General features: G+C 42.8%; 49 protein-coding genes, 4 tRNA genes and 2 pseudogenes (1 of these 55 cut by a window edge). 43 read left to right on the forward strand and 12 right to left on the reverse strand.

Features of this window, described 5'->3' with window-relative positions; genetic code table 11:
- Positions 1-77: 77 nt before the first annotated feature.
- From gyrA to dnaA, 8 genes and pseudogenes are all read right to left on the reverse strand, one after another.
- Positions 78-2,609 (reverse strand): DNA gyrase subunit A, encoded by a 2,532-nt coding sequence (gyrA, locus tag ACXAFV_RS01730; RefSeq protein WP_475124011.1) that lies wholly within the window; start codon positions 2,607-2,609, stop codon positions 78-80.
- 108 nt (positions 2,610-2,717) lie between these two features.
- The gene (gene gyrB / locus ACXAFV_RS01735) at positions 2,718-4,640 is read right to left on the reverse strand and encodes a DNA topoisomerase (ATP-hydrolyzing) subunit B (RefSeq protein ID WP_475126041.1); all 1,923 of its coding nucleotides are present in this window, start codon (positions 4,638-4,640) and stop codon (positions 2,718-2,720) included.
- Positions 4,641-4,687: 47 nt separating this feature from the next.
- Entirely contained in the window at positions 4,688-4,942 is a 255-nt protein-coding gene (remB, locus tag ACXAFV_RS01740) for an extracellular matrix regulator RemB (protein ID WP_032087143.1), read from the reverse strand.
- A 9-nt stretch (positions 4,943-4,951) separates the two neighbouring features.
- Positions 4,952-6,070, reverse strand: coding sequence for a DNA replication/repair protein RecF (gene recF, locus ACXAFV_RS01745; protein WP_475124013.1), 1,119 nt, complete (start codon positions 6,068-6,070; stop codon positions 4,952-4,954).
- Positions 6,071-6,087: 17 nt separating this feature from the next.
- Positions 6,088-6,306, reverse strand: a complete 219-nt coding sequence (gene yaaA, locus ACXAFV_RS01750) for a S4 domain-containing protein YaaA (protein WP_341985913.1) — start codon at positions 6,304-6,306, stop codon at positions 6,088-6,090.
- Between the two features lie 347 nt (positions 6,307-6,653).
- Complete coding sequence (dnaN, locus tag ACXAFV_RS01755; protein WP_475124015.1) at positions 6,654-7,790, reverse strand: DNA polymerase III subunit beta; 1,137 nt, start codon at positions 7,788-7,790, stop codon at positions 6,654-6,656.
- Between the two features lie 168 nt (positions 7,791-7,958).
- Positions 7,959-8,145, reverse strand: a pseudogene (locus ACXAFV_RS01760) (hypothetical protein).
- Positions 8,146-8,261: 116 nt separating this feature from the next.
- Positions 8,262-9,605 (reverse strand): chromosomal replication initiator protein DnaA, encoded by a 1,344-nt coding sequence (dnaA, locus tag ACXAFV_RS01765; RefSeq protein ID WP_475124017.1) that lies wholly within the window; start codon positions 9,603-9,605, stop codon positions 8,262-8,264.
- Between the two features lie 1,240 nt (positions 9,606-10,845).
- Between dnaA and rpmH the strand changes: the two genes are divergently transcribed.
- The 11 genes from rpmH (at position 10,846) to ACXAFV_RS01820 (ending at position 22,245) form a co-directional block, all read left to right on the forward strand.
- On the forward strand, positions 10,846-10,980 hold the full coding sequence (rpmH, locus tag ACXAFV_RS01770) for a 50S ribosomal protein L34 (protein ID WP_224875679.1): 135 nt from the start codon (positions 10,846-10,848) through the stop codon (positions 10,978-10,980).
- A 107-nt stretch (positions 10,981-11,087) separates the two neighbouring features.
- Positions 11,088-11,459 carry a ribonuclease P protein component gene (gene rnpA, locus ACXAFV_RS01775; RefSeq protein ID WP_475124019.1) on the forward strand — a complete coding sequence of 124 codons (372 nt, stop codon included), beginning with the start codon at positions 11,088-11,090 and terminating at the stop codon, positions 11,457-11,459.
- 208 nt (positions 11,460-11,667) lie between these two features.
- On the forward strand, positions 11,668-12,447 hold the full coding sequence (gene spoIIIJ, locus ACXAFV_RS01780) for a YidC family membrane integrase SpoIIIJ (RefSeq protein WP_475124021.1): 780 nt from the start codon (positions 11,668-11,670) through the stop codon (positions 12,445-12,447).
- Positions 12,444-13,061, forward strand: a complete 618-nt coding sequence (gene jag / locus ACXAFV_RS01785) for an RNA-binding cell elongation regulator Jag/EloR (protein WP_475124022.1) — start codon at positions 12,444-12,446, stop codon at positions 13,059-13,061. Before spoIIIJ ends, jag begins: the two co-directional genes overlap by 4 nt.
- Positions 13,062-13,833: 772 nt before the next feature.
- Positions 13,834-15,219 (forward strand): tRNA uridine-5-carboxymethylaminomethyl(34) synthesis GTPase MnmE, encoded by a 1,386-nt coding sequence (gene mnmE, locus ACXAFV_RS01790; RefSeq protein WP_475124024.1) that lies wholly within the window; start codon positions 13,834-13,836, stop codon positions 15,217-15,219.
- A 56-nt stretch (positions 15,220-15,275) separates the two neighbouring features.
- The gene (mnmG, locus tag ACXAFV_RS01795; protein WP_475124025.1) at positions 15,276-17,168 is read left to right on the forward strand and encodes a tRNA uridine-5-carboxymethylaminomethyl(34) synthesis enzyme MnmG; all 1,893 of its coding nucleotides are present in this window, start codon (positions 15,276-15,278) and stop codon (positions 17,166-17,168) included.
- Between the two features lie 19 nt (positions 17,169-17,187).
- Positions 17,188-17,904 (forward strand): 16S rRNA (guanine(527)-N(7))-methyltransferase RsmG, encoded by a 717-nt coding sequence (rsmG, locus tag ACXAFV_RS01800; protein ID WP_475124027.1) that lies wholly within the window; start codon positions 17,188-17,190, stop codon positions 17,902-17,904.
- A gap of 148 nt (positions 17,905-18,052) precedes the next feature.
- Positions 18,053-18,916 (forward strand): nucleoid occlusion protein, encoded by an 864-nt coding sequence (noc, locus tag ACXAFV_RS01805; protein WP_475124029.1) that lies wholly within the window; start codon positions 18,053-18,055, stop codon positions 18,914-18,916.
- Between the two features lie 893 nt (positions 18,917-19,809).
- Positions 19,810-20,571 carry a ParA family protein gene (locus ACXAFV_RS01810; RefSeq protein WP_475124031.1) on the forward strand — a complete coding sequence of 254 codons (762 nt, stop codon included), beginning with the start codon at positions 19,810-19,812 and terminating at the stop codon, positions 20,569-20,571.
- Positions 20,564-21,412 (forward strand): ParB/RepB/Spo0J family partition protein, encoded by an 849-nt coding sequence (locus ACXAFV_RS01815; RefSeq protein ID WP_475124033.1) that lies wholly within the window; start codon positions 20,564-20,566, stop codon positions 21,410-21,412. Before ACXAFV_RS01810 ends, ACXAFV_RS01815 begins: the two co-directional genes overlap by 8 nt.
- Before the next feature lie 119 nt (positions 21,413-21,531).
- Positions 21,532-22,245, forward strand: a complete 714-nt coding sequence (locus ACXAFV_RS01820) for a DUF554 domain-containing protein (RefSeq protein WP_475124035.1) — start codon at positions 21,532-21,534, stop codon at positions 22,243-22,245.
- A gap of 46 nt (positions 22,246-22,291) precedes the next feature.
- Here the strand turns inward: ACXAFV_RS01820 and yyaC are convergent, their stop codons facing one another.
- Positions 22,292-22,909 (reverse strand): spore protease YyaC, encoded by a 618-nt coding sequence (gene yyaC, locus ACXAFV_RS01825; protein ID WP_475124037.1) that lies wholly within the window; start codon positions 22,907-22,909, stop codon positions 22,292-22,294.
- Positions 22,910-23,120: 211 nt separating this feature from the next.
- Between yyaC and ACXAFV_RS01830 the strand changes: the two genes are divergently transcribed.
- From ACXAFV_RS01830 to dnaB, 11 genes are all read left to right on the forward strand, one after another.
- Positions 23,121-24,062 (forward strand): mechanosensitive ion channel family protein, encoded by a 942-nt coding sequence (locus ACXAFV_RS01830; RefSeq protein WP_475124038.1) that lies wholly within the window; start codon positions 23,121-23,123, stop codon positions 24,060-24,062.
- Entirely contained in the window at positions 24,062-24,259 is a 198-nt protein-coding gene (locus tag ACXAFV_RS01835; protein ID WP_475124040.1) for a DUF951 domain-containing protein, read from the forward strand. Before ACXAFV_RS01830 ends, ACXAFV_RS01835 begins: the two co-directional genes overlap by 1 nt.
- A 309-nt stretch (positions 24,260-24,568) precedes the next feature.
- Positions 24,569-25,669 carry a redox-regulated ATPase YchF gene (gene ychF, locus ACXAFV_RS01840; protein ID WP_475124042.1) on the forward strand — a complete coding sequence of 367 codons (1,101 nt, stop codon included), beginning with the start codon at positions 24,569-24,571 and terminating at the stop codon, positions 25,667-25,669.
- Positions 25,670-26,085: 416 nt separating this feature from the next.
- Positions 26,086-26,373, forward strand: coding sequence for a 30S ribosomal protein S6 (gene rpsF / locus ACXAFV_RS01845; RefSeq protein WP_224875693.1), 288 nt, complete (start codon positions 26,086-26,088; stop codon positions 26,371-26,373).
- Between the two features lie 74 nt (positions 26,374-26,447).
- On the forward strand, positions 26,448-26,960 hold the full coding sequence (gene ssb / locus ACXAFV_RS01850; protein WP_175989836.1) for a single-stranded DNA-binding protein: 513 nt from the start codon (positions 26,448-26,450) through the stop codon (positions 26,958-26,960).
- A 42-nt stretch (positions 26,961-27,002) separates the two neighbouring features.
- On the forward strand, positions 27,003-27,239 hold the full coding sequence (rpsR, locus tag ACXAFV_RS01855) for a 30S ribosomal protein S18 (RefSeq protein WP_175989837.1): 237 nt from the start codon (positions 27,003-27,005) through the stop codon (positions 27,237-27,239).
- Positions 27,240-27,655: 416 nt separating this feature from the next.
- Entirely contained in the window at positions 27,656-29,731 is a 2,076-nt protein-coding gene (locus ACXAFV_RS01860; protein ID WP_475124044.1) for a methyl-accepting chemotaxis protein, read from the forward strand.
- A 228-nt stretch (positions 29,732-29,959) separates the two neighbouring features.
- The gene (locus tag ACXAFV_RS01865; protein ID WP_475124045.1) at positions 29,960-30,883 is read left to right on the forward strand and encodes a YybS family protein; all 924 of its coding nucleotides are present in this window, start codon (positions 29,960-29,962) and stop codon (positions 30,881-30,883) included.
- Positions 30,884-30,921: 38 nt separating this feature from the next.
- Positions 30,922-32,895, forward strand: a complete 1,974-nt coding sequence (locus ACXAFV_RS01870) for a DHH family phosphoesterase (protein WP_475124047.1) — start codon at positions 30,922-30,924, stop codon at positions 32,893-32,895.
- Positions 32,892-33,338, forward strand: coding sequence for a 50S ribosomal protein L9 (gene rplI / locus ACXAFV_RS01875; protein ID WP_475124048.1), 447 nt, complete (start codon positions 32,892-32,894; stop codon positions 33,336-33,338). The genes ACXAFV_RS01870 and rplI overlap by 4 nt, the downstream gene beginning before the upstream one ends.
- A 186-nt stretch (positions 33,339-33,524) precedes the next feature.
- Positions 33,525-34,889 (forward strand): replicative DNA helicase, encoded by a 1,365-nt coding sequence (gene dnaB, locus ACXAFV_RS01880; RefSeq protein ID WP_475124049.1) that lies wholly within the window; start codon positions 33,525-33,527, stop codon positions 34,887-34,889.
- Between the two features lie 347 nt (positions 34,890-35,236).
- On the opposite strand, the gene ACXAFV_RS01885 is transcribed toward dnaB, so the two are convergent.
- Positions 35,237-36,961: an ABC transporter ATP-binding protein gene (locus tag ACXAFV_RS01885; RefSeq protein WP_475124051.1), complete on the reverse strand. Its 1,725-nt coding sequence runs from the start codon at positions 36,959-36,961 to the stop codon at positions 35,237-35,239.
- A 283-nt stretch (positions 36,962-37,244) separates the two neighbouring features.
- Between ACXAFV_RS01885 and ACXAFV_RS01890 the strand changes: the two genes are divergently transcribed.
- Complete coding sequence (locus ACXAFV_RS01890; protein ID WP_475124052.1) at positions 37,245-38,537, forward strand: adenylosuccinate synthase; 1,293 nt, start codon at positions 37,245-37,247, stop codon at positions 38,535-38,537.
- Between the two features lie 48 nt (positions 38,538-38,585).
- Here the strand turns inward: ACXAFV_RS01890 and ACXAFV_RS01895 are convergent, their stop codons facing one another.
- Positions 38,586-39,680 carry an ion channel gene (locus tag ACXAFV_RS01895; protein WP_475124053.1) on the reverse strand — a complete coding sequence of 365 codons (1,095 nt, stop codon included), beginning with the start codon at positions 39,678-39,680 and terminating at the stop codon, positions 38,586-38,588.
- Positions 39,681-39,855: 175 nt separating this feature from the next.
- Between ACXAFV_RS01895 and ACXAFV_RS01900 the strand changes: the two genes are divergently transcribed.
- The 18 genes from ACXAFV_RS01900 (at position 39,856) to rlmH (ending at position 54,562) form a co-directional block, all read left to right on the forward strand.
- The gene (locus ACXAFV_RS01900; RefSeq protein ID WP_475124055.1) at positions 39,856-40,320 is read left to right on the forward strand and encodes a hypothetical protein; all 465 of its coding nucleotides are present in this window, start codon (positions 39,856-39,858) and stop codon (positions 40,318-40,320) included.
- Positions 40,317-40,628 (forward strand): hypothetical protein, encoded by a 312-nt coding sequence (locus ACXAFV_RS01905; RefSeq protein ID WP_475124056.1) that lies wholly within the window; start codon positions 40,317-40,319, stop codon positions 40,626-40,628. Before ACXAFV_RS01900 ends, ACXAFV_RS01905 begins: the two co-directional genes overlap by 4 nt.
- Position 40,629: 1 nt before the next feature.
- Positions 40,630-41,895, forward strand: coding sequence for a glutathionylspermidine synthase family protein (locus ACXAFV_RS01910; RefSeq protein ID WP_475124058.1), 1,266 nt, complete (start codon positions 40,630-40,632; stop codon positions 41,893-41,895).
- 3 nt (positions 41,896-41,898) lie between these two features.
- Positions 41,899-42,312, forward strand: a complete 414-nt coding sequence (locus ACXAFV_RS01915) for a DUF350 domain-containing protein (protein ID WP_475124060.1) — start codon at positions 41,899-41,901, stop codon at positions 42,310-42,312.
- A gap of 299 nt (positions 42,313-42,611) precedes the next feature.
- Positions 42,612-43,358 carry a nuclease-related domain-containing protein gene (locus tag ACXAFV_RS01920; protein WP_475124062.1) on the forward strand — a complete coding sequence of 249 codons (747 nt, stop codon included), beginning with the start codon at positions 42,612-42,614 and terminating at the stop codon, positions 43,356-43,358.
- A 424-nt stretch (positions 43,359-43,782) separates the two neighbouring features.
- A tRNA-Lys gene (locus ACXAFV_RS01925) sits at positions 43,783-43,858 on the forward strand.
- An 8-nt stretch (positions 43,859-43,866) separates the two neighbouring features.
- Positions 43,867-43,938: transfer RNA gene (locus ACXAFV_RS01930), tRNA-Glu, on the forward strand.
- 153 nt (positions 43,939-44,091) lie between these two features.
- Positions 44,092-44,168: transfer RNA gene (locus tag ACXAFV_RS01935), tRNA-Asp, on the forward strand.
- Positions 44,169-44,386: 218 nt separating this feature from the next.
- A tRNA-Phe gene (locus tag ACXAFV_RS01940) sits at positions 44,387-44,459 on the forward strand.
- A gap of 355 nt (positions 44,460-44,814) precedes the next feature.
- Positions 44,815-46,281, forward strand: coding sequence for a peptidoglycan DD-metalloendopeptidase family protein (locus ACXAFV_RS01945; RefSeq protein ID WP_475124064.1), 1,467 nt, complete (start codon positions 44,815-44,817; stop codon positions 46,279-46,281).
- 410 nt (positions 46,282-46,691) lie between these two features.
- Positions 46,692-47,402: a response regulator YycF gene (gene yycF / locus ACXAFV_RS01950; RefSeq protein ID WP_175989852.1), complete on the forward strand. Its 711-nt coding sequence runs from the start codon at positions 46,692-46,694 to the stop codon at positions 47,400-47,402.
- A 6-nt stretch (positions 47,403-47,408) separates the two neighbouring features.
- The gene (gene walK / locus ACXAFV_RS01955; RefSeq protein ID WP_475124066.1) at positions 47,409-49,238 is read left to right on the forward strand and encodes a cell wall metabolism sensor histidine kinase WalK; all 1,830 of its coding nucleotides are present in this window, start codon (positions 47,409-47,411) and stop codon (positions 49,236-49,238) included.
- A complete protein-coding gene (locus ACXAFV_RS01960; protein ID WP_475124067.1) occupies positions 49,235-50,575 on the forward strand; it encodes a YycH family regulatory protein in 1,341 nt (446 codons plus the stop codon). Before walK ends, ACXAFV_RS01960 begins: the two co-directional genes overlap by 4 nt.
- Positions 50,576-51,394 carry a two-component system regulatory protein YycI gene (locus ACXAFV_RS01965; RefSeq protein ID WP_475124069.1) on the forward strand — a complete coding sequence of 273 codons (819 nt, stop codon included), beginning with the start codon at positions 50,576-50,578 and terminating at the stop codon, positions 51,392-51,394. It begins immediately after the preceding gene.
- A gap of 5 nt (positions 51,395-51,399) precedes the next feature.
- Positions 51,400-52,194, forward strand: coding sequence for an MBL fold metallo-hydrolase (locus ACXAFV_RS01970; RefSeq protein ID WP_475124071.1), 795 nt, complete (start codon positions 51,400-51,402; stop codon positions 52,192-52,194).
- Positions 52,195-52,461: 267 nt separating this feature from the next.
- Positions 52,462-53,700: a S1C family serine protease gene (locus tag ACXAFV_RS01975; RefSeq protein WP_475124073.1), complete on the forward strand. Its 1,239-nt coding sequence runs from the start codon at positions 52,462-52,464 to the stop codon at positions 53,698-53,700.
- A 129-nt stretch (positions 53,701-53,829) separates the two neighbouring features.
- Positions 53,830-53,988 (forward strand): CxxH/CxxC protein, encoded by a 159-nt coding sequence (locus tag ACXAFV_RS01980; RefSeq protein ID WP_341982018.1) that lies wholly within the window; start codon positions 53,830-53,832, stop codon positions 53,986-53,988.
- Between the two features lie 94 nt (positions 53,989-54,082).
- On the forward strand, positions 54,083-54,562 hold the full coding sequence (gene rlmH, locus ACXAFV_RS01985) for a 23S rRNA (pseudouridine(1915)-N(3))-methyltransferase RlmH (protein ID WP_475124074.1): 480 nt from the start codon (positions 54,083-54,085) through the stop codon (positions 54,560-54,562).
- Positions 54,563-55,162: 600 nt separating this feature from the next.
- Here the strand turns inward: rlmH and ACXAFV_RS01990 are convergent.
- Positions 55,163-56,215 (reverse strand): annotated as a pseudogene (locus tag ACXAFV_RS01990) (recombinase family protein); the annotation flags it as partial.
- 225 nt (positions 56,216-56,440) lie between these two features.
- Between ACXAFV_RS01990 and ACXAFV_RS01995 the strand changes: the two are divergent.
- Positions 56,441-56,965 (forward strand): hypothetical protein, encoded by a 525-nt coding sequence (locus ACXAFV_RS01995; RefSeq protein ID WP_475124076.1) that lies wholly within the window; start codon positions 56,441-56,443, stop codon positions 56,963-56,965.
- 175 nt (positions 56,966-57,140) lie between these two features.
- Positions 57,141-57,671: the 5' portion of an ABC transporter permease subunit gene (locus ACXAFV_RS02000; RefSeq protein WP_475124078.1), read on the forward strand. Its footprint extends 213 nt past the window's final position; 531 of the gene's 744 nt are visible here — the first part of the coding sequence; it begins with the start codon at positions 57,141-57,143; the stop codon falls past the right edge of the window.

Genomic DNA, 57,671 nt, shown 5'->3' on the forward strand with positions numbered 1-57,671 from the left:
ATAATCTTTGTCCTCTCTAAAAAAAATAAGCTATCTCCTGAAGAAAAACATTTCCTCAGGAAATAGCTTATTGTCATTTATTCTTCTGAATCGTCAACTGATTCATTCGTTTCTTCTTCATTGTTTTCAGGTACATCTGCCTCTTCGGATGTTTCGACAGGTGCGGCTGTTTCTTCCTCGTCTTCTTTTTCTACTTTGGCTACAGTAGAAACGAATTCACTTTCTTGAAGACGGATCAGTTTCACACCTTGTGTGTTACGTCCGGTGGTGGAGATATCATTTACGTCCATACGGATCAAGACCCCATGGGCAGTGATGATCATGAGATCTTCTTCACCTGTCACGGCTTTGACTGAAACCAGTTCCCCGTTACGCTCGGTTATGTTACACGTTTTCAGACCTTTACCACCGCGGGTTTGGACTCTGTATTCACTAGCAGGTGTACGCTTACCGTAGCCGTTGACAGTTACGACAAGGACATCGCTCTTTTCTTCCAAAATCTCCATGCCTACGACGATATCATCATCGGAAAGGTTGATCCCTTTCACGCCGGTGGCCGTTCTTCCCATTGAGCGTACATCTGTTTCAGGGAAACGGATCAGCATGCCTTTTTTCGTACCGATGATCATATCTTTTTCACCATCAGTGAGTTTGACGGAAATCAATTCGTCATTCTCCCGGAGATTGATGGCAATCAGTCCGTTTGTACGGATATTGGCGAAATCAGAGACAGGTGTACGTTTGGATATACCGTGTTTCGTCGTGAAGAATAGATACCAGTCATCCACGAACTCTTCGACACGGATCATCGCATTGATCCACTCATCTTTTTCCACGCCGAGCATGTTGATGATCGGAAGTCCTTTTGCCGTACGGCTGAATTCAGGGATTTCATACCCTTTGGCACGATACGCTTTCCCTTTATTCGTAAAGAACAAGATCGTGTCATGAGTCGACGTAGTCAGGAGATGTTCTACGAAGTCATCACCCGTTGTACCCATTCCTTGGATGCCCCGGCCACCGCGTTTTTGACTGCGGTATGTAGAGACAGGAAGACGCTTGATATAGCCATTATGAGTAAGAGAGACCACAATGTTTTCACGCGGAATCAGATCTTCATCTTCAATGTTTTCAATTCCGCCCGCAACAATTTCAGATCTTCTGTCATCGTTGAAACGTTCTTTGATTTCAAGCAGCTCTTCACGGATGATTTCAAGAACTTTTTCATCGTCAGCTAAAATAGCTTTCAGTTCCGCAATCAGCTTCACCAGTTCTTGATATTCATCTTCGATCTTCTCGCGCTCCAACCCTGTCAGGCGCTGAAGACGCATATCAAGGATTGCTTGGGCTTGTTTATCAGATAGAGAGAATTGCTCCATCAACCCTTGTTTCGCGAGTTCCGTTGTTTGAGAGCCGCGGATCAGGGCAATGATTTCATCAATGTGATCCAACGCAATGCGAAGTCCCTCTAAGATATGGGCCCTTGCTTCCGCTTTGCGCAATTCGAACTCTGTTCTGCGGCGGATCACGACACGTTGATGTTCAAGGTATTCCTGCAGACACTGTTTGAGATTCAATACCTTCGGCTGGCCTTTTACAAGTGCCAACAGATTGATGCCGAAGCTTGTTTGAAGTGCAGTCTGTTTGTAAAGGTTGTTCAGCAGTACATTGGCATTGGCGTCTTTTCTGACTTCAATGACAATACGCATACCATTACGGTCTGATTCATCACGAAGATCCGTGATGCCGTCAATTTTCTTATCGCGGACAAGATCCGCTATTTTTTCAATCAATTTTGCTTTATTTACTTGATAAGGGATCTGATGAACGATGATCGTTTCTTTCCCGTTGCTCTTCTGTTCGATTTCAACACGGGCACGCATCGTAATGGAACCTTTACCTGTTTCATAGGCACGGCGGATCCCGCTTCTTCCGACAATCAACCCTGCAGTAGGGAAGTCAGGTCCGTGGATGTATTCCATCAGTTCCTGGATCGTGATTTCAGGCTCTTTACTCAGTGCAAGGATCCCGTCAATGACCTCTCCCAGGTTATGGGGCGGAATATTCGTTGCCATTCCGACCGCGATTCCGGACGAACCGTTCACTAACAGATTAGGGAAACGGGCAGGTAAAACTTCCGGTTCACGTTCTGTGCCATCATAGTTATCTTTATAATCGATGGTATCTTTATTGATATCACGGATAAGCTCCATCGAAATCTTGGACATACGTGCTTCCGTGTAACGCATCGCTGCCGCTGCATCTCCGTCGACCGAACCGAAGTTTCCATGGCCGTCTACAAGCATGTAGCGGTAGTTGAAATCCTGCGCCATACGCACCATTGTGTCGTAAACCGCTGAGTCACCGTGCGGGTGATACTTACCGATTACTTCACCTACGATACGCGCAGATTTTTTGTATGCTTTATCCGCCGTCATCCCAAGGTCGTTCATCGCATATAAAATACGGCGGTGAACCGGCTTCAAGCCGTCACGGGCATCAGGCAGGGCACGGGATACGATGACACTCATCGCATAATCAAGGAATGATGAGCGCATCTCATTGCTTATATTAATCTCTTTAACATTCGATCTTGGTGTTTCTGCCATAGTGTAAGGGACCTCCTTTTAAAGAAAGATTTGGACCTTTCTCTTTATTAACCTTGTCCGCTATGTAAAAGACAGGATAGATTTCTTACTTCTATCCTGTTTTTAAAATTAGATATCCAAGTTTTTAACGTAAGCAGCATTCTCTTCGATGAAGTTACGTCTAGGTTCTACTTTGTCACCCATGAGGATTTCAAAGGTTTCATCGGCTTCGATGGCGTCCTGCAGGCTGACTTGAAGCAGTGTTCTTGTTTCAGGGTCCATTGTGGTTTCCCATAACTGTTCAGGGTTCATTTCCCCTAGACCTTTGTAACGCTGGATGCCAGGTTTCGGTGTAGGTGAAATTTCTGCAAGGATGCGGTCGAGTTCTTTGTCGTTGTAAGCATATTCGATTTTTTTGCCTTGCTGGATCTTATACAACGGCGGCTGCGCGATATAGATGAATCCTGCTTCGATGATTTGTCTCATATAACGATAGAAGAACGTCAACAGAAGCGTTCGGATATGGGCACCATCGACGTCGGCATCGGTCATGATGACGATTTTATGATATCTGGCTTTGGAGATATCGAAGTCTTCCCCGATTCCTGTACCGAGTGCAGTAATGATCGCACGGACCTCATTATTCGAAAGGATCTTATCAAGGCGAGCCTTTTCAACGTTAATGATTTTACCTCGCAGCGGCAGGATCGCCTGGAAGTGACGGTCACGGCCCTGCTTGGCAGATCCGCCGGCTGAGTCACCCTCAACGACATAGATTTCACTGATGCCCGGATCTTTCGATGAGCAGTCCGCCAGTTTACCAGGCAGGCTTGAAATCTCGAGCGCACTCTTACGGCGTGTGAGCTCCCTTGCTTTCTTTGCAGCCATACGCGCACGTGCAGCCATGAGTCCCTTTTCGACTACTTTCCTTGCAACGACCGGATTTTCCAGGAGGAATGTTTCCAGATGTTCCGAGAACAATGAATCGGTAATCGTTCTTGCCTCTGAGTTACCAAGTTTCGTCTTCGTTTGACCTTCGAATTGGGGATCCGGGTGTTTAATGGAGATGATGGCAGTCAATCCTTCACGGACATCCTCACCTGAAAGATTGGCATCACTTTCTTTAAACACATTATTTTTACGTGCATAGTCATTGATGATACGGGTCAATGCCGTCTTGAAGCCGGACTCATGCGTCCCGCCTTCATGAGTGTTGATGTTATTCGCGAAAGAGTAGATATTACTTGCAAAGCCGTCATTGTACTGCAGGGCGATTTCCACTGTAATATCGTCTTTTTCACCTTCGATGAAGATCGGTTCTTCATGGATGACTTCTTTTGAACGGTTCAAATGCTCGACATAGGATTTGATTCCGCCTTCGTAAAGGTAATCCTTACGCTTGCCTTCACCTCGCTTATCTTCAATGCTTAACTGAATGCCTTTATTTAAGAAAGCCAATTCGCGAATACGGTTCGCCAGTGTTTCAAAGTCATATTCAGTTGTTTCAGTGAAGATTTCAGGATCAGGGGTGAAATGAATGACCGTTCCCGTCTTGTCTGTCTCACCGATGACTTTAAGATCGAAGCTTGGAACTCCCTTTTCGAACTTTTGGTAATGGATTTTCCCGTCACGGTGGACATTGACTTCAAGTTCCGTTGACAGGGCGTTAACGACCGAAGCACCAACACCATGCAGCCCTCCGGAAACCTTGTATCCGCCGCCGCCGAATTTACCGCCGGCGTGAAGGACGGTCATGATGACCTCTACGGCCGGACGTCCCATTTTTTCATGAATCCCGACAGGTATCCCACGTCCGTTATCGGTAACCGTGATGCTGTTATCTTCTTCAATGATCACTTCGATTTCATTACAGTATCCCGCGAGCGCCTCATCGATACTGTTATCAACGATTTCCCATACTAAGTGATGCAGACCTTTTCCGCTTGTTGAACCAATATACATTCCTGGTCGTTTACGTACGGCTTCCAATCCTTCTAAAACCTGAATCTGATTTTCATCATAGGATTGACCTTGTGCTTGTTTTTGTTCCATAGCCATGCCGATTCACCTACACTTTCTAACCTTTCGGGCTTGTATTCCTATAATAAATTCTCATAGTTTGAGTATTTCTTTGATCGTTTCTTAAGCGTGCTTGATGCTAGTGGGGAAAGATACAATTGATTCTTCGTAATAACGAGAGATTTATATGAACCCTTTGCAAGATTACAAAGGTGATTATCTTTATTCTTCAAAAAAAGCTGTAATTCTTCTGAAAACTGTACGGTATCCCGATCAATTATTGCGATGATATCATCTGTTCGTACCATGACATCTTCTCCGACATGAATGTACAAGGTACCACCTCATTTCAGTCTTTTCATAGTTCCCGCTTCCACTTCGAATGTCGTTGCCTCGTTCAGCGTCTGATGATCGATCCCATCCACATTGGTGGTCGTGACAAAGGTCTGCACCTTGCCTTGTATCGTGTTGAGTAAGTGGGATTGGCGATAATCATCAAGTTCCGACAATACATCATCAAGAAGAAGAATCGGATATTCTTTTATTTCAGAATGGATGAGTTCAATTTCTGCCAGTTTTACAGAGAGTGCTGTTGTCCGCTGCTGCCCCTGCGATCCGAACGTCTGAACGTCGCGACCATTCACGATGAACTGCAGATCGTCCCGATGCGGTCCGGCAAGAGTGACTCCCCGATCGATTTCACGCTCGCGGATCCCTTCAAATTTCCGTTCATATACCTCTACCATTTTTGACCAATCTTGATCATCTGATACATCCAAAGAGGGTTTATAAAGGATTTCCAGCGTTTCAAGGTTCCTTGAGATCCCTGAATGGATCGGTTTTGCCCAACTCTCAAGCAGCTGGACGAATTCAAACCGTTTTTTTACTATTTTGACAGCCATCTCGATGAATTGTTCAGTCAGTACGTCAAGCATCGTCTGATCTGTCTGTTTTCTCGTCTGCAAAAGTTTCAAATAATGATTACGCTGCTGTAATATTTTTTGATAAAGACTGATATCATGTAAATAAACAGGTGAAACCTGCCCGATTTCCATATCAATAAAACGACGCCTAACTTGAGGGCTCCCTTTTACAAGATGGAGATCTTCAGGCGCAAACATGACAACATTCATATTGCCGACGTATTGACTCAGCTTCGACTGCTCAAGGTGATTGCACTTTGCTTTCTTACCCTTTTTTGAAAGGACAAGTTCCAAAGGCAACGGTCCATTATACTTTTGAATCCTACCTTTTATTTTAGCATATTCCTCGTCCCAACGGATTAAATCTTTATCATTTGACGTCCGGTGGGATTTCGCCATTGCCAGAACATAGATGGACTCCATAATGTTCGTCTTACCCTGGGCGTTTTCCCCCAGGATGACATTCACTTTGTTTTCGAAATTCACTTCGATCGATTCGTAATTCCGATAATTTTTCAATTCCAATTGTTCAATATACATGGACATAACATCCTTTATTATTCTCCAGCAACCACAAAGACTCCTACTTCCGGAATTTCAACCTTGTCTCCGACTGCAAGCTTTCTTCCTCTTCTCTGGTCTTGTTCACCGTTTATGTATACCTCATATTCACTTAAAAACCATTTTGCCATGCCGCCGGATTGAATCACATCAGCAAGTTTCAGGAACTGCCCGAGTGTAATGATCTCCGTCGTAATCGTGACCTTTTTCTCCACTAGAATCACTACTTTCCGTATAAAGTCTCTAATATCTTATTTTACTCTAAAAAAGGACAAGTCACAACTAACGAAAAGTGGAAGGGTTATTGCTGTTGTCTGTACAGGGTTTATCTTGCATGGCAGACGGGAAGCTGAACGGGTATTGAGGACAATCGGACACTTTTTTGGGATTACGGACGAAAAATGAGATTTGAGGACATTTTTTAGAAAATGCGGACAAAAATTCAGGGATTCGGACAATTTTCAGTAGTTTACCGACAATTCGACAAGAATCTCCATTTCCCGCAATCCTTTTACAAAAGAAAAAGCCGACACCTTCTTAAAAGGTATCAGCTTTAAATCTATTAATATGTTCTAACCGGAAGAATCAATTGAAGGATGGAGTCGTCATGAAGCGGTTTTAACACAAATGGTCTCATCGCTCCCGTGAAATTCACATAGATCTCCGTTCCTTCGATGGCTTTCAGCGCATCCATCATGTATTTCGCACTGAAAGATATCTTCAATTCTTCACCTTCAACAGATTGGCTTTGAACCTGTTCGATGACTTTCCCGATTTCCGGGGTATTGGAGGAAATCTCAATCATACCGCCGTCAAGAGTAGAAAGTTTCACCACGTTGTTTCTTCCCTCTCTCGCCAGCAGCGACGCACGATCGATTGCCTGTAAAAATTCCTTTGTCACAAGCGTCAGTTCCGTCTTAGTGTCGGATGGGATCAAACGGCTTGTGTCCGGATAATTCCCTTCAAGCAATCTTGAGAAGAATAATAAGTGTTTTGCTTTGAACAGCACCTGGTTTTCGGTGATGACGATTTCAACAGGCTCGTCCGTGTCATCAAGTATTTTGTTTAACTCGTTCAAGCTCTTCCCTGGAATGACGATATTGTATGACGCTTCATGGTTTGTTTCAATCGGCGCTTTTCTCATTGCCAGCCTGTGACTATCTGTTGCAATACAGCTCAGTTCCCCATTTTCAATCTGACAGTTTACACCTGTCAAGATGGGGCGTGTTTCTGAGGTGGACACTGCGAATACCGTTTGTCTGATCATCGTTTTTAATAGGTCAGTCGAAACTTTGATTCCATTGCCCTCTTCGATTTGAGGGAGATGCGGATACTCTTCCGGATCCAATCCATTCAAATTGAATTCTGCCTTACCGGAACGAATGACTGTCTGGAAATGATTTTGCACTTCGATTTCAACCGTGTCTTTAGGAAGCTTTTTAACGATTTCACTAAAGAATTTCGCTTGAAGGACGATTCCTCCTGTTTCCATGACTTCAACAATCTCAGAACCTTCTTCCTCTCTCGGGATAAAGGATTCGATAGAAATATCAGAGTCGCTACCTGTTAAGGTTACTCCATCTTCTGTTGCAATGATTTTGATCCCCGTAAGAATGGGAATCGTTGTTCTTGACGTAACAGCCTTCATGACATCTTGAACGCTTTGAACAAGATCGTCCCTCTGAATAACAAATTTCATGATTATTTCCTCCAATTTGCACATAATTTTTTGGACTGAATCATATATTAATAATTTATTTAAAAAATAGTAATAGTACTAGTAGGGCCTGTTGATATGTGGATAAGTGTGTGAATTGAACGGAAACACAGCCTATCCACATGTGGACAGACTGTGTGCTAGTTGGTCTCAGTTATCAACAGTATTCAGTTTTGGGTTAAAGCTATCTATCAAGTTTTTTACTTTAAATACCGCAGTTGATTTCCGTGGAAGACTTCGCTTTCCGCGGGTAGCCCGTGAGCCTCCTCGGCTTTGCCTGCGGGGTCTCACTTTGGCCACTTCTCCCGCAGGAGTCTTCGTCTTCCACTCCAATCAACTGCTGGGAAAGGCAATATCTTTGATAGAAGCTTTAACAGAATCTATTGATAATCAGCCAATTTATTCAAAGGAAAGATTGGCAATCAACTTCCCTGTTGCCATCTAATTCATTAACTACTTCAACGAATCCCTGATTTCTTTCAATTGCTGCTGTAAAAGAGCGTCCGCTCCGAGCAGGGTGCTGATTTTTTCATGGGCATGGATGACGGTGGTGTGGTCGCGTCCGCCGAATTCTTCGCCTATTTTAGGAAGGGAGGAATCGGTCATTTCCCTGGACAGATACATGGCGATTTGTCGTGGAAAAGCGATGGATTTCGTGCGTTTTTTTGCTTTGAAATCCTCGATTTTCACATTGAAGTGCTCACCGACAACGCGCTGGATCTCTTGGATCGTAATGGCCTTGGGCTTTGAGCTTGGGATGATATCCTTCAAAGCTTCAGCTGCAAGATCGGCATTAATATCTTTATTGATAAGTGAAGAGTATGCAACGACCCTGATCAGGGCGCCTTCCAGCTCACGGATGTTCGTATCGATTTGATTTGCGATATAAAGCATGGCCTCATTTGGAATATCCAGGCCTTCTGCTTTTGCCTTTTTCCTTAAAATCGCTATTCTCGTTTCCAAATCAGGAGGAGTAATATCGGTAATAAGGCCCCATTCAAAGCGGGAACGAAGGCGGTCTTCCAATGTCGGAATCTCTTTAGGAGGACGATCACTGGATATGACAATTTGCTTACTTTCTTCATGCAATGTATTAAAAGTATGGAAAAATTCCTCTTGTGTCTGTTCTTTACCGGCCAAGAATTGAATATCGTCAATTAACAGCACATCAACGCTTCGATATTTATTGCGGAAATCGACCGCTTTGTTGTCACGGATGGAGTTGATGAACTCATTCGTGAATTTTTCAGAAGATAGATAAACCACTTTTGCAGCCGGATTATGTTCGAGCACATAATGGCCGATCGCATGCATCAAGTGAGTTTTTCCGAGTCCTACTCCCCCGTAAATGAATAAGGGGTTATAGGCTTTAGCAGGTGCTTCTGCCACTGCCAAGGACGCAGCATGAGCAAATCGGTTACCCGAGCCGATGACAAACGTATCGAATGTATATTTAGGATTCAGCATATTCTGATTGAGATCATACTGGTCATCCTCTTTTGCAGCCTTTTTAGGCGGTACTGGAATATCAAACTCTTCCGGCTCCTGATTTTGGGGAATAATGAATTTTACGACCAGCTCTTCGCCGGTGATATCATACAATACTCCGGAGATTAACTGCGAATAACGACCTTCCAGCCAATCTCGTGCAAACTCATTTGGAGCGGTAATCACAAGAGTATCACCTTGTATGGAGTGTGCCTTCGTTGATTTCAACCAAGTGTCGAAGCTTGGCTTACTTATTTTTTTTTCGATATTTTCCAAGGCTTTACTCCAAAGATCCCCGATATTCTCCAAACCTGATCCCTCCTTTTCTTTTCAATGTCCGGCTCCAACGCCAGCTTTTTCTTTTTGTACAACCTCTGTATAACCTATAAACGTCTCAAATCTCGTTATCTAATAAAAATACAATGAACTGTATGTGGAGAATATATATAATAAGGAAAGAAAATGGTTAGTCGACAATATCCACCACTTGTGGACAAGGTTTTACATACCATCTGAATAAGTTACCCACATGATATCCACATTTTGTGGATAAGTAAATTACGTAATTGCAGTTATCAAGAGTGAAAACACAATAATCATATCAAAATATCCTTAGAGGTGCAATGGTTTTTAAATATTATCCACAACCCCTGTCAGTTGTGGAATGAAATTGTCCACAAGGATAGAACTTGTGAAAAACCTGTCAATAGCTGCTGTGGATAATTAAAAATCGTGTCGAATTCTATCCACAGGGTGATTTTATAAGTGGTGGGAGAGATTTTGTAGAAGGTGTTGGGGGACGGAATTAAATTTTAAGGACTTCTGAAAGCCGCTTTTGATTTCCGTGCAAGACTTCGCTTTCCGCGGGTGACCCGTGAGCCTCCTCATCGCTTCGCTCTTGCGGGGTCTCACATTAGTCACTTCTCCCGCAGGAGTCTTCGTCTTGCACTCCAATCAACGCTGGATCCCTAAAAATAACTTAGAGTCGATCAGCCTATAAACTCCATCCTAAAGAGACATTTAAATACAATTCAATTTGGATGAACATTTGTGAAAACATAATTCTTCATTTAGCAGCTACTAAACATTGTTGAAAGTTTCTGTCATAAAGATGTTGTGATTATCAGAAAGGCTAGAATCAATCACTTTATAGGAAATAATATTTGCAGCTTACTTCTAACAACTATTGCTACTTACTATGTGAAAAAACGAGAGTGGATTGGAACGGAAGGCATTTGACTCCGACGGGAAATAGAGGAAAAGTCGAGACCCCACAGGAGCGCAGCGACGAGGAGGCTCGACTTCCTCCCCGCGGAAAGCAAATGCCTGCAGCGGAAAGGAACGGTCTGTGATCCAACAGTCAGAATGGTGTTTAGAAGTCTAATCCACAATGAATTAACTTTTTTAGAAGACAAACAAAAAAATTAGTAAAATATAGATACCCCAAAATAAAATAATATGACTGTTGACTTTTTATGGTTAACGTCTTTATAATAGTGAAGAATGTCTTTAACTTATAAAGATGAACCCTTCAGGGAGGTGTCAATAGATGAAAAGAACGTTTCAACCAAATAAACGTAAAAGAAGTAAAGTACACGGTTTCCGTGCGCGTATGAGCTCTAAAAACGGACGTAGAGTATTAGCTCGTCGTCGTGCCAAAGGAAGAAAAGTATTATCTGCTTAGACCACTGAACTGACTCAGTGGTCTTTTTTTCTAGTAATCGAACAAATGTGATTAAGATCTTCTATTAAATGAAAGACTTAAGGAAAAACAAAAAATAGGTGTGGCTTATGAGGAAAGAACAAAGAGTAAAGAAAAATAAAGAATTTCAAGAGATATTTAAAAAAGGGACATCATTTGCAAACAGGCAATTTGTTCTTTATTCCTTAAAACAGGAAGAAGCCCAGCCTTTCCGGATCGGGATTTCCGTCAGCAAGAAAATCGGGAATGCGGTGTGCCGGAACAAAATCAAGCGTTACGTAAGGCAGGCTTTTTTAGAATTGCGTGAAGACGTTCAAGATAACCACGATTATTTGATCATCGCCAGAAAACCGGCGGCCGACATGAATTTTCATGAAGTAAAAAGCAGCATCAGCCATGTATTAAAAAGAGGGAAAGTATTGAAAAAGCCTTCTGATGGCAAAAATGATAGGAAAAAGTAAAAAAGTATTTAGTATTTAGACAAGTTTCAACATCACAAGCCTTTGAAAAGATGTTACAATACGAGGGATTGTACTTTTTGAAATAGGGGTGAGGAAACGTGTCCTTGCCTATTAGTAAATGGCTGTTTTCTAATAGAGTGTTGCTTTAATCCAACAAATTATATGAAGAGAGCCTTGCAGAAACATATTAGTTGGGAGGAAAATAAGGGTGAAAAAGAGAATTATAGCCCTCATGGGAATCATTGGGCTAATGGCTGTTTTATCAGGCTGTACAGAATATAATCAGCCCATTACACCTGAAAGCTCAGGTTTTTGGAATGAATATATTGTGTGGCCATTATCACAATTAATAACAATGGTTGCAGAATGGTTCAACGGTTCTTATGGTATGGCGATCATCATTGTCACGCTGATAATCCGTTTAGCCATCTTACCGTTAATGATTAAACAAACGAAAAACTCCAAAGCGATGCAGGCATTGCAGCCTGAAATGAAAAAACTTCGTGAAAAATACAGCTCTAAAGACGCTCAGACTCAACAAAAGCTTCAACAGGAAACAATGGCGTTATTCCAGTCACATGGAGTCAATCCTTTGGCGGGATGTTTCCCATTAATCGTTCAAATGCCGATCTTGATCGGATTTTATCATGCGATTGTACGTACAAGAGAAATTGCAGAACATAATTTCTTATGGTTCGACCTTGGAGAAAGAGATATCATACTTGCGGTTGTTGCCGGTATTACAACGTTCATCCAGCAAAAGCTGATGATGGCAGGTACGGCAGATCAAAATCCTCAAATGGCGATGATGCTTTATATCATGCCGGTGATGATCGTGATCTTTGCCATCAACTTCCCGTCAGCCCTTTCACTATACTGGGTAATCGGTAATATCTTCATGATTATTCAAACTTACTTCATCAAAGGTCCTGATATCAGAGAAGTACAAGCTGCAAAAGCTGGTGGTTCGGGAGGAAAGAAAAAGTGAGAGAAGTGAAAGCGACTGGTCAAACGGTGGAAGAAGCCATTGAATCAGCCTTGTCTCAACTGAACATCACCAAAGAAGAAGCAGAAATCGAAGTTATAGACCAAGGTAAAAAAAGTCTGTTCGGACTGTTCGGGGGAAGACCGGCAGCCGTCCAGGTGAAAAAAGCGATCAATCCGGTTGATGAATCGAAAGACTTTTTATTATCCGTAGCACGTGCGATGGGGGTGGAAGCTTCTATCGATGTACATCAGAATGGAAGGGAAATTGAATTTCATCTTTCAGGCGAAAAAATGGCGCTTTTAATTGGTAAAAGGGGCCAAACCCTTAATGCGCTTCAGCATTTGACGCAATTGGCAGCAAATAAGGTGTCCGATCAGTTTTTAACCATCCTTCTGGATGCAGAAAACTATCGTGAACGCCGCCGCCAGACTCTTACCAACCTAGCAGAGAGGCTTGCAGATAAAGCGCTGCGCACCAATCGCCCTGTTTCCCTGGAACCTATGCCTTCTTATGAAAGAAAAGTGATCCATACGGCTTTAGTGAATGCTAAAAAAGTGGACACGTATTCTGAAGGCCGGGAACCGAATCGGTATATTGTGATTGCACCTAAATAAGATTTGATAGAGACGATTCCTTTTTGAGGGGTCGTCTTTTTTTGTGTTTTGATGGGAAAAGGAGGTTTTGGTGGTGTGCATTTACTTGAGCAGGGGTAATGAGTCGGCGGCGAAAATTGTCGTTTTTTGTTGAGTGAGGGAGACGGATAAGGCAGAAGCTTTAAGTAATAGCGTTTTGATAATAAAATTGGATTATTGATAATAAACCATATGGATTTGATAATAAAAATGAATTTTTGATAATATATCCCGTGTTTTTGATAATAAAACTCTATTTTGAGTGGCTGAGCCACCTTTGAGGCATCTAAAAGATGAGTTTTGACCTATCATATTAACGATTTATACATAATATTTCAAGATACTGATGTTTCTCAGCTGCTTTGCTGTTTTTCCTATCAACTTTCAGCTGGATTCTTACAACTTTGGTCATGCCTTTTTTAACTCGAAAAATGAACCTTTGAATATCACCTCGCATCACCATCAAGCAAACATCATTAAACCCATTCTGAAAATCCACCTACAAGCACCAAAATTCCAACTCTCCCACCTTGTGGATATTCCTTTTTGACCCGGTTTATTGTTATTCACATGTGGATAAGTTAAAATAATAGAGATAAGAGAAAATAGTCTGTGGATAACGTGACGACAAAGGAAATTAGTTTCTTTTGTATTAAATAGGTTTGTGATATTCTAATAATTTGGGGAAACTGTGCTCTCTGAATTTCATTCGTTCATATAGATCAAAACCAATAAAAAAAGAGAGGTGATAAGAATGGAGCTAGATACAATTGCAGCCATCTCTACACCGATGGGTGAAGGGGCCATTGCCATCGTACGTTTGAGCGGGGATGAAGCCTTTGACATCGGAGCGAAAGTGTTTAGGGGAATGAAGGGCACTTCCATGAAGGAGTTTGCCTCTCATACGATCCATTACGGACATATCATCGATCCGGATACCGAGCAGGTTGTGGAAGAGGTGATGGTCTCTGTCATGAGAGGACCAAAAACCTTTACCCGTGAAGATATTATTGAAATCAATTGTCATGGCGGATTGGTTTCCGTCAATAAAGTTCTTCAGCTTGTCTTGAAGCATGGGGCACGATTAGCGGAGCCGGGTGAATTTACAAAGCGTGCTTTTTTGAATGGCCGTATCGATTTATCACAGGCTGAAGCCGTTATGGATTTGATCCGTGCGAAAACGGACCGGGCGATGAACGTGGCTTTGAATCAGATGGAGGGACGCCTTTCCAATCTGATCAGGAAACTTCGTCAGGAGATTTTAGAAACTCTCGCTCACGTTGAAGTGAACATTGACTATCCGGAATATGACGATGTTGAAGAAATGACTCATCACGTCCTTCTGGAAAAATCAAGACACGTACGCGACGAAATTGATAAATTGATTCGGACATCCGAGCAGGGGAAAATCCTTCGCGAGGGACTCTCCACTGTCATCATTGGCCGTCCGAATGTAGGGAAATCTTCTCTATTGAACAGCCTTGTTCATGAGAATAAAGCAATCGTTACGGACATCCCGGGAACGACCCGTGATGTCATTGAGGAATATGTGAATGTACGCGGAGTGCCGCTCCGCCTTGTCGATACCGCAGGGATCCGTGAAACAGAAGACATCGTCGAGCGTATCGGTGTCGAACGTTCAAGGCAGGTTCTGAAAGAAGCGGATCTGATTCTGCTGGTCCTCAACTATGCCGATGAGCTGACCCACGAGGATGAACAGCTTTTTGAAGCGGTAAAAGGGATGGACGTCATCGTCATTGTGAATAAGACGGATCTTCCGCAAAAGATCGATTTGGATCGAGTCAGGGAATTGGCGAAAGAACATCCTCTTGTAACCACGGCTTTACTCGAAGAAGAAGGGATCGATGAACTGGAAGAAGCCATTTCATCCCTATTCTTCGCCGGATCCATTGAAGCAGGGGATATCACATATGTGTCGAACAGCCGTCACATAGCATTATTGAATCAAGCATCTCAAGCAATCAACGAAGCAATTAACAGTGTAGAAATGGGAACGCCGATCGATATCGCGCAAATCGATTTAACGAGAACATGGGAGCTATTAGGTGAAATCATCGGTGACAGCGTCCATGAAAGTCTGATTGACCAGCTGTTTTCTCAATTCTGCTTAGGAAAATAAACATTATATTAGTTGGATGGGTGGACGACTCATCCATAAGGAGGAAATAATAAACCATGCAATATGACGCAGGACAATATGATGTCATTGTCATTGGTGCTGGACATGCCGGCGTTGAAGCGGGACTCGCTTCTGCCAGGATGGGAGCGAAAACGTTAATGGTGACCATCAATCTTGATATGGTTGCCTTTATGCCGTGTAATCCATCTGTCGGCGGCCCGGCAAAAGGAATTGTAGTACGTGAAATCGACGCCCTCGGTGGAGAGATGGGGCGTAATATTGATAAAACGCATATTCAAATGCGAATGCTCAATACTGGGAAAGGTCCGGCCGTTCGTGCCCTAAGAGCGCAGGCGGATAAATTCCTTTATCAGCATGAAATGAAACGCACACTTGAAAATGAACCAAATATGACCCTCCTTCAAGGAATGGTCGAAGAGTTGATCATCGAAGACGGTGAATGTAAAGGTGTTGTGACTATGACGGGCGCCGCATACCGCGCAAAAACAGTCGTCATTACGACAGGTACATTCCTGCGCGGTGAGATCATACTTGGAGACTTAAAATACTCCAGTGGACCGAATAACCAGCAGCCTTCCATCCGCCTGGCTGACCATCTCAGGGAGCTTGGTTTTGATACGGTTCGTTTCAAGACGGGAACACCACCGCGAGTAAACAGCTCATCAATTGATTATTCTAAAACGGAAATTCAACCTGGTGATGATGTACCGCGTGCATTCAGTTATGAAACAACAAAATATATTACCGATCAGCTGCCTTGCTGGCTGACGTACACAAATGAAGAAACGCATAGATTAATCGACGAGAATCTACATCGTTCTCCGATGTATTCAGGTATGATCAAAGGGACAGGGCCGCGTTATTGTCCGTCCATCGAAGATAAAGTGGTTCGTTTCCATGATAAGCCGCGTCATCAAATTTTCCTGGAGCCTGAAGGAAGAAACACTCAGGAAGTATATGTTCAAGGATTATCGACGAGCCTTCCTGAAGATGTTCAGCAAAAAATCCTTTCCACGATCCCTGGTCTTGAAAAGGTACAGATGATGCGTGCAGGCTATGCAATCGAGTACGATTCAATCGTGCCGACTCAACTATGGCCTACGCTTGAGACGAAAAAAATTAAAAATCTTTACACTGCAGGTCAGATCAATGGGACTTCCGGTTATGAAGAAGCTGCCGGACAAGGACTGATGGCCGGTATCAATGCTGCCTGCCGTGCCCTGGATAAAGAAGAAGTCATTCTCAGCCGTTCCGATGCTTATATCGGCGTCTTGATCGATGATCTTATTACAAAAGGAACAAATGAGCCTTACCGCTTATTAACTTCCCGTGCAGAATACCGATTATTATTACGACATGACAATGCAGATCTTCGCCTGACGGATATCGGAAAAAGCATCGGTTTGATCTCCGACGAAAGATACCAGCGTTTCACTGAAAAGAAAGAAGCGATCCAGGCTGAGAAGGAACGTCTTGAAAGCATCCGGATCAAGCCTGTAGAGGAGACTCAGGCCGTCATTCGTGAAGCTGGAGGAAGTGAATTGAAGGATGGCATTCTTGCAGCCGATCTACTGAAGCGTCCTGAAATGAATTACAGCCATATCAAACGTCTTGTACCAAGTGAGGCTGAGCTTTCCCCGGATGTTGAAGAACAGGTTGAAATCCAAGTGAAGTACGAAGGATATATCGAGAAATCCCTTCAGCAAGTCGATAAGCTTAAAAAGATGGAAAACAAAAAAATCCCTGAAAACATTGATTACGAAGCGATCAGCGGCTTAGCTTCAGAAGCCAGACAAAAACTGATTGAAGTGCGCCCGCTGTCACTTGCGCAGGCTTCACGAATTTCAGGTGTCAACCCTGCTGACATCTCGATTTTGCTTGTGTATATCGAACAAGGGAAAATTGCGAAAGTTTCAGGCGATCAATAGGTAAAGGAAGGGTAATAGCATGAATATAGACCAATTCCAATCCATGCTCGAGGAGAAGGGGATTTCTCTTTCTCCCGGGCAATTAGATCAATTCGAGCGTTATTTTGAAATCCTTGTCGAGTGGAATGAAAAGATGAATCTGACTGCCATCACGGACAAGGAAGAAGTATATTTGAAGCACTTCTATGATTCAATCAGTGCAGCATTTTTCATTGATTTTACCGATGTGAAATCGATATGTGATGTGGGAGCAGGTGCAGGGTTTCCAAGTATCCCTCTTAAAATCTGTTTCCCTCACCTACATATAACGATTGTCGATTCACTAAACAAACGTATTTCGTTCCTGAATCATTTATCAAAAGAGTTAGGACTCGAGAATACTCATTTCTATCATGACCGTGCAGAGACCTTCGGGAAAAAGAAGGAGCATCGTGAATCATACGATATCGTGACTGCAAGAGCTGTGGCCAGAATGTCTGTATTAAGCGAACTCTGCCTGCCACTCGTGAAAAAAGGCGGATTGTTCGTAGCGATGAAGGCTTCAAATGCAAGTGAAGAATTGAATACAGGGAAAAAAGCGGTTGCGACACTTGGCGGACAGACAGAAAAAGTATTTTCATTTGTCCTTCCGGAAGAAGAAAGTGAACGAAATATCGTGAAAATAAAAAAAGTAAAAGAAACACCTAATAAGTATCCAAGAAAGCCGGGTACACCAAATAAATTACCGTTGGAATAGGGTTTGAACCCTGCTAGGTTCTTCTCTTATAGGAAAAATGGTATGCTTTTACTGTAGTGATTTGTGTGAATATGTCTAGATGAGGCAGGAACTTGTCATATTTTAGAGAATTATAATATAGGGAGTTTCTTAAAGGTGGTGTAGGAAGATGAAGCATCCTTTCTCTCGTTTTTTTGGTCTGGGTGAAAAAGAGCAAGATGTTGAATCTGAAGAAGAATCAAGTGTAGTGGAAGATCGAGATGAGGTTAAGAAGATACCAGTCGCTCAAATCGTTCCCAATCGCTTTCAACCAAGAACCGTTTTTAATGATGAAAAAATAGAAGAGCTATCCAGAACGATACACACTCATGGAATCATACAGCCGATCGTTGTCAGGCAAGCGGCTGATGATCAGTTTGAAATCATTGCAGGGGAACGCCGTTACAGAGCAGTTCAAAAACTTGGCTGGGAAACCGTTCCTGCCATCGTCAAGAACCTAAGTGATACTGAAACGGCTTCAGTCGCTTTAATCGAAAACCTGCAGAGGGAAGAGCTTTCTCCGATCGAAGAAGCGATTGCCTACGGAAAGTTGTTGGAGTTGCATAATCTGACCCAGGAAGCACTTGCTCAGCGCTTAGGAAAAGGACAGTCCACTGTGGCAAATAAGCTTCGTCTCCTAAAGCTTCCAGAAGAAATTCATCATGCTTTATTAGATAAGAAAATAACGGAACGCCATGCACGTGCACTGATCCCCTTGAAAAAACCCGAGAAGCAGATCCAGCTCCTTGGTGAAATCATCGAAAAAAGCTTGAATGTCAAGCAGACAGAGGACAGAGTAGTGAAAATGCAGGAAGGCTCTGCCCCAAAACCAAAGCCAAGACGTAAAGCATTCTCAAAGGACATGCGCATAGCCGTCAATACAATCCGTCAATCTCTTTCCATGGTGTCAGACAGCGGCATCAACCTCAACGCCGAGGAAGAAGAGCACGACGAATTCTATCAATTTACCATTCGCATTCCAAAAAAGAAATAGATTCATAAAAAGCAAGAAACAGAGATTGGTTGTTTCTTGCTTTTTTGTTTTTTGTTTTCTTAAAATTCATTGTAGGTTTATCCTGTCGATTACCGCTATTGATTTCCGTGCAAGACTTCGCTTTCCGCGGGCGGTTGGTGAGCCTCCTCGTCGCTCTGCTCCTGCGGGGTCTCACCTAACACGCTTTTCCCGCAGGAGTCTTCGTCTTGCACTCCAATCAACCGCTGGATCCGGTGAGGCATGTGCGGAAGACCTAAAATGATTCTAATTTCAAAAATCCAATGTGATGCATGGTGTTTACTATTTATTGATGAATTGAAAGGTAGAATCATTCTGAGGATGATAATATTTTCTGTTAGTTATAACACAACTTAAAAACACAGAGTGGATTTTTGAGCGGAAGGCACTTGACTCCGACGGGAGATAGAGGAAAGGTCGAGACTTGTCCAGCTCCGGCGGTTAGCCCCTCGAGGTCATAAGCTAAATGCTCAAAGAAGGCAAAGAATCCCTTCCCGGCCCATTCATCTTATGCTTGTCGGGGCTGGACGAACCGCCTCCGCTTTTCTAACCCGCAGGCAGAATGCCGAGGAGGCTCGACTTCCTCCCCGGGGAATCTTGTGCCTGCAGCGGAAAGGAACGGTCAATAATTGTCCTTCACTCTTTAATGATGCCCAGCCTATGTTTTCACTAAATAATTTCCACGGAAATATTACAATTTTCACCAATATTCTACTTTCCTTTTAACTAAGATATTGATTTTTCCAAACAATGGAATGAAAGCTTTCATTATTTTCAAAAAAGAATCAGACATTTTCCCAGGAATTTTGATAGAATAGAAGAATACTGTGAAGAAAAAACGACCAATCTTGGACGTCAAAAGGTAGGTGACAACCTTGGGAAGAATTATAGCGGTGACCAACCAAAAAGGCGGCGTGGGCAAAACGACCACTTCCGTTAATTTGGGTGCGTGCTTAGCATACATAGGGCAAAAAGTTCTGCTCGTAGATATCGATCCCCAAGGAAATGCCACGAGTGGTGTTGGAGTGGAAAAAGGTGATGTACATCAATGCATTTATGATGTTTTAGTAGATGATGTGGATGTAAAAGAAACCCTCAAACAATCAAAAGTCGAGAACCTTTCAATTGTACCTGCGACCATCTCATTAGCAGGGGCAGAAATTGAGTTAGTTCCCACCATATCTCGTGAAGTTCGATTAAAGAAAGCACTGGAAAAAGTCAAAGATGAATTTGACTATATTATTATTGATTGCCCGCCATCTTTGGGACTCTTGACGATTAATGCATTGACAGCCTCGGATGCAGTCGTGATCCCTGTGCAATGTGAATATTATGCACTCGAAGGATTGAGTCAGCTCTTGAGCACTGTGCGCTTAGTTCAAAAACACCTTAATCATGAATTGATGATCGACGGTGTGCTGTTAACCATGCTGGATGCCCGTACTAACCTTGGAATTCAAGTCATCGAAGAAGTGAAGAAGTACTTTCAAGATAAAGTGTACCGCACGATTATCCCGCGTAATGTTCGCTTGAGTGAAGCACCCAGTCACGGTGAACCCATCATTATTTATGATGCTAAGTCTAGGGGAGCGGAAGTTTATTTAGAACTGGCAAAGGAAGTGGTGGCGAATGGCTAAAGGTTTAGGAAAGGGCATTAACGCCCTGTTTCAAAATGTACAATCTACGCAAAATGAAGAAACCGTTCAAGAGGTAAAGCTAAAAGACATACGGCCGAATCCTTATCAACCACGTAAAATTTTTGAACCCGGTGCAATCGAAGAATTAAAGGAATCGATTTTGGAGCACGGGATTCTGCAGCCGATCATTGTCAGAAAGTCGATTAAAGGGTATGAAATCGTGGTCGGTGAACGACGTTATCGTGCAGCAACCGCAGCCAAATTGGACGTTGTCCCTGTGGTGGTCCGTGAATTGAATGACCAGCAGATGATGGAACTTGCAGTGCTGGAAAACCTTCAGCGAGAGGATTTGAGTCCAATCGAAGAAGGGGCAGCGTATCAGATGCTTATGGATAAGCTGAAGATCACCCAGGAGGAAGTGGCAAAGCGTTTAGGAAAAAGCCGTCCTCACATCGCAAACCATATTCGGCTGCTCTCATTGCCTGCACCAATCCAAGAATTGATTTCTGAAGGGAAATTAACGATGGGCCATGGCCGGGCATTGCTGGGGTTGAAAAACAAAAAGAATCTTTCGACACTGGTGAATCGTATTCTTAAAGAATCTTTGAACGTCCGCCAACTTGAAAAAATCGTCGGCGAAATGAACGGAAATGTTTCACGTGAAACAAAAAAGCCTGAGAAGAAGAAAGATGTATTCATTAAAGAACAAGAAACCATGCTCCGTGAGCGATTCGGTACAACAGTCACAATCAAACAATCCAAGAAAAAAGGGAAAATTGAACTTGAATTTTTCTCTAAGGAAGACTTGGACCGGATTTTGGAGCTTTTACAGGATAAGTAACAAACTTGGTTAAATAAAGGTTAATTTAGAGAAAGGACTGACCTATTGCTACAGAGGGTCAGTCCTCTTCCCTTTTAAGTGAAAATGAAAAGATTCTAGTCTGGATAAGGGGAACGTATATGGTTTTGTTAGGGACGCTAGTAAATGGAATTTGTATTATCATCGGAACGCTGCTTGGAGTTTTCCTCCACCGCATTCCCGAAAATATGAAGGGCACCGTGATGAAAGCCATTGGATTAGCGGTAATTGTCCTTGGCTTGCAAATGGGACTGAAAAGCGAAAACTTTCTTGTTGTGATCATCAGTCTTGCTCTCGGGGCAGCATGGGGAGAATGGATGAATTTAGAGGACAAGCTGAATGCAATCGGTGCATGGCTGGAAAAGAAGCTGGGAAGTAAGAAAGAAACTTCTATTTCTCAAGGCTTTGTAACAGCCACCTTGATTTTCGTCATCGGCGCGATGGCTGTCATCGGTGCTTTAGACAGCGGCATCAGGGGAGATCATGATGTCCTCTATACAAAGTCGATCATTGATGGATTCACTTCCTTGATCTTGACGACTACGTTGGGAATCGGAGTCATGTTTTCTGCTATCCCGGTCGTACTTTATCAAGGATTGATCGCACTTTTCGCTACTCAGATTCACCAATGGGTCCCTAAGGAGCTCATGGATGCCTATATTGTTGAAATGACGGCGACGGGAGGCATCATGATTTTTGCTATCGGACTGAATCTGATAGGGATCACCAAGATACGAGTAGCCAACTTACTGCCGGGTATTATCGTAGTAGCCCTTGTAGTAGGCGTGATCCACGCTTATCATTTGTATATGTAATGAAAAAACGGGAGGCAGAAGCTCCTCCCGTTTATTATAGTATTGATCAATGTAATTCTTCTCTCCATTTTTCAATGCTTATCGCATTCCTGCGTTCGATGATTTCTTCGGCCAGCACAATGGCTTCCACCATCGTTTTCGCCATCTTCATCACAAGGTTTAAACGTGTATTCTGAAGGACGAAGAATTCCATGAAACCACTGACATTTACAATCCCCGTCAGATGTACATTCCCTACCTCGGGCAGTTCTTTATTAACACCTGCACCCGGTTTCAACGGTCCATCACAAAGCTGGATGGCTCCCACACTTTTCAACCTGCCAAGGCAGGCATCGATCCCAATGATAAATGGATTGAGGTGCTTTGATTTGATTTCCTGCATCTTCTCCTCCAGGTTAACCGCATGAATCGGATCATCCAGAGTTCCGTACACATGAAAAATGCCTATGGCCTGCTCCTCCAGCAGGGACCCGATCAATGGACCCAACGAGTCACCAGTCGATCGATCGGTGCCGATACAAATAAATACAATCGGCCGTGTCCTGTATAGAGTGGGAAGTATGGATGATAATTGAACAGAAAGATCCCTTGCAGCGTGTTCATCCTGATGAAAGACCCTGAAAGGTTCAGATTTCCGTTCAAACAATCCTTTTTTTAAATTCATGACTTCCACTCCTTTGATTGGTAGGTTTCGGGGAAAGAGTTTTTATCAGTATACGGCCGATATTGTTTTTTCATACATAAAGAAGGATGATTTTTCATAAAATAAAAAATTTCGTTTAAATTTGAAACTATAGGTTAGAACTACCCAAGGTTCGGGAAACTTGATAGAATAAAACGTAACTTATTACTGAAAAAGCAGGTGATACATATATATGGCAAACACAACTACTCCAGAAGATGTTAAAAAGACAGTTGATGATACTGTTGAAAAATTAATTGATAATGATTTATGGGTGGCCTTGGGACAAGGCGCGATTAAAATTGCAGCGATCATGCTCCTCACGTTTATCGCCTTGAAACTGGGACGGTCAGCCATCAGGAATATATTCAGGGTTCGTTCGAAAGCACCTCTTAAGTTTTCCCAGCGGCGTGAGGCCACTCTATTAAAGCTGCTTGAGAATGTATTGACGTATGTTGTTTATTTCATCAGTTTAATGACTATCCTTTCGACACTCGACATCGATATTAAAGGGTTGATCGCCGGTGCCGGAATCGTCGGTCTTGCAATCGGTTTTGGAGCACAGAACCTTGTGCGTGATATCATCACAGGCTTCTTCATCATCTTTGAAGATCAGTTTTCCGTGGGTGACTATGTCCGGATCGGGTCTGCAGAAGGAACCGTGGAAGAAATCGGGCTTCGTACGACGAAAATAAAAAGCTGGACGGGTGAACTTCATATTTTCCCGAATGGTAACATCACGGAAGTCACGAACTTCTCCATTCATAACAGCATTGCTGTTGTGGATGTCAGTATTGCCTATGAGGAGAACATAGAAGAGGCAGAAAAAGTCATTCAGGATCTGCTTGTCACCCTTCCCCAAAAGTACGAAGATCTGGTGAATCCACCGGAACTATTGGGAGTCCAAACACTTGGAGCTTCCGATGTGGTCATCCGGATCGTCGCGGAAACTGTACCAATGAGGCACTGGTACATTGCCAGGATGATCCGCAAAGATGTGAAACTCCTTCTTGATGCACACGGCATTGAAATCCCATTCCCTCGAATGGTCATGTATTCAAGAAACGAAGAGAACCAGGAACTGCCGCCTGATGAAAAACAACAAAAATTTGAGCGTGGACAGGAGGAAGGCTAATGGAGCCAAAAACATTCCAACTGAATGATGTTGTAGAGATGAAAAAAGCACACCCTTGTGGTACAAATCGCTGGAAAGTGATCCGCCTTGGTATGGATATCCGCATCAAATGCGAGGGTTGCGGCCACAGTGTAATGATTCCACGTAAGGATTTCACGAAAAAAATGAAAAAAGTACTGGAAAGTTCCCAAGAATAATTACTTTTTTATACCCCTATCCGTGAGGGCTTAACCCTCCTACTGCAAGGGTCTGGCATACTTAATAAAAAATGGGACACCCTCTCGTTTTCTAACGGGGGGGTCTTTTTTTTGAAAACGGAAATCAACAGCGGTGATTATAGGGGATTAAAGAAGTTTTTTAGAGAGGGTTTCAAAGACCGTGCCAATAACCACTACTTGTCTTTTCCCTCCATTAACTCTATAATTGTGAAGGGTTCGACCATATAGAAGAGATAACATCAAATCACGATTTTTCATAGATAAGAACAATAAAGAGGAGTGACCGAAATGGCTTTAACAGCTGGTATTGTTGGTCTGCCGAACGTTGGTAAATCAACACTTTTTAATGCAATTACAAAAGCAGGAGCAGAATCTGCTAACTACCCTTTCTGTACAATCGATCCAAATGTAGGAATCGTAGAGGTGCCAGATCACCGATTAGATAAATTGACGGAGCTAGTGGATCCTAAGAAAACCGTCCCAACTGCTTTCGAATTCACGGATATTGCCGGAATCGTTAAAGGCGCAAGTAAAGGGGAAGGGCTAGGAAACAAATTCTTATCCCACATCCGCCAAGTCGATGCGATCTGTCAAGTTGTACGCTGCTTTGCAGACGATAACATCACACATGTATCCGGAAAAGTAGATCCGATTGCTGATATTGAAGTCATCAACCTTGAATTGATCCTTGCAGACCTTGAAACGGTTGATAAGCGTCTTGCTCGCGTTCAAAAGATGGCCAAGCAAAAAGATAAAGAAGCAGTATTCGAGCATGACATTCTTGTGAAATTGAAAGAAGTTCTTGAAGCAGAGCAGCCTGCCCGTACGGTTGAATTTTCTGAGGAGCAAATGAAACTAGTAAAGCAGCTTCACCTTCTTACTTCAAAGCCGGTATTGTATGTTGCAAACGTAAGCGAAGATGAAATTGCAGATCCATCTGACAATGAATATGTTCAAAAGGTTCGTGAATTTGCGAAAGAAGACAACGCAGAAGTCATCGTAGTATGTGCAAAAATCGAATCTGAGATCGCTGAACTTGATGATGAAGAGAAAGCGATGTTCCTTCAGGAGCTTGGAATCGAAGAATCAGGCCTTGATCAGCTGATCCGTGCAACTTATTCCCTTCTCGGACTTGCTACTTACTTCACAGCAGGTGTACAGGAGGTTCGTGCCTGGACGTTCCGCGAAGGTATGAAAGCTCCTCAATGTGCCGGAGTCATTCACTCTGACTTCGAAAGAGGATTCATCCGCGCGGAAACCGTATCTTATGATGACCTGGTGGAAGCAGGAACGATGGGAGCAGCCAAGGAAGCAGGTAAAGTGCGCCTTGAAGGTAAAGAATACCTCGTAAAAGACGGAGACGTTATCCACTTCCGTTTTAATGTATAAAATTTTGTTGAAAGGCTGGAGGGAACTCCGGTCTTTTTTCAATGTATTCAAAGAAATGAATGGACAGTAATGAATTGTTTCTTAAAGAAGTTTTTAACATTAAGTTGATGCTAACCAGTTCCAGCGGTTGATTGGAGTGCAAGACGAAGACTCCTGCGGGAAAAGCGAGACAGGTGAGACCCCACAGGAGCGCAGCGACGAGGAGGCTCACCGCTCGCCCGCGGAAAGCGAAGTCTTGCACGGAAATCATAAGCGGCATTCAAAACCGTCTCTTCACAAAATCTATCAGATATTCTACGATATATTGCAATACTAGATATACTGTGATATAATTCTATTTCGTGAGTAATGAACGCATTGCTCCTTGTCCTTTCATAACGAAAGGACCGCATAGACCACGAGGAGGTGACATTCAGATGAGAAAGTACGAAGTTATGTACATTGTCCGCCCAAACATTGACGAAGAGTCAAAGAAATCAGTAGTTGAGCGTTTCGATAACGTTTTATCAACGAACGGTGCGGAAATCATCGAGTCAAAAGATTGGGGTAAACGTCGTTTAGCGTATGAAATCAACGATTTCCGTGATGGTTTCTACCAACTAGTGAAGATGAACGCTAACACTGAAGCTGTAAACGAGTTCGATCGTTTGGCTAAGATCAGTGACGACATTATCCGTCATATCGTTGTTAAAGAAGAAGAATAATCCGAACGTTTTAAGATATACTTCTATGATTGTTTCACGTGAAACAGGATACTAGAAGGAAGGGGTTGATTCTGATGATGAACCGAGTTGTATTAGTAGGGCGTTTAACCAAAGACCCTGAATTAAAATATACTCCGAATGGAGTAGCTGTTGCTTCGTTTACTCTTGCAGTGAATCGTAGTTTTACGAATCAATCAGGAGAACGGGAAGCAGATTTTATTAATTGCGTTGTATGGCGTCGCCCTGCAGAGAATGTAGCAAACTTTCTTAAAAAAGGCAGCTTAGCTGGCGTTGACGGTCGTATTCAAACACGTAATTTCGAAGGACAAGATGGACGTCGTGTGTTTATGACGGAAGTTGTAGCAGAAAGCGTTCAGTTCTTGGAACCGCGCAGTGCGAATCAAGGCGACCGTGGAGGAAGTCCGGGCTATTCGGGTGGAGGTCAGCGTGACCAAGGAAATCCTTATAGTCAGAATCAGAATCAACAACGCAACAACAACAATAATAACTATACACGTGTAGATGAGGATCCATTTGCAAATGACGGTCAGCCGATCGACATTTCTGATGATGATCTGCCATTCTAAACGAACGATACGAATAATCTAAAATGATAGGAGGCGAATCACATGGCAGGAGGACGTAGAGGTGGACGTAGACGCCGTAAGGTATGCTACTTCACAGCAAACGGAATTACACATATCGATTACAAAGATGTGGATCTTCTTAAGAAATTCATCTCTGAGCGTGGAAAAATTCTTCCACGTCGTGTAACTGGAACAAACGCTAAGTACCAACGTAAGTTGACTCGTGCGATCAAGCGCGCTCGTACAATGGCATTGCTTCCATACGTTAGCGGTGAGTAATTGAACGGTAAAAGCAGCAGGGACTTTGTCTCTGCTGCTTTTTTGTTGCAGAGAAAAGTCGATAATTAGGAAGTTTTGAGGAAAAATCGAAGTTGAAAATAAAAGTCCAAAACTTGAAAATAAATTAGCGAAAGTTGAAAATAACATTCATTTGCCCACTCAGAAATACTGTTTTGCATGGTTAAAATGGCCATCTGCCACTACCAATTCGTCTTGATGATCAATGTATACTCAAAGATCCCAAAAAGTCTCTTCTCATAGACCTGTACCTTGCAATTCCCCCCTGAAAACCTCATTCAGATATAATCCTCCAATAATCAACCGAAATCCCCCAATCCTATTAAACTCTGACGAAACATGTCGATAAATTAGAGGAGAATAGGTTTACGCAAGCAATGGCACAAGGGGGAAAAGAAGTGAAAAGTGAGAAACAAAAAAAGAAACGTCCAAAAAGTAAAGATAAAAAAGGTTCTTTGAAGCTATCATCCATAAGAGCGAAGCTGATCATGGTATTTTCAATCCTATTCGTCGCTTCACTCATCGCGATCATTGCCATCACGAGCTGGCAGACGAGGATGAAGACAGAGGATCAAGTGATCGGGCAGACACAGGGAGTGGTGAAGGAGCTGAATAGCTCGGTGCAGCTTTTTCTTGAACAGTATGAGAAAAGCCTGAGTCAGTATTCTGTTTCGAATGTGTTGAAAAACTATTCCAAAGCTCAGCTTGATCCTGAAATCGATGCAGCTCAGGATACGGAGTTATATGCGGATATTCAGTCGGACTTCAAGAATTATTTAGGTTTATACCAAGAGGCCACGTCGATTTATATCGCGTCGCCGAACAAAGAACTTAAGATTGTACCTGCCGTTGATCTGCCGGCCGATTTTGATCCGACAAGCCGTGCATGGTATCAAGATGCGGTAGAAGCGAAATCAGGTGTTGTGTGGAGTGAACCATATATCGATACAGCTACGGAAGAATATATCATTACGGCTTCAAAAGCGGTAGTTTCCGATAATAAAATCATCGGAGTGATCGGAGTAGACGTCAATCTGTCAAAATTGACAGATAGTGTATCGGATATGGAGCTTGGTTATGAAGGATATCCTTTTCTTTTTGGCCTCGACGGTACAGCGATTGTTCACCCTACGTTGCGCGGGGAAAATCTTTCCGATCAATCGTTTATTAAAGAAATGTTGGAATCTGAAAATAACCAGGGTACCATTCACTATGAATTAGACGGTGAAAAGAAGGTGCTTGTCTACAATACGGTTCCAAAAACGAATTGGAAAGTCGGATCGGCGTATGAGATGGAGGCGCTTTTGCAGTCATCAAAGGAAATTGAACGATTGCTGCTGCTGACGGGGTTGGTGACCCTTGTGGTCATGCTCGTTATGGTCGTCTTTGTTTCAAATAAAATGACCAAGCCGATTAAAGAGCTTCAAAGAACGGTAACAGAAGTGGCTACAGGAGACCTGTCCATCCAGTCATCAATCCAGTCGAAAGATGAAACTGGACTACTGGCATCCGATTTAAATAAGATGATTGCGAGTATGAGAGAGACGATTAAGGTTGTTCAGGATTCTGTCTTGAACGTGCGTCAATCGGCTGAAAGCTTGAGTGCAGTGTCAGAAGAAACCAATGCTTCAAGTGAGGAAATGGCTACGGTTGTAAATGAAATTGCACATGGTGCCTCTCAGTCGGCTGCGGATTCAGAAAACGCTCATCAAAAGTCCGAATTGCTGGGGACGCGAATCAATGAAGTGTATGACAATTCGAGAGCGATGGCTGAAATGGCCGGCCAGGCTGATGAAATAAATCAGACCGGACTTATTCAAGTTGAGGAACTGGTCAGTGCCTATCATTCTTCCAATGAGTATATTTCTTCGATGGAAAAGGTGATTATGAGCCTTGAATCCAAAGTGAAAACGATCGAGTCTGTCATGGAGACCATCACGGACATTTCGTCTCAAACCAATCTCCTTGCTTTGAATGCGAGTATTGAAGCGGCGAGGGCAGGTGAACATGGAAAAGGATTTGCGGTCGTGGCAGAAGAAGTAAGGAAGCTTGCCGATCAATCGGTAAAGGCTACAGAGCAAGTGAAGAGCACGATCCACGAAATCCAGCAGGGATCGAATCAGGCAGTCAATGAAATGACCAAGACGAAAGAAACCTTCGAGGTTCAGTACGGCGTCATTCAAAAGACAAACGAGGTTTTCGATCAAACTTCTGCCCTCATGAAAACGATGCAGAACGAAATCGAACAAATGTATAAACAGGTCGGCCAAATCAATCTGGATAAAGATGAAGTGGTCAACGTCATCCAATTGATGGCGGCGACAGCTGAACAAACAGCCGCTTCCTGTGAAGAGATGAATGCTTCTTCCGAAGAGCAATTAAGGGCGATCCATTCTGTCACAGAAGCAGCAGAAGTTCTGACTGACTTAAGTCAGGAACTGCAGGATTCGATTCAGAGGTTCAAAATAAAATAATGAATCCAGGAAGGTGCCCTCTGCATCGTCCTTCTGTTTACCCGTAGGGAATACTCTTCTATGGAGGGAGTATATACTAAGGAAAAAGAAGGATGGCGTGCAGGGGCATCTTTTTTACACCTCCTGCTTAAAGCGGAAAAGCCGTTAAGATGAAATTCATCGATAAAATTGATATGATTATTCTGTTATAGTTGTTTCGCCTGAAATTAATGTTGGGAGAGTTATATATTGAAAAATAATCGTGTTTTAACGGAAGGGGCACTCATGCTCGCCTTCTTCACCGGGTTATTGCTATTGACCGTGTATGTACCCATTTTAGGATTAGCGGCGTTTTTTGTTCTTCCGCTGCCTCTGATGTTATTCAGTTCCAAACATTCACTGATGAGCTCCTTATATGTATTCATCGGTGCGCTTTTGCTTGGGTTTTTAGTTGGAGGACCCATTGCGCTGGGGCTTGCCTTTGCAATCGGAACTGTGGCCATCGTCATGGGCTGGTGCATTAAAGAAAAGTGGGACAAACTAAGGATATTAATGGCAGCAACCATTACGCTATTAATCAATATCGTCCTGGGCTTTGTTTTAACTATTGCTATTTTCAATATTAACCTTGTTGAAGACAGCCTTGAGGAATCAAAAACTACATATTACTCGTTATTTGAACAAATCGGTCAGGAGCCCGACCAGAAACTGGTTGAAAGTCTTGAAAGCTCGATCAATTTACTTCAGACACTGACCCCCACGATATTTTTGGGAATGGCAGCAAGTACAGCCCTCCTCTTCATCTGGGTGAATTTCCCGATCTTAAAAAGAATGGGCGTTGTTGTCTCTGTTTTCAAGCCGTTCAGGGAATGGATGCTTCCAAAAAGCATTTTGTGGTACTATCTGATTGTTTTGGTGGTATCGATGATTGCACAGCCGGAACAGGGGACTTATTTGTACACGGCCGTTTTAAATATGCTTTATGTGCTGCAGACGCTAATGGCCATCCAAGGTCTGTCATTCCTTTATTTTCTGGGCCATTTCAAGGGCTGGTCGAAGGGGATTTTGGTATTAATTACAATCATTTCGATTCCACTCCTTTATCTCGTGAGAATTTTAGGTATAATTGACTTAGGATTTAATCTTAGACAACGCCTACAACGTAAGTCATAGATAAAGATAATATAATTTAAGTTCCAGGAGCTGAAATCATGCCATCTTATTTTAATAAGCGAATGATCCGGTACCCTTTGTACGGTCTTGCTATATTAACAGCTCTCTTGTTAGTATCAGTCGCTTTTTACAAATGGATTATTTCGTTAATCGGGTTGATTGTCTTTGGAAGCGCGTTTTTTCTCGCTTTTTATTTCGAGAAAAGGTCTCATGAAGAAACAGAAGAGTATATCTCCACCTTATCCTACCGGGTAAAACGGGTCGGCGAAGAGGCATTGATGGAAATGCCGATCGGGATCATGCTGATAAATGATGAGTACTACATAGAATGGACGAACCCTTTCCTTGCGTCCTGCTTCAATGAGGATACCGTCGTGGGCAGATCTCTCTATGACGTGGCAGAAAATCTTGTACCTCTCATCAAGCAGGAAGTGGATTCTGAAATCATTACATTGAACGAAAGAAAGTACCATGTCATTTTGAAGCTGAAAGAAAAGCTTCTGTACTTTTTCGATGTAACCGAACAAAAGGAAATCGAAAAGCAATATCATGAGGAACGCACGAATATCGCCATCATCTTCCTGGATAACTATGATGAACTGACCCAGGGAATGGATGACCAGACACGAAGCAGTCTGAACAGCCTGGTGACGTCTATCTTAAATAAATGGGCAAAAGAGTATGGGGTTTTCTTAAAAAGGATTTCCTCGGAACGATTCATCGCGGTCATCAATGAAAAAATACTTCAAGTGCTTGAAAAAGAGAAGTTTGGCATCTTGGATGATGTTCGGGATACGACGTCCAAGCAGAATGTCCCTCTTACTCTGAGCATCGGTGTGGGGACAGGGGTGCCGTCCCTGCCTGAACTGGGGACGCTCGCTCAATCAAGCCTCGATCTTGCTCTTGGCCGCGGCGGTGATCAGGTCGCCATCAAGCAGACGAACGGTAAAGTGAAATTCTACGGCGGAAAAACGAATCCGATGGAAAAACGCACCCGGGTGCGTGCTCGCGTGATTTCACATGCACTTCGTGAGACGATGATCGAAAGCGACAAAGTTATCATCATGGGGCACAGACATCCTGATATGGATGCGATCGGAGCAGCAATCGGTATCCGCAAGGTGGCACAGATGAACCAACGCGAAGGCTATGTTGTGCTGAATTTCAACGAAATAGACAACGGCGTCAAACGAATGATGAAAGAGATCAAGAGCAATTCAGACCTCTACTCCCGCTTCATCACACCTGAAGAAGCGCTTGAGATGGCGACTGAAGATACGCTGCTGGTGGTCGTGGATACGCATAAGCCGTCACTTGTCATTGAAGAAAAGCTGTTAAATAAAATTGATAAAGTCGTCGTCATCGATCATCACAGACGAGGCGAAGATTTCATCAAAAATCCGCTGCTGGTCTATATGGAGCCATATGCTTCGTCGACAGCGGAACTAGTGACAGAGCTCTTGGAATATCAGCCGAAGCATGAAAAAATTTCCATGCTCGAAGCTACAGCCCTTCTTGCCGGCATCATCGTCGACACGAAGAGCTTTACGCTCCGCACCGGTTCCAGAACGTTTGACGCGGCCTCCTATTTAAGGGCGCAAGGGGCTGACACGGTCCTTGTTCAGAAGTTCCTGAAAGAAGACGTCGATACCTATATCAAACGGGCGCGTCTAATCGAATCGGTCGAATTTTATCATAAAGGCGTAGCCATTGCGAAAGCGGACGAAGACGTCATCTATGACCCCGTTCTGATTGCGCAGGCGGCAGACACGCTGTTAACAATGGACGAAGTCATCGCCTCCTTTGTCATTTCAAAAAGGGAACCCGATACGATCGGCATCAGTGCCCGTTCATTGGGCGATGTGAACGTTCAAATCATTATGGAAAGCTTACACGGCGGCGGCCATTTAACGAATGCTGCCACTCAATTAAAAGATCTTTCTGTTGGGGAAGCGGAACAACAGTTAAAAGAAGCACTAAATGATTATTTCGAAGGGAGAAAAGAGACATGAAAGTAATTTTCTTAAAAGATGTTAAAGGCAAAGGTAAAAAAGGCGAAGTGAAAAATGTTGCGGACGGTTACGCACATAACTTCCTGCTTAAAAAGGGTCTTGCTGTAGAAGCGACGAACGCCAATATCGGTCAGCTTGAAGGCCAGAAGAACAAAGAAAAGAAGCTTGCTCAGGAAGAATTGGAAGAAGCAAAGCAATTAAAAGGGACGCTTGAAGAGCTTACTGTGGAAATGAAAGCGAAATCCGGTGAAGGCGGACGTCTTTTCGGTTCCATCACAAGCAAGCAGATTGCAGATGTGTTAAAGAAAGAACATGGCATCAAAGTGGACAAGCGCAAGATCGAAATGAACGACGCGATCCGCTCTTTAGGCTTTACAAATGTACCGGTGAAGCTGCATACAGACGTAACGGCTACACTGAAAGTACACGTGACGGAAGAATAATTTCTCGCAACATACGAAATTTGGTAACTTCATTTAGCGAAAAACATGATAAAATGAATATAGGTTGATAAAAAATGTGATCAGGATCCTTTCCCGGTCACATTTTTTCGGTAGGAAAAAAGTCTTGAATGATTTGATTATAGAGAAGCTCTTCCACCTGTTTTTCGAAATGGAGGTCATAAATAGATGAATGAGATGTTACAAGAACGGATTCCCCCTCAGAATATAGAAGCTGAACAAGCCGTGCTCGGTGCCATTTTCTTAGAGCCGAGTGCATTGACGACGGCTTCTGAGGGACTTATCCCTGAAGATTTCTATCGTCACTCTCATCAGAAAATATTCAACGTGATGCTGAAACTGGGTGACGGCGGAAAAGCGGTCGATCTCATCACGGTCACAGAAGAATTGGCAGCCGCCAAGGAGCTCGAGGATGTCGGCGGGGTTGCTTATTTAAGTGAACTGGCAGGATCTGTACCGACTGCTGCCAATATCGAATACTATGCGAAAATCGTAGAAGAGAAGTCTTTATTGAGACGACTCATCCGTACGGCTACTGATATAGCATCCGACGGCTATGCCCGAGAAGACGAAGTGGATGCGCTCCTCGGGGAAGCGGAAAAAAGCATCATGGAAGTCGCTCAGCGTAAGAATGCCGGGGCATTCCATAATATCAAGGACGTACTCGTACGGACCTATGACAATATCGAAACACTCACGAACCGTAAAGGTGACGTGACGGGGATCCCAACAGGATTCGCGGATCTTGATCATATGACAGCCGGTTTCCAGCGAAATGACTTGATCATCGTAGGAGCCCGTCCATCGATGGGTAAAACCGCCTTCGCGCTGAACATCGCTCAGAACGTAGCGGTCAAGGCGAAGGAAAATGTCGCGATCTTCTCACTTGAGATGGGTGCAGAGCAGCTTGTCATGCGTATGCTTTGTGCAGAAGGAAACATCAATGCACAAAACCTTCGTACCGGTGAACTGACGGACGAAGACTGGAGAAAGCTGACGATGGCAATGGGAAGCCTCTCCAATGCCGGTATCTATATTGATGATACCCCAGGGATCAAGGTCGGGGAAATCCGATCGAAATGCCGCCGTCTGGCACAGGAACACGGCCTCGGCATGATTCTGATAGATTACTTGCAGCTGATCCAAGGGAATGGCCGCGGAGGCGAGAACCGTCAACAGGAGGTTTCTGAAATCTCCCGTTCATTGAAAGGACTTGCCCGTGAGCTTCAGGTCCCTGTCATTGCCCTCTCACAGCTTTCCCGTGGAGTTGAGCAGCGTCAGGACAAGCGTCCGATGATGTCCGATATCCGTGAATCAGGAAGTATCGAGCAGGATGCCGATATCGTAGCCTTCCTTTATCGTGAAGATTACTATGATCATGATGCCGAGAATAAAAACATCATCGAAATCATCATCGCCAAGCAGCGTAACGGTCCGGTCGGGAATGTATCGCTTGCTTTCGTGAAGGAATACAATAAATTCGTTAATCTGGAGCGGCGATTTGATGATTCAGGGGTTCCGCCGGGGGCTTAGATAGGCCGCCGGATTGATAGATATGGATGAAAAAAACCAAGCATGGGATGCATGCTTGGTTTTTTTGCTTGAAATAACGATTTTTTTTAAAAATCTTTTGTCTAATTAAATGATTAGGTTCCTGTCGTTAAGAAATGCCTGTTTAATAGTATAATGCCCGCCTTATTATAAGGGGTAGGGGGTATTGTCTGGTTGTTTATTATCAAAAACCACACTTATATTATCAAAAAACGAAATAAATTATCAAAAACAGACATTATATTATCAAAAATCCCAATATATTATCAAAACCCTTTTTCTCTCGGGCCGAGAACAAACTAATCAGGCACGGTCCCACATCGACTTTACTATAATATCGTCGCATGCTGATGAGCATGGAGCTTCGTGAAAATCCCATCCTCGATCGACAACAGCTCTTCATGAGTACCGTCCTCAGCAATTCCGTTCTCGGTGACAACAAGGATCCGGTCTGCCTTTCGGATCGTGGCGAGACGGTGGGCGATGACCAGCGTCGTACGGTCTTTCGCAAGCTCGTTCAACGCATCCTGGATGATCGCTTCGGTCTCTGTATCAAGTGCTGATGTCGCTTCATCAAGAATCAGGATCTGTGGATTCTTCAAAAACATCCTCGCAATGGATAACCGCTGCTTCTGGCCGCCGGATAGTTTCAAGCCCCGCTCCCCGATTTGCGTATCATATCCGTCGGGAAGTGATGCGATCAGGTCGGTCAAGTGAGCGCGTCTCGATGCTTCCTCGATCTCTTCCTGGGTCGCATCCAACCTTCCATAGGCGATGTTTTCACGGAGAGTCCCCGTGAAAAGGAAGACGTCCTGCTGAACGATCCCGATCTGTGATCGAAGCGACTCCTTCGTCATATCCCTGATGTCGATTCCATCGATGGTGATCGAGCCTCCTTCGATATCATAGAAGCGAGGAATCAAGGAGCAAATCGTCGTTTTTCCAGCACCAGAAGGACCGACGAATGCAACGGTCTGCCCCGGCTCAATCTTGAAGGACAGATCGTTCAGGATCGGGCGGTGAGGCTCATAACCGAAGTGTACGCCGTGGAATTCGATAGTCCCTCTTAACGTCGCCACCTCAATGGCATCCGGACGGTTTTCGATATCCGGCTCCATATCCATCAGTTCCGTGAACCGTTTAAAGCCGGCCATCCCTTTCGGATAAAGTTCAAGAAGCGCAGAAATCTTATCGATCGGTTTGAACAGGACATTGATGTAAAGGATGAAGGCCACCAGCTCCCCATAAGAAAGGGCACCCGAGAAGCTCAGCCACGCCCCGTATACGAGGATGACCAGCGTCATCAGACGCGTGGTGATATAGATCCCTGACAAGTTCACACTCATGACATTGTACGCTTTTAATTTTGACTTCCGGAAGAACTGGTTGTTTTCATTGAAGCGGTCCATTTCATATTGTTCATTTGTAAAAGACTGAACGACACGCGAACCTGAAACACTGTCCTCCACCCGGCTGTTTACGTCTGCGATATTCCCGTACATCTTCGTCCAGGCCTTATTCATCTTGATATTCGAATACGAAATCAGCCACACAAGGAACGGTACGATGATGATTGCGACAAGGGCGAGCTTCACATTGATCGTCAGCATGATCCAGAACGCTCCGATGAATGTCATGACGGCAATGAATAAATCCTCCGGCCCGTGATGGGCAAGTTCGCCGATATCCATCAGGTCATTGGTCACCCGGCTCATGATGTGCCCGGTCTTCGTATTATCGAAGAAGCGGAAGGACTGCCTCTGCACGTGGTGGAAAAGCTCACGCCTCATATCGGTCTCGATGTTGATGCCAAGCTTATGCCCCCAGTAGTTCACCACAAACTGCATGCTTGAACTCAGCAGATACAGTGCGAGCAGTCCCGCACTCACCGCCAGGATCGTGCTCCAGTTTCCTTCCGGCAAAAGTGTATCGATGAACCAGGAGACGGCAATCGGAAACCCGAGCTCAAGCAGTCCAACCAGCACGGCACATGCGAAATCTATATAAAACAGCCGCCTGTGAGGACGGTAATAACTGAAAAAACGTCTAATCATTCCACTCACCTCAATATCCAATTGTATGTAAAATTCAAAATGCTTATTTAACCATATCAAAAATAAAAATTTTGGGCTATTACTTTTTTATCAGTAACATTCTATGACGCGTTAAAGCACCGAGGGACGGGCCTTTAGCAGAATAAAGCGGCACTCTTTTACGAACATAAATATAAATACCTATAATAATGTTCGTGTTTTGATTGACTTTCCACTCGGCAGTTGATAAAATGAGTTTGTTTGAAAAAAGAGGGAATACTAATTCCTGTCGGAGGTGCTTAATATGTCTTCAGTAGTAGTAGTGGGTACACAATGGGGAGACGAAGGAAAAGGAAAGATTACTGACTTCCTTTCTGAACACGCAGAAGTAATCGCACGTTATCAAGGTGGAAATAACGCGGGTCACACAATTAAATTCGATGGTGAAACGTATAAATTACATTTAATTCCTTCTGGTATTTTTTATAATGAAAAAATCTCGGTCATCGGGAACGGAATGGTTGTCGATCCGAAAGCATTGGTAAAAGAACTTAAATATCTACATGACCGTGACGTTACAACGGAGAACTTGAGAATCAGCAACCGAGCTCACGTCATCCTTCCTTACCACTTAAAACTTGATGAAGTGGAAGAAGAGCGCAAAGGTGCCAACAAGATCGGTACGACGAAAAAAGGAATCGGTCCTGCCTACATGGATAAAGCAGCACGTATCGGAATCCGTATCGCAGACCTTCTTGACCGTGAATCATTCGAAGAAAAGCTTGCCCGTAATCTTGAGGAGAAGAACCGCCTCCTTGAGCGTTTCTATGAAACGGAAGGCTTCAAAATCGAAGACATCCTTGATGAGTACTATGAGTACGGCCAGCAAATCAAGAAGTACGTAGTCGATACATCCGTTGTATTGAACGATGCAATCGACAACGGACGCCGCGTTCTTTTTGAAGGCGCACAAGGGGTTATGCTTGATATCGATCAGGGTACATACCCATTCGTTACATCCTCTAACCCGGTTGCGGGCGGAGTGACGATCGGTTCAGGTGTAGGACCAACGAAGATCAATCACGTCGTTGGTGTTTCAAAAGCATACACGACTCGTGTTGGGGACGGACCTTTCCCAACTGAACTGAACAACGAAATCGGAGATCAAATCCGTGAAGTCGGCCGTGAATACGGTACAACGACTGGGCGCGCGCGCCGTGTCGGCTGGTTCGACAGCGTGGTCGTACGCCATGCTCGCCGTGTGAGCGGACTGACTGATCTATCTCTTAACTCAATCGATGTATTGACAGGCATCGAAACTCTAAAGATATGTGTCGCGTATAAATATAAAGGTGAAATCATGGAAGAGTTCCCGGCAAACCTCAACATTCTTGCTGATTGCGAGCCGGTATACGAAGAGCTTCCAGGCTGGACGGAAGACATCACAGGATGCAAGACACTGTCCGAGCTTCCGGAAAATGCACGCCACTATTTAGAGCGCGTATCCCAACTGACAGGAATTCCGCTTTCCATCTTCTCTGTTGGACCTGACCGTTCTCAAACGAATGTGGTTCGCAGTGTTTGGAGTGCAAGATAATTTTTTAAAAAAAGAAGCTGATCCATTAGGTCAGCTTCTTTTTTGTATTCAGTTAGTCGCCGTGATATGTTCATACACCCGATCATGGCACACGACATAAAGGGTGTCAGTCTGGTGCAATTCACGGTTGATTGCATCCGTAAAGTCCATACTGTCGTTGACTGCAAGTAATATGGCCCCTTTTTGCAGAAGCTCTTCCGATGCTTGTTTGATCGTTTTCCATTCAGAATTCGGCTTCAGCTCATGAATATTATTCCCATACCGCTTACTCAGCAGCTGCCGGAACAGACTCGTCGTTCCAGGGTGAATCGTCGCTTTTGCCATTAAAAAGGATACCGAATCAGTAGATAGAATGAAATCCTCGACGGCAATATGCTTGAACTTAGGGATATGACGGTCTTCGGAGATTTCGACAATCGTATGGATCTCCTTTTCATATGTTTTTGACAAGCCTTCAACGGCTGAAGCAATCAAGAGCGTCTTTCCATCGATGAGTGATGGGTCTTCGATACGCGAATCGGAAAATATCGCGACTCTTTTGGCATCAAGGATATTCCCCCGCAACAATATTTCTTCATCCGACGGGTCCCCTTGAATATAGTGGATCTGATCATGATCGACAGGCGATTCACTGAGTGTGTCGATCAGCACGATCTCCGCTTCCGGCGAATGAGCGAGTACTTCTGCGATCGCACGTTCTGTCTTCTTGGACCAGTTAATATAGATAAAATGATCATTCATGGTATATTCAAGCTTCCCTTCCCGTTTGTATTTTTGAAAAGTGGTGATGGCATCCACCGTTTTGCTGATCAGGACCCCGATGATCCCGATACCAAAGATAAAGAGGAATATTCCAAGCAGGCGTCCGCCCACGGTGACGGGATAATAATCCCCATATCCGACAGTAGTCAACGTGGTCATCGTCCACCAGAAACCGTCAAACAGCGAAGGAAAGCCTTCAGGTTCCAAAAAGTAAATACCGAATGTACCCAATAATATGATGATAATGGATAACAATAAGATAAAACCGAAATCCATTTTGGATACTTGTTTCCAAAGTCTCATAAAAATGGCCATGCAACCGCTCCTTATTAAGAAATCATAGTATAATAATACCAATAACCGAGTTATAAATGAAACCATTCCTTTTATGAATCGTATACATAGAAGAGTGATTTACGAGATTGTTGTTTTTTGTACGTTGAAGTGTACCATACATAAATGGGCCGCCGATCGTACGACTGCATGTAAAATATAACGATGAATGCGAAAAGAACCTATATTATAATGAAAGCAATGCGCAGGAGGAGAGTAAGAAATGTCGAGACCCCTATTGGAATACCGCCTGCTTAAAGGCATGAACGGTTTTGAACCCATTTATCATTACCCGGATATCGAACTCGAGCAGATCCTTGCCCGCAGGGAATGTGAGTTTTTTGTCAAAGAAGGCATCACTTACAAACAGGTCTCTTCAGCAAAAGAAGGAAACCTCTTTCTTATTTATGTAGAAATATTTGAAGAAGAGCCTGTCAAGGATCCATTGTTTCCGCCGCAGGGGCTGAAACTCGAGATCCGTGAACTGAATATGAGGAAGAATCATCCGATAGTAAAACAGGAAACGTACGAAGATCACCTTGATATTCTGAGTGTCATTGGTTCTGTATATATCTATATAGATGGTGCGGAGTATGAACGGGACTCTGCTGAAATCGATGAAGACCGGTCCGTTTATATCTTATATGTCAAAGCAACAGGCGTAATGCTGGAGGAGGAAGCGCAATGAACAAAACGAAAAAAATGATGGCAGGAGTGGTCGCATCCGTCATGGCCATTTCTGTTACAGGATGCGGAAACAACCAGGAACTTCCGCCGGAGCCGACCGACACCGACTGCGACGACTGGGATTGGGACGACGAAAGCGGAACGTACTACTGTGATGACAGCCGATCCGCTCATTTTGGCTACTTCTGGTTCGCAGGCAGGATGTTTAAAAATAAATCCAGTCTGAAGAATTATTCAGGTTACAAATCCTATTCAAAATCCTATAAATCAGGCATAGGAAGCGGATCGAAAGGCGGTTTCGGCGGGTAATATGGATACTTCCCATCGTGAACAGAGAACCCGCTTTTATGAAACGATATCGAATTTCTGGCATGACCTTTTCGGAATGGAATATGCTCTTTTGGATGTGAAAAATGAATCTCCTGATGTTGTAGCGACGATTCGTGATGCGTCTGAAAAAGTCTATCAAGTGTACCGGAAAACGGCCGGGCTGCTCCGGGAGCTCAGTGACGAGTCCCTGCTGGAGTTAGGTTTCCCCGAAGAATCCCTTTCTTATATAAGATTTAAATCGATTCCCCAGGAATGCATCGTCGGGAGATTCGATTTTGTCGTTGCGGATGACGGCGGGGTGAAATTACTGGAATTCAACAGTGACACACCGACTTTCATTAAAGAGCTTTTTCATGTGAACGGCAAAGTTTGTTCGTATTTTTCATGTGAGGATCCCAATGAGGGGTTTGAAGAGCTGCTGGGCCTTGAGCTGCGGCGTTCACTGCTTGCTTCTTGGCGGACACTGGAGCGGGACGGCTCGCCGAAGATCGTTTTTTCATCGCACAGTGATCATGAAGAGGATTATTTAACGACACGGTACCTTCAGTCATTGGCCGGCGTCCCTTCTGAATTTATCAGTCTGGATCAATTGCAGATCAGGACTGGTCGCGAAGCAGGCGTTTATACTCCTTCCGGGGAGCGGATCGATGTTCTGTACCGTCCAACATATCCCGTTGAGCATCTGGTGGATGACGTTGATCCCGATACAGGTGAAAAAGTCGGCCTGGAGTTGATTGAGCTTGTGTTGAATGGGAAACTCGCTGTGTTGAACCCGCCATCTGCCTTTTTGATGCAGTCAAAAGGGGTGCAGGCTTTGATATGGGGGCTGCATGAGTCGGGGAGTGAGTTTTATACGGAAGAAGAGCACGAATGGATATCTGCGTTCTTCTTACCGACTTATCTGGATCCGGATGCGTTTGAGGAAAGCGGCGTAACGTATGTGCAAAAGCCTGCGTTCGGACGTGAAGGGGATACCGTCAAGATCATCGAAGCTTCGGGTGAGGTTGTGCTTCAGGATCCGAAAGAAACGTATAAAGAATCATTGCCTGTGTATCAGGAATATATCGAACTGCCCCGTTGTGACATCCGGGTTGATGCGGGTGTTGTGGAGGCGAGCCTGATGGCCGGCAGTTTCGTCATAAATGGATCGGCGGCTGCTGTCGGATATCGTGCCGGCAATGCCATTACCGATAACGAATCATACTTCCTTCCGATTGGTGTCGGGGAAGATCAAAAAGGAGAGTAATCAATGCAAATCATAACGAGTGAAGCACTTATCAGTTTTCTTGCCCATGTCGGCACCGGCCTCGGACTCATGATCCTCGGTGTCATCGTATTCGCATTTACCACCAAATTCTCTGAAGCCACACTTATCCGCGAAGGCAATGTGGCCGTAGCGTTGAAACTATGGGGAAAAGCGATCGGGTTAGCGATCGTCATCTACACCGTCTGGGCAAACAGCGTCAGTTTGATCGATGCCTTCGTATGGGGATTGATCGGTATCGCCACACAGGTCATCGCGTATTGGATCATCGAATACGTATTGACGCCTAAAACGAATCTTGCCAAGAAAGTGGAAGAAGGCAACGTCGCGATCGGATTCAGCTTGTTTTCTGTTTCGATCGTGGTTGGGTTGATTGTGGCGGCTAGTTTGACTTATTGAGGTTTTTGGATTGGTATGGAGACCGCAGTTTGGTTCCGGGAGTGGGGCTGGGCTGTGGTTTTTTTGTTTGGGGGGCGTTCTTTGGGTGGTAGTAATCTATACAGTATTGGGTATTAAAATCGACAAATTTAAGGTTTTGATAATATATTTCTATTTTTGATAATAAGTAAGTTGTTTTTGATAATAAAATTAATCCCGCACCTTTAATACCCTCACTGTCAACTTATTTTTTGTTTGAAAAAGGATTTGCGGCATTCGTATCGAATAACTATCTTAGAAAATTAGATTGGAGTGATGAAATGATCGTAAAAGCAAAACAAATTCCCCCCACTATTTTAAAGTTACAAGCACTTTCCCCTAGAATTCCTCCCCACCACCTTAAACATTCATTTACCAAAGAAGATTTAGCAAGGTATCTGGCAGGGTACAAAGGTGAAAAATCTATTGAATATTATCTGAGTTTCCTACCGGATGAAGAATATTATATATTTCATGATATTCGATTATTTGATGGCGAACATTTTTTCCAAATAGACGCACTTGTTTTGACTAAAAGATTATTGTGTATATTAGAAATAAAATATTTAGCAGGCATCATAGAGTTTGACAGGGATTTTAATCAAGTCATTCAAATTAAAAGTGGTCAGGAAAAAGCTTATCCAGACCCAATCACCCAACTGCAGAGGCAAAAAAGTCAACTGAATAAATGGTTAAAGCGCAATAATCTTCCGCAACTCCCCATTCAAGGGTTCGTTGTCTTCAGTAATCCCCAGACCGTCATTAAATCCAAAGACAACTTCACAAAAAATATAGTCATAAAAAATCACATCCTCCCTACAAAAATTTCTGATCTTAAAAACCATCATAAAACGGATGTACTAACGCAAAAAGAAATAAAAAAGATCATCCGTAAAGTCTTGAAGTTAGATACGCCTTTAGATAACTCAATCGTCGAACAGTATCAGCTTTCTAGAGAAGATATATTAACAGGGGTGTTTTGTGAAGTTTGCAATCATCTTCCCCTCCAGAGAATTCATGGGTATTGATATTGCGACCAATGCACTTCTAAATCAAAAGATGCCCATCTTGCAGCAATAAAAGACTATCAATTGCTTTTTGGAGATTCAATCACCAGCACTCAACTAAAAGAATTTTTACATATTAGATGTTCATCGCTGGCAACCCGTATATTGAAATCAGTTTCCTCTTCGATGGAAGGTGAGAAGAAAGGAAGGGTGTATACTCTCCAATAGAAAAAAAGCCGTCAGTTAAGAAGAAACTGGCGGCTTTCTTACGTTATAGAGTGACTAATATTCCCCAGAAAATAATTTTCAACAAAATTCTACAAAAAACTATTGCCCCCTTCCTCCATACGTGATAATATTAATTTCGTTGTCACGAAAGACGTCGCGAAACTTTCGTGTTGATATAGATTTTTGAGACATTCATTTGGTCACAAAAAAAGGTTTTGAGCCATTAGCTCAGTTGGTAGAGCATCTGACTTTTAATCAGAGGGTCGAAGGTTCGAGTCCTTCATGGCTCACCATTTTGCATGGCCCATTGGTCAAGCGGTTAAGACACCGCCCTTTCACGGCGGTAACACGGGTTCGAATCCCGTATGGGTCATATCTTCTTTTATTAGAATGATAGTTTGGTAGTTGGGTAGTTTGTTAATTTGCTAAGGTAAACGAGCTCAATTATTTCGCTGAAGCGAATTAAATGATAGCTATTTTGCTATCCCAAGTAAATGAATGTTATTTCGCTAAAGCGAAAAACACTGGTCCGGTAGTTCAGTTGGTTAGAATGCCTGCCTGTCACGCAGGAGGTCGCGGGTTCGAGTCCCGTCCGGACCGCCATTTTATTTTTACATAATGAATCATCATTTATCCAAGCCGGATGCTTGATTCTATGTAATTCTTACATATACGGATCAGTAGCTCAGTTGGTAGAGCACGGTGAATAAGCTTCATCGAATGATCATCAGCGTACAGCTCGAGCAGCACCTTGAATAATCCTTCTGAGAGCTGGACGATGGACAATCGGATGCTCGCATTAGGAACTAAAATTTTATTACGGCTCAGTAGCTCAGTTGGTAGAGCAATGGACTGAAAATCCATGTGTCGGCGGTTCGATTCCGTCCTGAGCCATCTTACAAAAAGTACTGCGATGACTTTGACTCTCGTAGTACTTTTTTATTATGTGTTTGTAACATGGGTGTAACAAAAATCAACAAAATTCCACTTTCTTCTTCGTTATGAATTTTTATCCTCTGTATCCTTATACCTAGATATATAAAGGACTCCAGCATCAAAATCATGAAATGGACTCATTGAATTTTCCGCCAATTATACAGTTTCATTACAATCGTGATACTTTTCCCCGTATTTCGTCGAATTATGGTAAATTAGTAAAGTACGAATTTACAAGAATATTTACTAAAATTAGGCATAATGAACGACCAACACAGTGATTTTTGCTTTTTAGTTTACGGGAGGCAAGAGAATGAGGTTTGGAGAAGGATTATTACCGAAATTAGAAAAATATAAGAGTCGCTCTTCTCAGTTTATGAAGAAGGTTGCGATCACAACATTAGCACTTTCTACACTAACGTTTTCATCTGTTTCTGCAGATGATTCATCAGATAAAGAGCTGAAGACCATTTATCATGTTTATGTCAACAGTCATTATGTAGGGGCTGTTACGAATCAAGATGATGTGAAGAACATGCTTGAAGATAAACTGGATGATGCTCAAGAAGAGTATAAAGATTATCAAGTGACATGGAATAATGACATCACATACATACCTGAAAATGTTTTCACTGCAAAAACAAATAATCAGGAAGTATTAAATAATGTCACTAAGTCGATGGCTGTCGAAGCCAACGCTTATGCATTGGTTGTCAATGACAAGCCGGTTGCTTATGTAAAAGATAAAGAAGCTGCTGACGAAACGTTGAAAAAGATCAAGTTAAAATATGTTTCTGAAGACGAACTAAAAGAATTAGAAGCTCGTAAAAAGGATACTAATTCTTCTCTACCCGCTTTAAAGGAAAATGAAACACGTTTATTGGAAGTTTCTTTTAAAGAAAATGTAGAAGCGGAAAAATCTTCTGCAGATCCAAAAGAAATTATTTCTTCAGATGAGGCTGTTAATCTTCTTCTTAAAGGAAGTCTTGAAGAGAAGAAGTATAAGGTCGAAGAAGGAGATGTCCTTGGTTCAATCGCTGAGAAGCATAAATTGACTACTGCTGAGCTATTAAAGTTAAACGGTGAACTTGATGAAGAGGGTGCCTTGAAAATCGGCTCAGAATTAAATGTGACAGTTAGTAAGCCGTATGTTCATACGGTTGTAAAAAAAGAAGTAAATAAGATCGAGAAAATCGCCTATGACAAACAGGTCATTGAAGATTCCACAATGAATAAAGGCGATACGAAAGTGAAGCAAGAAGGAAAAGACGGTGAGAAGTTAGTTACTTTCACATCTACAGAAGTAAATGGTTCTCAAACCGAAAAAAATGTAACAGAAGAAAAAGATTTGAAAGAACCTGTGAAATATATCGTTCTTAAAGGAACAAAGGAAACACCTTCACGTGGATCAGGCAGCTTTGCATGGCCGACAAATGGAGGATACATCTCTTCTAAGATGGGACCTCGCTGGGGCAAGATGCATAAAGGAATCGATATTGCACGTCCAGATAACAAGACAATCAAATCCGTTGATAACGGTGTTGTCGTTTCTGCAGGCTGGGACGATGGCGGTTACGGAAATAAAGTAGTAATTGATCATCAAAATGGCTACAAAACGATTTACGCTCACTTGGATTCCATTTCTGTTTCAGCCGGTCAGAAGGTTGAAAAAGGCGAAAAGATCGGAATCATGGGAACAACAGGAGAATCCACCGGAGTTCACTTACACCTCGAAGTATATAAAAATGGATCCCGGATCAATCCATTGGATGTACTATAATAATTAAAGAAGATACAATACGGGACTGACAACAACCACCAGCTGTCAGTCCCCTTTGTTGTATTTGGGTTTCTTTCTTTTTTCTTTTAAGTAGCAAAAATGAAGTGACTATGATAAAAAAACAGGGTATACCCGCTATTTTAAATCGTACTAGGTTTTAAGCCTCTGCAGCTGTTGATTGGAGTGCAAGACGAAGACCCCTGCGGGAAATCAACAGCGGTGTAGAAAAAAATATATGCGATTAAATAGTAAGTTTATGCCTTCAACCTTGGTAAAAAAGACATGAAATCAACCAAACATAGAGTAAAAGATGAATTAAGACGCAGAAAGTGATAAATTTAAAGGAAGAATCCTATACTAAGCAAAATTACTTCAAGACCGAATTTAATTGTCAAAGGAGATCAATTGATATGGATAAAAAGATTTTAGTTGTTGACGATGAAAAGCCGATTGCGGATATTTTACAGTTTAATTTAAAGAAGGAAGGCTATGAGGTTCATTGTGCTTACGATGGCGATGAAGCTGTGAAGATGGCTGAAGAAGTGAAGCCTGATCTTGTTCTTCTTGATATCATGCTTCCGAATCGTGACGGGATGGAAGTGTGCCGTGAGATTCGGAAGAAGTATGAGATGCCAATCATCATGCTGACGGCGAAAGACTCGGAGATCGATAAGGTACTTGGACTAGAGCTCGGTGCGGATGATTATGTCACAAAGCCGTTCAGTACGCGTGAATTGATTGCAAGGGTGAAAGCGAACCTTAGACGACATCAGGCCGGCGCTGCCCAGGCAAGCGACGAGGATGAAAATAATGAGATTACGGTTGGTTCATTAACGATCCATCCGGATGCGTATGTTGTGTCCAAGCGCGGGGAAACGATTGAACTGACACACCGTGAGTTTGAGCTTCTTCATTATCTGGCGAAGCATATTGGACAGGTCATGACTCGTGAGCACCTTCTTCAAACGGTGTGGGGATATGATTATTACGGTGATGTCCGTACGGTGGACGTAACCGTCAGACGTCTTCGTGAAAAAATTGAGGATAATCCCAGCCACCCTACTTGGATCGTAACACGTAGAGGAGTCGGTTATTACTTGCGAAATCCTGAACAGGAGTAAGGTTGAATGAAGAAAGTTGGTTTAACGCGTTCGATCCATCTTAAATTTGTCATGATTTATGTGCTCCTGATTCTCCTGGCGATGCAGATCATTGGGGTCTATTTTGTAAGGGAATTGGAGAATAAGCTGGTTGAAAACTTTCAGACCAGCATAAAAAGCAGGGTGGATCTGCTCGAATATTCGGTCCGTGAAGAGATGGTCAAGGACCGTACAGAGGATGATCCCACGAAGGAAAGTGAAATTAAGAATCTATTGGAAGACAGTGATGAACCCACTTCTGATATTTATGAGATACGTGTAGTGGATGATCGAAGCAGGATCATAGGCACCTCGGATGAAAACAACCAGGCGCTGGTGGGGCGGCCGACGAATGAAATCTCTGTCAAACGGGTCCTTGCCGGCGGAGGGACTTATGATAATATTTTCATCGATAAACAAACCGGAGACCGGGTGTGGGTCCTGACTTCCCCGATTATGACGTCTGAAGAAGTGATCGGTGCGATATATCTTGTCGCCAAAATTGAAAATGTGTATAACCAGATGAATGAAATCAATAAGATTTTCACGAATGGAACCCTGATTGCCCTTGCCATTACAGCCATCCTGGGTGTCTTACTGGCGCAAACCATCACAAGGCCGATATCGGATATGAGAAAACATGCGCTTGCGATGGCTAAAGGAAACTTTTCACGGAAAGTAAAGGTCTACGGCTATGATGAAATCGGTCAGCTGGCGATGACCTTCAACAACCTGACGAAGAGACTGCAGGAAGCCCAAGCTACGACCGAAGGGGAAAGAAGAAAGCTTTCTTCCGTCCTTTCCTACATGACGGATGGGGTCATCGCGACGGATCGAAAAGGACGGGTGATCCTGATTAACGACCCGGCGGTTGAAATGCTGAATGTTTCACGTGAAACAGTGCTTTCCCAGCCGATCGTTGCACTCCTGGGGCTGGATGAAGAATACACGTTCGAAGACCTCTCGAATGAGCAGGATTCTATCATTCTGGATTATAGCACAAAGGAGAAGCCTTATATTTTGAGGGCTAATTTCTCGATCATTCAAAAGGAAACCGGTTTCGTGAACGGGTTGATCACGGTGCTTCATGATATTACGGAGCAGGAAAAGATCGACCTGGAAAGACGGGAATTCGTTGCGAACGTGTCCCATGAATTACGAACCCCTCTGACGACGATGCGAAGTTATTTAGAGGCATTGGCCGAGGGTGCATGGCAGGATGAAGAGATTGCACCGCAATTTTTAAATGTCACGCAGACCGAGACGGAACGGATGATCCGCCTTGTAAACGATCTCCTGCAATTATCAAAGATGGACAGCAAAGACTATCGATTTAATAAAGATTGGATCGATTTTATCCTATTTTTCCATCGGATCATCGACCGCTTTGATATGACGAAGAATCTAAATGTCACTTTTGAACGTTATTTGCCTGATGAGGCGATGTTTGTAGAAATTGATCAGGATAAAATCACTCAGGTATTGGATAATATTATCTCGAATGCGTTGAAGTATTCACCTGAGGGCGGCACGATTACGTTCCATGTGAAAGAAAACAATGGATTCATTGAAATCAGTGTATCGGATCAGGGGCTCGGTATCCCGAAAGAGAACCTGGAGAAGATTTTTGAACGATTCTACCGCGTAGATAAGGCCCGTTCCAGACAGATGGGCGGTACTGGGCTTGGGCTTGCGATCGCGAAAGAAATGATATCAGCACACGGTGGTGATATATGGGCGACTAGTGTAGACGGGAAAGGAACGACAATCACGTTTACACTCCCATACGATTCCGCACAAGAGGATGATTGGTCATGAATTATGAAAAAATAAAATCCATTTTATTAACGCTGCTTGTGGCCATGAGTATTTTCCTTACGTGGAATCTATGGACCTATCAACCTGAATACGATGTGATTGAAAGTACCGAGGCTTTTGATGTATCCATCGGGGATGAAAGAAAAGAGCTGGAATTGATCGAGCCTTACAAAGTCTTCTATTATCATGACGATCAGATCTCAGGAAGCCCGAATGAAAATGAAATCGATAAGGTATTGGAGCAAATGAGCAGCTGGCGGTTATCCGATGCAAAGGACGTCAGCAATCAGTTTTCCCATAATGAAATAGAGGAGCTGGTTCACAGCCCAGGTAAGATAGAATTGGTGTTTCCGGATAACCTCCCTCTTTCTGTTTACAAGCAAGTCATTAAATTTGATGAGGGTAATCTACCAAAGACTTCTTTTAACCGTATCGTGTTCGATATGAATACGAAAAAGAGGGATAGCGGCATAGTCTATTTTGTTTTATATGGAGAAGAAGACAGGAAGTATGTCGTTGAGAGCAAGGTCGATATTGAAAAAATGGAATCCTTGCAGGATATGTTTGTACAGAGGGCCTTATATAATGAAAACTTCCGCGAATACTTTAAGTTTAAAGTGAATGCAAGGAAGACACTACTTCTTCCAATGAAAGAAGATGAGTATTACAGCTATAACTACCGTACAGAGATCTTGGATGCAGAAGATTTCATGAAGGCATTGTTTAAAGATCCAATCAATGTCAGCCGAAATACAACGGATTCAGAGGAAATCTATAGGGATTCCTCCAGCTTGATGAAAGTGAATACGAATTATAACTCTCTTTCATTCGTCAATCCCGGGGTGGATCCGGACCCGGACATTTCGGATGAACAACTGGTCCGCAACAGTATCGAGTTCGTCAATGAACACGGGGGCTGGACCGACCAATTTAAGCTGTTTTCGATCAGCCCTGAAGAAAGTAAAGTCGAATATCGGATGTTTCTATTAAACTTTCCTGTGTTCAGTGATATCGCCGGGACAACTGAAATCTCCCAGGTATGGGGTGCAGATGTGATTCACAAATATCAGCGTCCATACTTCCAACTAGGGCAAGACTATTCCATGTTTTCGAAACCTGATCAGATCAGGCTGCCTTCAGGATATACGGTCCAGCAGGCTCTGGAGGGAAGCAAGATGATCAACCTGGACTATGTTGAAGATATTGCGGTCGGATATAAATTAACGAGGGATATGAATTTTCCCGATATGCTTTTATATGATTTAAAACCTTCGTGGTATTATAAATACAGCGGCAATTGGTTACGCCTGCCTCTTGAAGAATTGGAGGGGGTATAAATGGACTGGAGTAAAACGAAAACGATCTTCATTGTTGTTTTCTTAATCCTGAATATCTTTCTTTTATCCATATTCATTAAAAAAATCTCAGAACCCGAGATTTTAGCGGATACGAATACTCAACAGTCGCTGGAGTCCTATAACATCACGTATCCGGCTGACTTATCGTCATCGAAAGAAACCATCAGTGAAACGAATATCAGCGCGAAGACCAGGAAGTTTACAGATGATGATAAAGAGAGCCTTAAAAATCAGGAAGTGAGAATCCTGAATGATAATACGCTGTATTCCACGCTTGATGAGCCCTACTCTTTAGGTGAAAAGATTTCGGAAGATGAGTTGCAGGAAAAATTGAAAGGGTTCATGGACGAGTATACGATTGATGGAGATCAATATGCTTTCAGAGATTATAACAAAGAAAATCAAACGATCAGTTATAATCAAACCTATAATGAGAAGCCTTTATTCCATAATGGCAGTGCAGAAATTGTATTTGAACTCAATAACGAGAATGAAATTGTATCCTATAAACAGACGATGCTGGAAGATATAAAGGCATTTGGTGAAAAAAGACGCATCATTACTCCTTTGGAGTCATTGCAGATACTTGCTGACAGCAATCAAATTGAACCGGACAGTAAGATTGTAAGTTTCAAACCCGGCTATTCTACTGATGTGCCGATTTCGGACTATCAGGTCCTTACACCGACCTGGAAATTCATTGTTGAAAGAGAAGACAAAAAGCACGATCTTTACTTTAATGCATTTGACGGAAACATGATCGAGTTTTCAAAAAAAGAGAAAGAACTACTGGAGTGAGAGGTATGACCATGCATTTTAGTGTACTTGCGAGCGGCAGTACAGGAAATGCGATATTTGTTGAATCGGAAGAGCACTCCTTCCTTGTAGATGCGGGCCTTAGCGGCAAGGCGATGGAAGGGTTGTTCAGTCAGATTGATCGTAAAATTGAAGATTTGTCCGGCATTCTTGTCACTCATGAGCATAGTGACCATATTAAAGGGCTTGGCGTTCTTGCCAGAAAGTACAAGCTCCCGGTCTATGCGAATGAGAAGACGTGGAATGCGATGGATGGCCTCGTGGGGAAAATCGATACCGAACAGAAATTCACGTTCGATATGGAAACGGCCAAGCATTTTGGCGGATTGAGCATCGAGTCTTTCGGTGTCTCCCATGATGCCGCTGAGCCGATGTTTTATGTGTTCCATCAAGGTGAAAAGAAACTGGTCCTCGTCACGGATACAGGCTATGTCAGCGACCGGATGAAAGGCATCATCTCGAATGCCGATGCGTACGTATTCGAAAGCAACCATGATGTCGGCATGCTACGGATGTGCCGTTACCCATGGAACATCAAGCGTCGTATTCTTAGTGACGTAGGACACGTTTCAAATGAAGACGCAGCAATTGCCATGAGTGAAGTGATCGGTGACAGGACAAAGGGAATCTATCTTGCCCACCTGAGCCTCGACAACAACATGAAAGACCTGGCACGGATGAGTGTGACACAGACACTGGAGTCAAAAGGAATAGGAGTAGGCGAACAAATCGACCTGTTCGACACAGACCCCAAAGTCCCGACGTCACTAGTAGCCATCTGACCCATTTATATGTTTAAATGGATAAATTTAGAGGAACATAAAAAGGTGAAGGCTGCTATGGCTTTTGCCTTTTTATTTTTTGAAAAAATGATAATTTGGCTTATTAATAAGAAATCAACTGCGGTGTTTAAGCTGGTTATTAAGTGATTTTAAAAAGAGTCCTCAATACATAACGAAATTTTCATCATTTTTTAATTAAACCTGACTATAATCAGGCTTGTAAAGATAAAATAACAAAAGGTATATCTGATGAAAGGATGATGGTAGATGGGATATTATGATGATCAGGATTATAATAGAGAAGGCAGAATCAAACAAAAAGGCAACCGGGGCGGTATGTTCCTTGCGGGGCTGCTTGGTGCGATCCTCGGGGCAATTTTGATGATTATCGCGATTCCTCAGTTACATAATCTGAATGTATTACCATATTCAATCCAGCCTGATCAGGATTTGAAGGAGACTGACGAAGAATATCACAATGGCACTACGAAGAATGTTTCGCTGGACGTCACGACGGATGTGACAAAGGCAGTGGAGAAATCCAGTGACTCTGTCGTAGGGATTTCAAATATCCGATCCCAAAGTTTCTGGGGACAGAGTGAATCCCAGGACCAGCAGGCTGGGACAGGCTCAGGAGTCATTTATAAAATAGAGGGGAATAAAGCCTATATCGCAACCAATAACCACGTTATAGAAGGTGCTGACCAGCTGGAAGTGACTTTGTCCGATGGAACGAAGGTGCCGGCGACTCTCCGTGGTGCGGATGTTTGGACAGACCTTGCCGTCCTCGAGATGGATGGAAGCAACATTGATAAAGACAGTGTTGCCGAAATCGGCAATTCAGACGAACTGAAAGCCGGTGAACCGGTCATTGCGATCGGGAATCCGCTGGGTCTTCAGTTCTCCGGTTCAGTGACACAAGGAGTGGTGTCAGGAGTGGAAAGAACCATCCCTGTCGATATCAATCAGGACGGGATGGAAGACTGGAACGCCGAAGTCCTGCAAACAGATGCAGCCATCAACCCTGGTAACAGCGGGGGTGCCTTGATTAATATTTCCGGTCAGTTGATTGGGATCAATTCCATGAAGATCGCCCAGGAAGCTGTAGAAGGGATCGGACTTGCAATTCCAATCAATTACGCGAAGCCGATCATCGAAGATCTCGAACAGTACGGAGAAGTGAAACGACCTGCCATGGGTGTAATGCTTGAAGATGTGAACCGTATTTCCGCTTATCACCAGCAGGAGACATTAAAGCTTCCGAAAGAAGTCAATTACGGTGTCATGATCAGACAGGTGGTTCCGAATTCTCCTGCTGCACAAGCTGGTCTTCAAGAGATGGATGTCATCGTGGAGCTGGATGGTGAGAAAATCGAAAGCCTGATCGATTTGCGAAAGCATCTTTACAATAAAAAAGATGTAAATGACCAAATGAACGTAACATACTATCGCAACGGAGAACAGCAAGAACTTACGATGCAATTGACGGATGAATCACGTTTATAATGAATCGTTGTGGATAAGTAAAAAGCAGGAGGGGAAAAGCACCTTTCCTGCTTTTTCTTTACGTGATATGATAACCTGTGGATAAATAATGTGAGTATTTAAAAATTAAAAAACAAGGAGGAATCCGCTGTGATTTACTGCTGTTTAGAGCACGTGGAGCTAGCCATGGATATCATTGTAGACGAGCATGAAGTAGCGCCAGACTTGAAAGAGTTGTCCAAAGAAGAACAGTTATCCACAACCTGTGAATATTGTGGGAATAACGCAATATATATTGTGGCGAACTAATATTCTCATACAGTATGTGGATGGTTGGTGTGGATATGTGGATAAGTTCTGTGGATAATGTGTTTGTAAATTGTTTGTAAAGTGAGGATGAAGTGTGAATATCACGATTGTAACGGTTGGTAAACTGAAAGAAAAATACTTAAAGCAAGGAATCAGCGAATATGTAAAGCGGCTCGGAGCGTATGCCAAGCTGGACATTATCGAGCTTGCAGATGAAAAAGCGCCGGAAGTGTTGAGCGATTCAGAAATGGAGCAGGTCAAGAACAAAGAAGGAGAACGTATCCTGTCCAAGATTTCACCTGATCACCATGTCATCGCCCTCGCGATCGAAGGGAAAATGCGCTCTTCCGAAGAATTAGCCGACAACCTGGACAAGCTCGCTACCTACGGAAAAAGCAAAGTCGCCTTCGTCATCGGCGGATCACTCGGGTTAAGTGATGAGGTAATGAAGAGGTCGAATGAGACCCTCTCTTTTTCTAAAATGACGTTTCCTCATCAGTTGATGCGGTTGATTTTGGTTGAGCAGATTTATCGGGCGTTTCGGATTAATCGGGGGGAACCGTACCATAAATAGAGGCAAAAAAAGTTGAAGATAAGGTGGCATTTTGTCTTTTGAATCAGTAATTGAGGAACTTTCCTCTGAATAATCCGATTCAATATACAATATGTGGAGAAGTGTAAATGTCTTAGACAGATTGAATTCAGTAAAATCAAAATCAAGTTCAATCTTATCAATGGTCCGAGAACGGCCATCGGCTCGTTTAATTGTGATCTTATTTAGCAGAAGCTGAAAAAGCTGTTTTTTCTTTTCTCTTGGAGATTGTTGAAAGGCTTGGACATACTCTTCTAATAAATGTCTAACCACGTCTGGTGGAATTATTTTCGAATCTGATGAACTTAGTTGAACACTAAGTTCATTTTTCTTTCGTTCTAAGTCATTCCTTGAACTAGTTAACTTCTGTAACCGTTCCTGTAACATGGAAACAGGCAGGAGATTTTGTTCAAATGCTTCCATATATTTTTCTTGAATGGCACTGGTTCCTTTAAGCTCTGTTTCAATATTCTCTAACTGCTCTTTTAACTTCACATTCGACCGAACTGTGTCTTTATTTATATTTTCTAAAGTTTGATGAAAGCTGTCTGAATCGTTTAGGAAAGCTGTTATACGGTTAACGACAGCATCTTCTGCATCGTAGGCTCTAATCGAATTTGCTTTACAAGCTGATGATCCTTTGTTGTGAAAAACTCCACAGACATAATAGCGGTGTTTTCGTTTCTCTCCATCTTTTTTTGTAGAAGTTGTGATAGATGGAACCATTCCGTGACCGCAATCAGGACATCGCAGGATACCACTTAAAAGGAAAGGTTCGTTTGACTGACGCTGCTTAAAGGATTTACTCTGTCTTCGTGCTTGAACAATATTCCAAAGCTCATTGGAGATAATTGCTTCGTGTTTTCCTTCAACTAGGATGGGGTTAACATTTTTACCACGCCTTCTCTTTTTATCCCAGTTCTCAACTTGTAACCATCTGATTTTACCATTATAGATAGGATTATCTAATATTGTGGCAATACCATTAATCGAGAAGTGTTTACCGCGTTTTGTCCTATAATGAGCTTTATTCAAGTGATTAGCTATAGCCTTAAGACCGCTGCCTTCAGCATATAAAGTAAAGATCAGTTGAACAATTTCTGCTTCTTTAGGATTAACAATAAGGTCTTTTTCCACAGAATCGTATCCGAAAACCACTCCCCCATTCCAACTACCTTCTCTAGCCCTCTGTGTCATACCGAGCTTCACATTTTCTGATAAAGTATTTCTTTCCATTTCAGCGATGGATGCCATCAGTTGAACGACAAGTTTTCCAATCGGACTCGATGTATCAAAATTCTCCGAGTAGGAAATGAACTTTATATCATACTCTTCGAATTTATCTAGCAGGACAAGGGTGTCCAACATATTACGTGAAAGGCGTGATATTTTCCATACAAGTACGGCTTGGAATTTATCCTTATCGACATCCGCTATAAGTCGTTGCATTGCAGGCCGGCCCTTAATATCTTTACCACTAATACCTTCATCGACATATTCTTCAGCAATCTGCCACCCATATAGTGATGTATACTGTCGCAAAGTCTGAAGCTGAGCAGATATACTATATCCTTCACTAGCTTGTTCTTCTGTGCTGACACGACAGTATATTGCTACATTTTTAATTTCATTCATTTCATCTCTCCTTCAACTGTTTATAACAGTATTGGTTTAAAAGAGGGGTTAAAATACGTTTCTTGTGATGGACTAAAAAATATATTTTTTATCAAAATTTACATTTAACACCGAACCTATTTAGAGTTTTTAGAGTAATATCTGTAATTATACAAAAATGTAATTAATTGGAGGTGGGCTTTGGATTACATATTTAGAAATTAACATTTATTAAAGGAGGAAATTATGAATAAACCCTATGTATTCTTAGTCATTTTATTCTTATTAATTTCAACGAGTGGTTGTGCAGCCCCAAAAAAGGAAGTTGAAATATCAGGTAATGTTAAGTCTGTTGGCAATAATATATCAGTGAACGGAACCACCAAGTTAGAGAGTGGATCGGAGATTAAGATTGAACTAAGAGAATTAGAAACTGATACTGTGCTTCAAAAAAATACCGTTAAGGTAGATGAAGAAGGAAACTATGGTTTGAATTTTTCTAGAGATAATAAAGAAGAGGATCAAAAATTAGTCGTTTCATTTCATCCAGAAGATCAAACAGAAGAAATTAAAAAAATATACGGTGTAAAAGGTGAAAATATAAGCGAAAACTCAACTGGTATATTTCAATATAGCAAAGAAGGAAATGAGTATACTGGCATCCAAATGTTTGACTTTATTTATAAGGTTGTCAAAGGTAGTACAGGGCAGCGGACTTTCCTACTTGATCACTTTGAGGATCCTAATATGACAGGTGGCGGGGAGGAATAATGAGTAGCCATTTTGCTATTCAATTCTCATGAGAAGATATAAATGGTTAGCAATACCCGCAAAAATGACAGTAGAACTAATGGTCACTTGCTTAATGATTATCTCAATCATAGCTTTCTCAAAAACGTTTCTTATATTTTTGAAGCCGAATTGGTTTCAAACATTTTTCCGGAAATTGAAAGATTTAATCATTAGTTTAATAAACCTTTCAGAAATAAAAATTAGAGTATCAGATTTTAAAACACAAAATTTTTTAGAGGCTTTGGCGGATCCTTACTTCTACTCATCAAAGATTCTTATTTGCGTGTTTCTACTTTCAATTGTTATGGGGATTGGCATTTCTTTAATTGTAGCTTTACTACCAAAAAAAATTCAAAAGCTGGCCAAAGAAATAGCATTCTTCTTTGAGTCTATTCCAGATGTTATATTGATATTTTCAATACAGTTACTTATTATATGGATTTTTAAAAAGTCTGCCATTCTTATAGTTAATCCTATTGGGTATCTGGAAAACATTTATCTACTCCCCATATTGGTAACATCAATCATTCCTTCGGTTGTACTGTTTCGGATGACTACCTTTAGTATTGGAGAAGAACAAAATAAGCCCTATGTTGAATTTGCTAAATCCAAAGGGATAAGTCAGATTAGAATATTAATAGTTCATATTTTTCGAAACGTTTGTTTAGTTGTTTTTTCAAATATT

This window comes from Rossellomorea sp. ABR4_012, assembly GCF_056159545.1.

Excerpts from the sequence above, each read along its gene's own strand:
- rnpA (WP_475124019.1), top strand. The coding sequence starts at position 11,088 with ATGAGGAAAGAACAAAGAGTAAAGAAAAATAAAGAATTTCAAGAGATA.
- ACXAFV_RS01905 (WP_475124056.1), top strand. The coding sequence starts at position 40,317 with ATGAACAAAACGAAAAAAATGATGGCAGGAGTGGTCGCATCCGTCATG.
- ACXAFV_RS01870 (WP_475124047.1), top strand. The coding sequence starts at position 30,922 with ATGCCATCTTATTTTAATAAGCGAATGATCCGGTACCCTTTGTACGGT.
- ACXAFV_RS01900 (WP_475124055.1), top strand. The coding sequence starts at position 39,856 with ATGTCGAGACCCCTATTGGAATACCGCCTGCTTAAAGGCATGAACGGT.
- rplI (WP_475124048.1), top strand. The coding sequence starts at position 32,892 with ATGAAAGTAATTTTCTTAAAAGATGTTAAAGGCAAAGGTAAAAAAGGC.
- ACXAFV_RS01885 (WP_475124051.1), bottom strand. The coding sequence starts at position 36,961 with ATGATTAGACGTTTTTTCAGTTATTACCGTCCTCACAGGCGGCTGTTT.
- ACXAFV_RS01890 (WP_475124052.1), top strand. The coding sequence starts at position 37,245 with ATGTCTTCAGTAGTAGTAGTGGGTACACAATGGGGAGACGAAGGAAAA.
- ACXAFV_RS01970 (WP_475124071.1), top strand. The coding sequence starts at position 51,400 with ATGACCATGCATTTTAGTGTACTTGCGAGCGGCAGTACAGGAAATGCG.
- noc (WP_475124029.1), top strand. The coding sequence starts at position 18,053 with ATGAAGCATCCTTTCTCTCGTTTTTTTGGTCTGGGTGAAAAAGAGCAA.
- ACXAFV_RS01835 (WP_475124040.1), top strand. The coding sequence starts at position 24,062 with ATGGAGCCAAAAACATTCCAACTGAATGATGTTGTAGAGATGAAAAAA.
- ACXAFV_RS01815 (WP_475124033.1), top strand. The coding sequence starts at position 20,564 with ATGGCTAAAGGTTTAGGAAAGGGCATTAACGCCCTGTTTCAAAATGTA.
- ssb (WP_175989836.1), top strand. The coding sequence starts at position 26,448 with ATGATGAACCGAGTTGTATTAGTAGGGCGTTTAACCAAAGACCCTGAA.
- yycF (WP_175989852.1), top strand. The coding sequence starts at position 46,692 with ATGGATAAAAAGATTTTAGTTGTTGACGATGAAAAGCCGATTGCGGAT.
- ACXAFV_RS01920 (WP_475124062.1), top strand. The coding sequence starts at position 42,612 with ATGATCGTAAAAGCAAAACAAATTCCCCCCACTATTTTAAAGTTACAA.
- yyaC (WP_475124037.1), bottom strand. The coding sequence starts at position 22,909 with ATGAATTTAAAAAAAGGATTGTTTGAACGGAAATCTGAACCTTTCAGG.
- dnaB (WP_475124049.1), top strand. The coding sequence starts at position 33,525 with ATGAATGAGATGTTACAAGAACGGATTCCCCCTCAGAATATAGAAGCT.
- gyrA (WP_475124011.1), bottom strand. The coding sequence starts at position 2,609 with ATGGCAGAAACACCAAGATCGAATGTTAAAGAGATTAATATAAGCAAT.
- mnmG (WP_475124025.1), top strand. The coding sequence starts at position 15,276 with ATGCAATATGACGCAGGACAATATGATGTCATTGTCATTGGTGCTGGA.
- ACXAFV_RS01965 (WP_475124069.1), top strand. The coding sequence starts at position 50,576 with ATGGACTGGAGTAAAACGAAAACGATCTTCATTGTTGTTTTCTTAATC.
- recF (WP_475124013.1), bottom strand. The coding sequence starts at position 6,070 with ATGTATATTGAACAATTGGAATTGAAAAATTATCGGAATTACGAATCG.
- rpsF (WP_224875693.1), top strand. The coding sequence starts at position 26,086 with ATGAGAAAGTACGAAGTTATGTACATTGTCCGCCCAAACATTGACGAA.
- ACXAFV_RS01975 (WP_475124073.1), top strand. The coding sequence starts at position 52,462 with ATGGGATATTATGATGATCAGGATTATAATAGAGAAGGCAGAATCAAA.
- ACXAFV_RS01960 (WP_475124067.1), top strand. The coding sequence starts at position 49,235 with ATGAATTATGAAAAAATAAAATCCATTTTATTAACGCTGCTTGTGGCC.
- ACXAFV_RS01895 (WP_475124053.1), bottom strand. The coding sequence starts at position 39,680 with ATGGTTTCATTTATAACTCGGTTATTGGTATTATTATACTATGATTTC.
- rsmG (WP_475124027.1), top strand. The coding sequence starts at position 17,188 with ATGAATATAGACCAATTCCAATCCATGCTCGAGGAGAAGGGGATTTCT.
- ACXAFV_RS01830 (WP_475124038.1), top strand. The coding sequence starts at position 23,121 with ATGGCAAACACAACTACTCCAGAAGATGTTAAAAAGACAGTTGATGAT.
- dnaN (WP_475124015.1), bottom strand. The coding sequence starts at position 7,790 with ATGAAATTTGTTATTCAGAGGGACGATCTTGTTCAAAGCGTTCAAGAT.
- walK (WP_475124066.1), top strand. The coding sequence starts at position 47,409 with ATGAAGAAAGTTGGTTTAACGCGTTCGATCCATCTTAAATTTGTCATG.
- mnmE (WP_475124024.1), top strand. The coding sequence starts at position 13,834 with ATGGAGCTAGATACAATTGCAGCCATCTCTACACCGATGGGTGAAGGG.
- ACXAFV_RS01820 (WP_475124035.1), top strand. The coding sequence starts at position 21,532 with ATGGTTTTGTTAGGGACGCTAGTAAATGGAATTTGTATTATCATCGGA.
- ACXAFV_RS01995 (WP_475124076.1), top strand. The coding sequence starts at position 56,441 with ATGAATAAACCCTATGTATTCTTAGTCATTTTATTCTTATTAATTTCA.
- rpmH (WP_224875679.1), top strand. The coding sequence starts at position 10,846 with ATGAAAAGAACGTTTCAACCAAATAAACGTAAAAGAAGTAAAGTACAC.
- ACXAFV_RS01915 (WP_475124060.1), top strand. The coding sequence starts at position 41,899 with ATGCAAATCATAACGAGTGAAGCACTTATCAGTTTTCTTGCCCATGTC.
- ychF (WP_475124042.1), top strand. The coding sequence starts at position 24,569 with ATGGCTTTAACAGCTGGTATTGTTGGTCTGCCGAACGTTGGTAAATCA.
- ACXAFV_RS01945 (WP_475124064.1), top strand. The coding sequence starts at position 44,815 with ATGAGGTTTGGAGAAGGATTATTACCGAAATTAGAAAAATATAAGAGT.
- gyrB (WP_475126041.1), bottom strand. The coding sequence starts at position 4,640 with ATGGAACAAAAACAAGCACAAGGTCAATCCTATGATGAAAATCAGATT.
- ACXAFV_RS01910 (WP_475124058.1), top strand. The coding sequence starts at position 40,630 with ATGGATACTTCCCATCGTGAACAGAGAACCCGCTTTTATGAAACGATA.
- rpsR (WP_175989837.1), top strand. The coding sequence starts at position 27,003 with ATGGCAGGAGGACGTAGAGGTGGACGTAGACGCCGTAAGGTATGCTAC.